Origin of the sequence: Formosa undariae (assembly GCF_042427615.1) — a bacterium.
GTDB lineage: Bacteria > Bacteroidota > Bacteroidia > Flavobacteriales > Flavobacteriaceae > Formosa > Formosa undariae.
This window is the reverse complement of the sequence record NZ_JBHMEZ010000012.1, coordinates 115,343-173,013: the sequence shown is the minus strand read 5'-3', so window position 1 is coordinate 173,013 and position 57,671 is coordinate 115,343. Positions and strand designations below refer to the sequence as shown.

Below are 57,671 nucleotides of genomic sequence, written 5' to 3'. Positions count from 1 at the left end.
GTTTCCTAAATCACGTAATGCTTTAAGTACGCCAATTAAACGTTCGGTATCTTTAGGGTGTAATCCAATACTAGGTTCGTCCAATATATACATGGATCCCACCAAACTACTTCCTAAAGAGGTAGCTAAATTTATACGCTGACTTTCACCACCAGATAACGTGTTTGAGCGTCTGTTTAATGTTAGGTAATTCAATCCAACGTTAGATAAGAATTCTATTCTACTGTTGATTTCCTTTAATAAACGATTCGAAATTTTAGCGTCATTTTCATTCAGTTCTAAACCGTTGAAAAAGATGGCTAATTTATCGAATGGTAATTCTACTAAATCGGTAATGGTTTTACCTTCAATTTTAACGTAATTGGCTTCAATACGTAATCGCTTTCCTTGGCAGGTTTTACATTTTGTTTTTCCACGGTAGCGTGAAAGCATGACACGATTCTGAATTTTATAAGCTTTAGATTCAAGCTCTGCAAAGAAACTTGATAAGCCTTCAAAATACTGATTTCCATCCCAAATAAGTTGTTTCTGGGCATCGGTAAGTTCGAAATACGGTTTATGAATTGGGAAGTCAAATTTATGAGAATTGTTTACCAATTGGTCTCTAAACCAACTCATGGTTTCTCCTCTCCAAGGAAAAATAGCATTTTCGTAAACTGAAAGCGCTGTGTTTGGAATGACTAAATCGTCGTCTATACCAACAATATCGCCATAACCTTCGCAGGTTGGGCAAGCGCCGTATGGATTATTAAAACTGAATAAATGTACATTAGGTTCTAGAAACGTAATATCGTCTAATTCAAAATTATTACTAAATGTACGCCTGCTATTGTCGCTTAAAGCTTGGATAGAACAGGTTCCTTTTCCCTCGTAAAATGCAGTCTGAATGGCATCGGCCAAACGGTTAAAAAAATCTTCGTCGTCTCTATAAATGATTCGGTCTACAACCAATTCAATCGATTCAACTTTAGTAGTATCTGGCGCTTCTTCAATTCTAATTACGTTGTTATCTATTTTAATTCTAGCATAACCCTGTTGTTTTAAAGCGTTGAGTTTATCTTTTAATTCTCGTCCTTCTTCAAGAATAAAAGGAGCTAAGAGCAATAATTTATCACCGTCGTTAAACGTTTTTAAATATGAAACAACATCTGTAACTGTGTCTTTTTTTACTTCATGACCTGAAACAGGCGAGTAGGTGCGACCAATTCTAGCAAATAGTAATTTAAGATAATCGTAAATTTCAGTCGTTGTACCCACAGTTGATCTTGGGTTCGTAGAATTTACTTTTTGCTCGATTGCAATGGCAGGAGCTATACCTTTTATATAGTCAACTTTTGGTTTATTAAGTCTGCCTAAAAACTGACGCGCATAACTCGATAAACTTTCCACGTAACGACGCTGACCTTCAGCATAAAGTGTGTCGAAAGCTAAACTTGATTTTCCTGAACCCGAAAGTCCCGTAATAACGACAAGTTTGTTTCTAGGAATGACAACATCAATATTTTTAAGGTTATGCAATCTTGCACCTTTGATTATGATGTTTTCTTTAGGATTTACTTCAGAAAGGTTGATACTCATAGCTTCGTTTACGTATAGTTTTCAAAGATAACATAAGTATTTCAGCTAGGAAAGTAGATTGTTGTCCATTAAGATGTTAAAAAAAATATAAATAATAATTTATGATTTGTTTAGGAATATTTATATATTTGAATCTTAACAATCCACATAAATATACAGCCTATACTGCACAATTACTTTTAAAACATTTTAACCCCAACTAGGAAATTTACTATTTTCTTGACTTTAAAAGTATTGTTATGCAAAAAGAACTTATCACGGACGCTGTATTAGTAAGCAATTATATAAAAGGAAATGAACAGGCTTTAGAAACCCTTATTATAAGGCATAAGCAGAAAATCTACGGATTTATCTATTCTAAAGTATACGACAGAGATGTTGCTGAAGATATTTTTCAGGACACTTTTATTAAAGTTATAAATACGCTAAAGCTTGGAAATTATAACGAAGAGGGAAAGTTTATTCCTTGGGTTATGAGAATTTCACATAACCTTGTTATCGATTATTTTAGAAAGAACAATCGTATGCCAAAATTTGATAATTCTGGTTCGTTTAGTATTTTTTCTGTTTTAAGCGATTCTACATTAAATGCTGAAAAGCAAATTATAAAAGATCAAGTAGAAACAGATGTAAGACGCTTGATAGACGAATTACCTGAAGATCAGAAAGAAGTAATTTTAATGCGTATGTATAATGATATGAGTTTTAAAGAAATATCGGATAAAACGGGGGTTAGCATTAATACAGCTTTGGGACGTATGCGTTACGCATTAATTAATATGCGAAAAATTATCGAAAAAAATAATATCGTTTTAACAAATTAGCATAATAAATAAATATTATAGCCGTTATCTTAATAATAACCTTAAAATATTATTAATGGCTAAACTTTACTCTAAGACGTCAAGTCAAATTAAATTAAGTCCAAAGACAGAAACTTTAAAATTTCTCTTGGATTACTCTAAAGCATTACGTGTTGTAGATGGCAACAAAGAAAAGTTTAAAATTGTATTAAACTAAAAACAAAAAAGTCCTGATTTAATCAGGACTTTTTTGTTTTATAATATTTATCAATTTCAGTTTTTCTACCTATGGTTTTGGTTATAATATCTTTCTCCAAATCCCAAGCACGAGCAGGTGAGTATTGGCGGCCATACCAAATTATTTGTAAGTGTAAATCGTTCCATAGTTCCTCAGGAAATAAACGTTTTGCATCTTTTTCTGTTTGCACGACATTTTTACCATTACTTAAATTCCATCGATACATTAAACGCTGAATATGAGTGTCGACAGGAAAGGCAGGAATTCCAAAAGCTTGAGATAAAACCACGGCAGCTGTTTTATGACCAACGGCAGGAAGTTCTTCTAAAGCTTCATACGTTTTAGGAACTTCACCATTATGTTTATCAATTAAAATTTGAGATAAACCATGAATTCCTTTACTTTTCATTGGCGATAAACCAACGGGTCTAATAATATCTCTAATTTCTTCGACAGTTAGTTTGACCATATCATACGGATTATCTGCCTTTGCAAATAAAATAGGAGTAATCTGATTGACACGAACATCTGTACTTTGCGCCGACATTAAAACAGCTATAAGTAAAGTGTAGGGATCTTTATGGTCTAAGGGGATCGGAATTTCAGGATATAAGTCTTTTAAGGTATTTATAACAAACTCTACTTTTTCTTGTTTAGTCATTATTGTATTTTTGAATAAATTTAAAAAATATGACAACTTTAAAAATAGGAGACAAGGCTCCAGATTTTTCGGCCAAAGATCAAGATGGCAATATAATTTCTTTAAACGATTATGAAGGAAAAAAACTTGTAATTTTTTTCTATCCTAAAGCGAGCACACCTGGTTGCACGGCAGAAGCTTGTAATCTAAGAGATAATTATGAACGTTTTAAATCACTTAATTATGAAATTTTAGGCGTAAGTGCCGATAGTGAAAAACGTCAGAGTAATTTTAAAAACAAACACGAGTTTCAATACCCATTATTAGCCGATGAAGACAAAACGGTGATTAATGCCTTCGGAATTTGGGGACCTAAAAAGTTTATGGGGCGTGAATATGACGGGATCCATAGAACAACTTTTGTAATTAACGAAGAGGGCATCATTGAAGATGTTATCTCAAAGGTAAAAACAAAAGCACATGCTGAGCAAATTTTAGATTAATTAAGGAAATTCTGGGGTAACATAGCGATCATTGCTAGTCGCAGAATCATCTAAAGTTCCTAAATAAAATACATCCTGACTCACACCAGGTAATTGAATGTTGGTTAGAATAGTACTAATCTCGTAAGATTGCTCTATGGTGTGCTGTCTGTAGGCTGTAGCAGGAACGGTTTCAGCAACTTCTGGGTTTAAATAATCGGCACCAATACTACTAAAAGTAATATCGTTGGCAGGGTTTTGATCTTGACTTTTATTTTCTTCATCACGCGTTAATACGCCATCTCCATCATCATCCGGGTCTAAATAATCAGGAGTACCATCGCCATCGGTGTCTAAAGAATCTACAAATCCAGTGCCCTCCACATAATTAGGAGATTCACTGCTGGTTTTTATATTATCACCATCATCATCATCATCTAAATAATCTGGAATACCATCGCCATCGGTATCTGTCGGGTTTGTACTTGGATCGTCGTCACCATCTAAATTTTCATCTTCCACATCTGCAGGAATACCATCATTATCATCTTCAATTAAAACGGTTGTAATAGTAGCCACGCCAGATGTGCTTTCTAAATCGTTAGTTATTAATACATCCGAAGGTGGGACATCATTACAGAAAAAATCTGAGGGATCTGAGTCGTAAGCACGGTAATTAAAGGGATTTGAAGAACTAATATCAATTGTAGTAATTAGTGTACTGTCTGCATCAATTTCTAAGAGGTCTTCTAGTGTAAGTTCTGGTGTCGTAATTTTTAAAGAAAGTGACTCGTAAGGATCAGATTTTATATTATAAAACACCAATTCGCCACAACTTTCGTAGGTTGAATCAAATTCAAAATCAACTGTAATAATATCGCCATCGTCACAGGATAAAAAAGTAAAAAGACTGAAGCAAATAATGATTGATAACTTACGCATAGAAATTTATTTATTGTCAAAAATAATGATTTGACAAATATAACGAGACTTATTGAAAGTAATTTTATTTGAAGTAATTTTGTGATATGAAAAAGGTGTATTTCGATAGTGCTGCGACCACTAAAATTAGAGAAGATGTTATTACTAAAATGACTGATGTTATGAGTGAATATTATGGTAATCCATCTTCTTCGCATAGTTTCGGTCGTTCTTCAAAAACATTAGTTGAAACAGCTAGAAAGACTATTGCCAAGCAATTAAAAGTTTCGTCTTCCGAAATTGTATTCACTTCTGGAGGGACAGAGGCCGATAATTTGGTGCTTATAAGTGCCGTGAAAGATTTGGGAGTTAAACGTATTATTACGTCTAAAATAGAGCATCATGCCGTGTTACATACGGTTGATTATTTAGTTAATAATTTCGATGTTTCTGTTAATTACGTCGCTTTAGATAAACATGGGGCTGTAAATTATTCTGATTTGCAACAACTTTTAAATGCTTCTGAAGAAAAATCGATAGTCAGCTTAATGCATGTAAATAATGAAATAGGAAGTCTATTAGATTTAAAACGTGTGGCAGAACTTTGTAAAACAACCAATACACTTTTTCATAGTGATACCGTACAGTCTATCGGACATTACGAATTGGATCTACAAGATATTCCTGTCGACTTTATAGCATCTAGTGCACATAAATTTCATGGACCAAAAGGAGTTGGATTTGCTTTTATAAGAAAACATTCCGGTTTACATGCTATGATTCATGGAGGAGAACAAGAACGCGGACTAAGAGCGGGGACAGAGTCGGTTCATAATATTGTGGGCTTGGAAACGGCTTTTAAGTTAGCGTATCAAAATCTAGAAATGGAACGAAATGCTGTGACCGATTTAAAAGCTTATTTTGTTACCGAACTAAAAAACACGTTTCCTGAAGCTTCCTTTAACGGAGATTCTTCAAATTTAGAACGTAGTGCGTATACTATGTTAAATGTTTGTTTTCCTTTTGAAGCGAATAAAACACAGCTGCTTTTATTTCAATTAGACTTAAAAGGAATTGCGTGTTCTCGTGGTAGTGCATGCCAGAGTGGGAGCCAAAAAGGATCTCATGTTTTAGCAGAAATACTAAGCGACGAGAATTTTAAAAAACCATCAATTCGATTTTCTTTCTCACATTATAATACAAAAGAAGACGTAGACTATGTTATTGAAATTCTAAAAGCATTCGCTGCGCAATAAATTTCTATAAACAGCATTAGCCGTGAATGGTTTCACTTTTACTTAAATCGGCCATTATTTCGGCTTCAAATTCTAAAAGATTTTGCCATTTTTCATTCACTTCGTCCTTGTCGCCATATTGTCTAGCGAATCCTAAGAACATAGTGTAATGATTTGCTTCACTTACCATTAGTTTTCTGTAAAATTCTGCGAGTTCTTTATCTTCTAATTCTTCCGATAATAATCTAAATCGTTCGCAACTTCTTGCTTCAATTAATGCAGCGTAAAGCAATCGATGTACTAATTGCGTTGTTCTGCTTCCTCCTTTAGGGAAAAATGTAATGAGTTTTAAAACGTATTCATCTTTTCTATCACGACCTAAAACCCAACCGTTTTCTAGGATTTTGTCGTGTACCATTTTAAAATGACTAATTTCTTCTTTTACCAAGGCAACCATTTCCTGAACCAAATCTGTATATTCCGGAAAACTAACAATTAATGAAATTGCAGTACTCGTTGCTTTTTGTTCGCAGTAGGCATGATCGGTTAAAATGAATTCTACATTTTTCTCTACGATATTAACCCATCTTGGATCTGTTGGTAATTTTAAGCCTAGCATACTATTTAGATTTTAGTTGTCGTTTCGGTGATTTTATAATCGCCTTCTTTTGAAATTGTAAGCAGAAATGATTTGTATTTTGTGGTATCTTCAGCTTTGTTGAACAGAATATTAAAGATTACAGATTCTTTAGAAGAGATGTGATTATCGTCTATCCATATACTTTTTAAAATATAGGACTGAAGCGCTTCAGGTGTAGTTTCAATATTTTCTGTTATAAAGGCTTTTGAAATGGTTTGATTGAATATTGTTTTGTCATTTCTTTTTACTGAAACATCAGCCAAAGCATTTCTATAAAATGTTTTGATGTTTATATTATCTATAAGTGCCGCTTTAATAACATTCGAATTCATGTCACTATACGTTTTAATATAAACCTTATATCCGGTATGTAAAATCGTGTCGGTAATTGTTTCGGATGGACTTTCTGGCATATAATTTATGCGTTCAGAAAAGGACGTTAACATACCTTTATCTGCTAAAATTTGCTTCGGGTTTTTGTTTAATTTTGCTCTACCATCGCAGCAGCTAAGCGTAGCTATTATTGTGAAAATAAAAACACCTAGTAGATTGTATTTTAGTTTTTTAAACATCAAGATCGAAAGCTTTTCTTAAAAGTTCTAGACTGGGGTTTTTATCGCACATTTTTTCAAATTTCTCACGAGGTGTATAGGCGTATTGTTTTTCTTTTTCTTCGTTAATTATGATGTCTAAACTTACATCAAAATTATTTAAACGCTTCCTCACAAAACTCATAAGATGAAACTGACTACGTTCTACTTCAACCTTATTTGTTTGGTTTGGGTATTCTACCCTCATGATTGTTTTATCTATTAATTTGGGAGTATCTATAGATAAAATGGATGCTAGATTATGTTTCCCTTCGGCTTCAAGAACGGTTACAAAATCCTTCCATGCCGTTTGCATATCTTCCTCAGTGAAATCATCTGTAGGTAAATTAATTTCATCGTAAACAACTTCATTTTGTCTAATTTCATGCTCTTTTTTAGCACGAATACTCTTTAAGGATAGACCTGAAGTTCGTTTATTTTCCTTGGATAAAACAATTTTTGGTATTTGTGGATCCGAAAATTTTGAAGTGCTTTCTTTTTTTACTGCAGTTTCAGGAGTTGATGGCACAGCAACTTGCTCTGCTTTGACTTCTGAATCTGTAGAACTTGAAACTGCTGGTTTATTAACAGGAATAGGGGTAATGCCTTTTGCTCTAAAATAGGATGGTGGAATTATGAACCGTTTGCTATTTTTTTTTTCTCCATCAAAAGTGATAGAGGCAAGCTGCATGATACAAAGTTCGACGAGGAGTCGTTGGTTTTTACTGGTTTTATACTTGAGATCGCAATCGTTGGCGAGTGCAATACCTTTTAATAAAAAGTCTTGAGACGATTTATTCGCCTGCTCTAAATATTTTTGCTTCGTTTCTTCTCCAACTTCTAGAAGTTCTACGGTTTGTGGTGTTTTACAAACTAATAAGTCTCTAAAATGAGATGCTAAGCCTGCAATATAATGTTGTCCGTCAAACCCTTTAGACAATGTCGTATTGAATTGTAAGAGTAAATCCGGAATTTTGTTATCTAATATAAAATCGGTGCTTGTAAAAAATGTTTCGTAATCTAGAACGTTTAAATTTTCTGTAACCGCTTGTCTCGTTAAATTTTTTCCAGAAAAACTAACTACACGGTCAAAAATGGAAAGGGCATCACGCATAGCGCCATCAGCTTTCTGAGCTATTATATGTAGCGCATCATCATCGGCCGTAATTCCTTGTTCTTTAGCTATATATTTTAAATAATTTTTAGCGTCTTTAACCGTAATACGTTTAAAATCAAAAATCTGACATCTCGATAAGATAGTCGGTATAATTTTATGTTTTTCGGTAGTCGCTAATATAAAAATACAATGTTTTGGCGGTTCTTCTAAAGTCTTTAAAAACGCATTAAAAGCGGCCTGAGATAACATGTGGACTTCATCAATAATATAGACTTTATATTGCCCAATTTGAGGCGGAATTCTAACCTGATCGGTTAAATTTCTAATATCGTCTACAGAATTGTTAGAAGCAGCATCAAGTTCAAATACATTAAAAGCAAAATCTTCATCAGGATTATCGATTCCCTTACTATTAATCATTTTAGCAAGAATACGAGCACAACTTGTTTTACCAACACCACGTGGGCCTGTAAACAAAAGAGCTTGCGCCAAATGATTGTTTTCTATAGCATTTAGTAACGTATTTGTAATCGCTTGTTGCCCCACAACATCCTTAAATGTTTGGGGTCTATATTTACGAGCCGATACTATAAAATGTTCCATAGAAATACTTAGAACAACAAAGTTAAAAAATCGGGGAATATATTACCATATTGTACACGAAAATTAGCGCGAGTTATTAACAACTTTTAAATTTAATAGATGAAGGTTTAGTTATTATAGTGAGTAATTATTGTATTTTTGCCGGCTAGTAGATCGCCTTATCGCTGTTCTATTTATAGAATGGAGGAAAGTCCGAACACCGTAGTGCAACATAGTGGTTAATGGCCACCAGCCGAGAGGTTAGGAAAAGTGCAACAGAAAGTATGTACAGGTAATGCTGTAGTGAAACCAGGTAAACTCTATGTGGTGCAATGCCATGTATACCAATGCTTGAGGGCGGCACGCTCGATATTGGAGGGTGGGCAGCTAAAGTGTATTAGTAATTTTACACTCAGATAAATGATAAGGGCCTTTTCATTTCGAAAAGGTACAGGATTCGGCTTATAGATTTACTTAAATAAACAAGCCCTTTTTTAGTTATAAAAAAGGGCTTTGTTTTATTGAAAAATAATGGTTTAGATATTATTTATCTTCTGCCAATGTTTCATCTAATTTGTCTAATTTATCTGAAGCTAATTCTTCAAAAGCATTGTAGCTTGGTAAATTATCCCAATAGCTATATTCTTTTACGATTTTACCGTCTTTAAATAAGAATCTAGAAATAATAGGCACTTTTATCTCTGTTTCACTTCCTTTTATATTTCCAGTCCAAACAGCCCAGCTATTTACCCATTTTTCTCCAGCATCATTAGTGATCATTTCACACTTTACACCTTCAGGGAAATCATATCCTTCTACAACTTTACGTCCTTCTTTTCCTTGTTGAATCATATCTGATACAGTTGTAGGTTCTAAAGAGTTTTCGAAAATTTGAGCGTCTTCGGCATACAAATCTTTAAGACCATCATAATTACTGTCCTTAAAATAATCATGTAATGTTTTAATTGTTTCAATTTCAGGAGAACTTGTAGTGTATTGTTTTGCGGGTTCATTACAAGAAACCATTACTACTAAAGCAAAGGCGAACAAAATAAGTTTTTTCATATTTACTGATATCATTGTGAATTAAACTGCACTAAACTACATGCTTAGCTTTAACTAAAATACATATTTTAAATTTATTTTTATAAATAATATATTTTTATTTCAAAATTAAGCTATAATCTGATAAATGATTTGACTATATTTTAATCTTCAGAGTCTGTTTCTGGGTGACTAAAAAAACTAAACATATTGCCGCCATAACTTTTAGAATATTTATAATGCTCTAAATGGGATATTTTTGTGTGTTTAGAATGCTCTACAATTAAAACACCATTGGTTTCTAATAGATCGTTTTCGAAAACCAATTGCGGAATTTTACTAAATTCTTCAACAGGAAAGGAGTAAGGAGGATCTGCAAATATTATAGTCGATTTTAAAGTCGTTTGCTCTAAAAATTTAAAAACATCACTTTTTACAGCTTGTATTGGCATTTCAAAACTTTCTGCAGTATCATTAATAAATTTAATACAACCTAATTCTTGATCTACACAAGTTATTTGCGTTGTGCCTCTAGAAGCAAATTCGTAACTAATACTTCCTATTCCTGCGAATAGATCTAGCACGGAAACATCATCAAAATAATACGTGTTATTTAAAATATTAAATAAGGCTTCTTTGGCCATATCGGTCGTAGGACGAACGGGTAGCTTTTTTGGAGCAGTGATTCTTCTTCCTTTATATAATCCAGATATTATTCGCATTAAAAACTGTTTAAGATTACAAACTCGGCATGTTGAGTTTGTGGTTGATGATTAAAAGTAAAATTATGTTTATGTTTTCCAAAAGAAATATGACGCACATACTTATATGCAATATTGTATAAGTCGTCATTTTTTAAAATATCACCTACAAAAACCAATTGAATAGTTTCAGGGTTTAATTTTAATTGTTCTAAAGTGAAAAGTAGATAATATATAAAATCTTCTTTACTACTATATTCAAATGTATTATAAAATTGTAATGCTCCAGAATCTACGCTTAATATTTCAAAATGTCGAGATTCTATGTGAATATAAATTTTAGGTTCATCTGCATTTTTTTCTATCTGCAAGATGCTTTCAATTAAAACCGTAGAGAAGTGTTTAAATGTAAATTCGCCAAATTTATCGTAAATAAAATTGTTTACGTTTACATAGGGGACGTAAACATTTACGCTGTCGTTTAAATCTATAGTATCAAACGTAATAAAATCTGATTTTAAAAGTTTGGAATTAAATTTTAAATAATCGGCTAAATGGTCTTCGCTAAATAAAGGGCTAGGTACCAGGGTCGATAATTCGTTACTATGAATAATTTGAATGCTATTAAACGCTTGTTTTAAACTTTCCTCGGTATTAAATAAAGACTGCACATGCTCTAATAATTGATAAGGTGTTTCGTGTTTATTAAAAGAAAGATGCTTTAAAACTTCAACTTGATGCGTGCTAGAATTTAATATACAAAAAGAAAGTCCACTCAAACTAATTTGAATGGACAATTCTTTATATGTATTGTTATGTGAACTACTATTCGTCGTCACCATATGTTTTTGGCCAGTTTCCGTTGGTCTTAACTTCGTTCATAGAACCTACCATTAAAGCATCTCCATTTACACCATCTACCGCGATAACTTGGTTTTCTTGAATTATTAAGTCTCTTTCTTGATCGTAAAGAATAACATCTTTCTTAACAGAAGATTCGAAAACAGGAATCTTAACATCGTTTTGCTCTAAAGTTCCAGCTTCTAATTTAAATGTAGCACCTTCTGGTCCAATACCTGCAGGAAGGTTCATCATCGTTTTGTAACGAGGAGACGTTTTAAATAAAGAATCTTTCACAGAGATAAATCCTAATGTATCAATAATAATAATATCCTTATATGATTCTACACCACCATATCTTTTTGTCATTTCTTCATCTATAATAGTTGAGTCACGACGTTGTGTGATAGTATATTTAGCTGTATCAATAAATTTAATTAAGTGGTCAAATTCTCCTGCGAATTTTCCTGTCACTTGTTTGTGTGCTAATTGTGCATCTCTAATATCGATAAGTTTTTCAATAACTAAAGAGTAACGTTTGTTTTTAATTTTATTGAATTGAATAGGCGTATAAACCGACATAAATGTTTGGTAACCTAAGAAGGCTATAAGTGCCCAAAGTGCAATAATTATAACAGGTTTTAAACCTGATGGTAAAAATTTGTCGATTAGCCAAACTAAACCAATCGTAAGCAGAATAGCAGCAACAGCAATAAGAATTATTGTAAGCATAGTGTTTTTTGTTAATTAATTTTATTATAAGGTCTAACGCAAATCTACAATTTTTTTTTATTCGTTAAAACCTATAAGAGTAAAAATCATTACTATATTTGAATAATTTTTTTTCTGAAGCCTCATAAATGAATGCATCACAATTTTATTCCCTTATAAAACAGCAGTTTCCGTTTAATCCTACTACAAAACAAAATATTGTATTAATTCAATTGTCGGAATTTATTTTTAATACCAATCCAAAATCACTTTATTTACTAAAAGGGTATGCTGGAACGGGTAAAACCACCATTGTCAGTACGATTGTAAGCAATTTGTGGAAAATAAATAAGAGTGCCGTGCTTATGGCGCCCACGGGTCGTGCGGCGAAAGTAATTTCGAATTATTCCAAGAAAGAGGCATTTACAATACATAAAAAAATATATTTTCCTAAAAAAGACAAAGGTGGAGGCGTGAAATTTGTTTTACAGCCTAATAAGCATAAAAACACCATTTTTATTGTCGATGAAGCCTCTATGATTCCCGATACGCCCGGAGAATCTAAATTTGCAGAACAGGGCTCGTTACTAGACGATTTAATGCAATATGTTTATGGCGGTACTAATTGTAAATTGTTGCTTATTGGAGATACAGCCCAATTGCCACCTGTTAAATTAGATATTAGTCCTGCGTTAGAACAAAAAACTTTAGTATTAAATTACGATAAGGAAGTGGTTTGTATGGAGCTTGACGAAGTGGTTCGACAAGAACAAGATTCAGGAATATTATTTAATGCGACCATACTTAGAGAGACATTGTCTGGTTCATTTTTCGATAGTTTTAAGTTTGATGTTAATCCATATAAAGATATAATTAGACTGATTGATGGGCAAGAAATCATGGATGCTATTAGCGATTCTTATAGCGATTTAGGAAACGAAGAGACTGCAATCATTGTTAGAAGTAACAAGCGTGCAAATGCCTATAATCAGCAAATTAGAGATCGAATTTTGTTTAATGAGAACGAATTATCTGCAGGTGATTATTTAATGATTGTTAAGAATAATTATTTCTGGTTGAAGCCAACAAGTGAAGCTGGATTTATTGCAAATGGAGATATTGTTGAAGTCTTAGAAATTTTTTCAATTAAAGAATTATACGGCTTTCGTTTTGCTGAAGTTAAGATGAGAATGGTCGATTACCCGCAAATGCAACCTATAGAAACAGTGTTGCTTTTAGATACTATTTCGGCGGAATCCCCCTCTTTAACTTACGAAGATTCAAATAGGTTGTATCAAGAGGTAATGAAAGACTATGAAGAAGAAACTAGTAATTATAAAAAATTCACCAAAGTAAAAGCTAATAAGTATTTCAATGCATTACAGGTTAAATTTTCTTATGCTATTACGTGTCACAAGTCACAAGGTGGGCAGTGGAGCACTGTTTTTGTAGAGCAGCCTTATTTGCCTGATGGAATTAATAGAGATTATTTGCGTTGGTTGTACACGGCTGTGACTCGTGCTAAGGATAAGCTTTATTTGATAGGTTTTAAAGACGAATTTTTCGAAGAAGAGGACTATCGTGGCTAATGCGATCTTTTGTAAGCAGGAAGCTTGTAAATGAGTGGTGCTATGATTTAAAATACAATTGAGTAGTTATTACTTCTGTAGATCTTAATGATTATTGTTTTCTTGGATGCCGTTTAAAGCAAATCGCGATTATAGTAATTACATTGCATGAGTCAGTAAATTGAATGAAAATCGCAGAAGTTGTAGTCAGTATTTTGTTAAACAATACGTTTAATTAATATGGTTTAGGTATTGAATTATAGGCTCTTGATTTAAAATAACAAAACCATCTAAAGTAAATTTAGATGGTTTTGTTATTTATATTCGTTAGAAATGATTATAAAAGAATACTAGAAATTTGTTGTGCTAGTTCAGTTCCAATTCTATCTTGAGCTTCGTTTGTCGCTGCACCTGTATGTGGTGTTAACGATAAGGAAGGATTCATTAATAATCCCATTTCTGGTTGTGGTTCTTTTTCAAAAACATCTAAAGCCGCTCTAGAGATTTTACCGCTCTCAAGTGCTTTTACAAGTGCTAATTCGTCTACCACACCACCACGTGCTGCGTTCACTAAAATAGCACCATCTTTCATGCTGTTTAATTCTGCTTCACCAATTACATAACCATCTTGTGCAGGTACGTGTAAAGTTAAAAAGTCTGCTTGTTTTAAAACCTCTTCTTTAGAAATAGTAGTAATGTCGAAATTTACTGTTTGTCCGTCGAAAAATTCTAATTCTAGATTTGCTTTTTCTAAAAACGGATCGAAAGCAACAACTTTCATTCCAGCTCCTAATGCTACTTTAGCCGTAGCTTGTCCTATACGTCCAAAACCTAAAACACCTAAAGTTTTACCTTTTAATTCAGTTCCTTTTGCGTAAGCTTTCTTTAATCCTTTAAAGTTTTTGTCACCTTCTAATGGCATTTCTCTGTTAGAGCTATGTAAGAAACGTGATAAACCGTATAAGTGACCAAATACTAATTCTGCTACAGAATGTGAAGAAGCAGCAGGTGTGTTAATTACTTTTAATCCTTTTTCGCGAGCATATTCAACATCAATGTTGTCCATACCTACGCCACCACGACCAATAATTTTTATACTAGGGCAGGCGTCGATTAAATCTTTACGCACTGTTGTTGCGCTTCTAACTAAAATTACGTCAATTTGGTTTTCGTTAATGTAATTAATTAACTGTTCTTGAGCTACCGTGGTTGTGATAACTTCAAATCCATCTTTTTCTAAGGCATCAATTCCGCTTTGTGAAATACCGTCGTTTGCTAATACTTTCATAAGATTTGTTGTCATTTTTAGATGACTAAATTTTATTATTGATTAATTTGTTTGATTATGCTTTTCGTTCCAATTCACTCATTACTTCAACTAAAGCAGCAACGCTGGTGTAAGGTAATGCGTTGTACATAGAAGCTCTGTATCCGCCCACACTACGGTGACCGTTAATACCATTCATTCCTGCTTCTTTAGCCATTTCATCGAAAGTGTCTTTTAATTTATCGTCTACTAAATTGAATGTTGCATTCATTGTAGAACGATCTTCTGTAGCAGCGAAACCTTTAAATAAAGGGTTTAGGTCTATTTCAGAATAAATTAATTTTGCTTTCTTGTTGTTTTCTTTTTCAATTTCAGCAATCCCACCTAAATCTTTTAACCATTGTAGTGTTAACATAGATGTGTACACTGCAAAAACAGGAGGTGTGTTAAACATACTTTCTTTTTCGATAAAGTTTTTGTAGTCTAACATTGAAGGAATAGCTCTAGTTACTTTTCCTAAAAGATCTTCTTTAATTACAACTAAAGTTGTTCCTGCAGGACCCATGTTTTTTTGAGCTCCAGCATAAATAAGGTCGAATTTAGAAAAATCTAATGTTCTAGAGAATATATCACTACTCATATCGCATACCATTGGTACTGGACTGGTAGGGAAATCTTTTATTTGTGTTCCGAAAATAGTGTTATTAGATGTACAGTGGAAGTAATCTAAATCTGATGGTACGCTATATCCTTTTGGGATGTAGTTGTAGTTTGCGTCTTTAGATGATGCAACCTCGACAACTTCTCCGAAAAGTTTTGCTTCTTTTAAAGATTTAGCAGCCCAAGTTCCTGTATTTAAGTATCCAGCTTTAGTTTCTAATAAATTATATGCTGTCATTAAAAATTGCGTGCTCGCTCCACCTTGTAAAAATAATGCTTTGTAACCTTTTCCTTCTAAACCAAGTAGTTCTAAAGCTAAAGCAGTTGCAGTATCCATAACCTCGATAAAAGGTTTACTTCTGTGCGATATTTCAATTAGAGATAAACCGCTGTTATTAAAATCTATTACGGCTTCAGAGGCTTTTAGTAATACTTCTTGTGGAAGGATACATGGGCCAGCACTAAAATTGTGTTTTTTCATTATTTCGATAATTTTGTGATAAGCACAAAGGTGCTAAATAAATGATGAATTTATATAATAAAATTAATATTTTTTATGCTAAATTTTTAATAAAAAGGCCACAGTATCAACGTTATCGGCATAATCCCAAAGGTTAGGGTGCTGGGTATTTCCGAAAACAATTTCGTAACTCATAAAGTCTTTAGATACAATGCATTGTATGTCTTCTTTTTTTGAATTTAAGTCCGTTTTTAGTTCATTTACATCGTTGTAGTACTCGTAAAATATGGTCGCAATAGGCGAAGAAAAACTAGAGTCTTCTTTTATCATTAAGAAGCCGTTTTCTAGTATATCGAATTCACTCATCAGATATACGGCTTTGTTGTAGTCGTAATTATTAGCATATTTATGATCGTTTATAACCTCTTTCCATTTGTACATGGCTTGAAAGAAGTCTTGAAAATCGTAATTTTCAGGCACATAAAGTTTGGAAACGTTTCTGCAACCTAACCCGTAGTATCTAAATATATCGTCCGCTAAACCTTCTAATTCTTCCGTTGTTTCATTACCGGTTAAAACAGCAACAGAATTTCTATTCTTTCTTATAATAGATGGTTTGTTTTTAAAATAATACTCAAAATAGCGTGCAGTGTTGTCACTTCCAGTAGCAATTACGGCTTCGAAATCTTCTAATTTCCCTTCAACAAAAGTAATTTTAGATTTAAATTCTGGCTCTACATGTTCTAAATATTTTGCAAGAAATGGCAGAAGGTGTTTGTCGTTCGAGGATTGTTTTACAACAACATCGTGACCTGAAATTAACACAGAAATAAAATCGTGAAATCCAACAAGCGGGATGTTACCGGCCATAATAATGGCTACTTTTTTCGGAGAATTTGTATTAAATGAATACTTTTCTAACCACGTGTTAATATTACTTTTAGTTAATGATTTAGACCATCCGTTTAAAGAAAATGAAAGGTTGTCTGTGTTGAACCATCTGTTGTTTTCTTGAGCTATTTTTAATTGGTGTTTAAAGCCGTCAAAAAATAAATCGTTAAACGGAATGTCTTCTTTTTTTTGAATCTTTTCGTTTGAAAATTGACTTAAAAAATCTCCTAATTTTGAAAAAGCATTAATTCTTTGCTCTAAATTCATAGTCTAATTTGGTTATGAAAGGTTTTGGCTTTATTTTAGCCCCACAAAGTTAGAAAAAGAAATACGCTATGGCAATTATTATAACAGACGAATGTATAAATTGTGGTGCTTGTGAACCAGAGTGCCCAAATACAGCGATATATGAAGGTGCAGACGATTGGAGATATAAAGACGGTACGAGTTTAGATGGTACTGTTGTACTTCCTAATGGAAAGCAAGTTGATGCAGACGAAGCTCAAGAGCCGGTAAGTGACGAGCTTTATTATATTGTACCAGATAAATGTACCGAATGTAAAGGATTTCATGAAGAACCACAATGTGCGGCAGTTTGCCCAGTAGATTGTTGTGTTCCTGATGAAGATCACGAAGAAACAGAAGAGGAGTTATTAGGAAAACAACGCTTTATGCACCCTGATAGTTAGGATTCAAAATATATTTTGCATTTAAAAGCCGAGCATATGCTCGGCTTTTTATGTTTTAGTATACCTTCTTGATTAGAAACTAAACCCTAGTCTTGTAAATACGTATCTACCATCAGAGCCCATTTGCACAGAGTCGGCCAAACCTCCTTGGTCAGACCAACCATCGAATTGAGACGTTGGATATGTATTGAATAGGTTATTAGCACCTACTGTTAAGTTTAGGTTTTCTGTGAATTTATATCCTAAATTTAAATCTACTATTAATCTAGATTCATACGTGTCCGTTGCGACTTTCGTTAAAGCATCTGCCTCTAAAAAAGTGACTGGCGGTGAGTCTACCCATTGAAAATCTTGTAATTGCACTTCGCTAAATTGAGTTAATGACGTATTTATATTAAATCGAGAAGTCGAATATCCTAAATTAAGTCCAAATTTATAATCGGGAGCGGCAGCTTTTAAATATGCTTGAGAAAAAGGGCTAAAAAATCTAAGTTGAGCTTCTTCATCTGTCATATTACTACCTTCAAAATCAGGTGTATTAATATTTTTAATGTCTAAATTATTAAGATTCCCTATTAGACCAAAACTTAGATTGCTATTCGACCCTACAGCTGTTTTATAGGTTAAAACAATATCTAAACCTGTAGTTTGTGTGTCTACACCGTTTGCAAAGAATTGAGCGGCATCTACATTTAAAGGTCCTAAAATAGCTTGATCCGTAAAGTTATCTGTTAAAATAATTCTATCATCTACATTAATGAGGTAACCATCTATAGTCGCGGTAAATCCATTTTTGTTAAATGTAAACCCTAAGCTTGCATTAAATGCATTTTCTTCTTTTAAATCTTCAATTCCAAAAGCTTTGGTTACCGTGCTGTTGTTTGCAGACAGTAAAGAAGGTATGGATTCTCCTGCAACGATATTGGTGAAAATAAGATTATAGTATATTTGCGCTAAAGATGGTGCCCTGAAACCTGTAGAAATAGAGCCTCTAAAAGCAAGTGCGTCATCTAGCAATTTGTATCTCGTCGCTAATTTAAAGTTAAATGAGCTTCCGAAATCGCTATAGGTTTCATGGCGTAATGCGCCTCCAATTAAAAAATCATCTGTAACATTTAGTTCAGAATCCAGATAAATGCCATAATTAGATCTGTTTCTGTCTACTTCGTTGTCAGGACTATATCCAGGAAATCCTTGTGAACCTCCAGGAAGCGCATCTCCATTAGAATCTGTAGCTACAATTTGCGTTGCAGGATTAGTAATGGGGATTGTATTTTCGTCATATAATGAATAAGATGAAATCTCACCTGCAAAAATCCCAAAGTTTTCTGTTCTGTACTCCATACCAAAGGCTACATTTAAACCAGAAGCAACGTCGTCAAAATACTTGTTTAAATTAATTCCGGTTATGTTTTGAGATAGAAAATGACCTCCAGCATTAAAGTCTGTTGGCGAGGCGTCTTTCATAGAGGCATTATTCGAGTTTTTTATAAAGTACTGAAAATCATTTTTTCCGTAAGTGTTATTAAAGTCGACAAACCAGCCATTATCCATTTCGTGTTTTAGTCCTACAGATGCAGATATGTCAGTAATATTTGATGTGATTTCAGGTGTAAACCCGTTAGGGTATAAGCTCGGTACAGATCTGTTGTCTCCATCTTCAAAACTATCTCGTGAAAAGGCATAGGCATTGGTGTCTCTAAAATTACGTCCTCCAAAGGCATAGACTTCGGTGTTGTCGCTAAGCGGTATTTCTGTGTTTATCATAAAGTTAAAACTATCAACTCCAGCACTTCCAAATCCTTTTCTCCATGAAAACCCAGGACGTAATGTATTGTTTTTAGATAATAGCTCTGTTGTGAAATTTATAAAACCACCATCTTCACCTATATCTACCCCGTAGTTGAAGTCCACTTTTACCGTTTCTCCATCGTAATTTTTATCTTTTCCGTCTAGTCTGTTTTTACCTTCTACATTATATAAGGTTTCTCCGCTTTCTTCTTCCCAACCATCTCCGATTGCGGTGCTGTAGGCGCCGTAAGTTATACTTCCTGAGAAGTCTTCGGTGTTATCTTTAAGAACAATATTAATTACACCTGCAATGGCATCCGATCCGTATTGAGCAGAAGCTCCATCTCTCAAGACTTCAATTCTTTTAATTGCAGATGCTGGAATGGCATTTAAGTCGGTTCCAGAATTTCCACGACCTCTAGTTCCAAATATATTTACAAGAGAAGATTGATGTCTTCGCTTACCATTAATTAAAACAAGAGTCTGATCAGGTCCTAAACCTCTTAATGATGCGGGCACAACATGATCTGCTCCATCGGATCCAGACTGTTTACTGGCGTTAAATGAAGGTGCGGCGTATTGCAGAATTTCGTTTACTTCAACTTTTCCTGTCGAGGCGGCTATTTCGGCAACATCCAAAATGTCTACAGGAACCGCAGTGTCTAAAGCTGTTCTTTTAGGGTTTCTAGATCCAACCAGCACAATTTCGTCGAGTCCGACACCTTCTATTAGTGTTAAATTTAATGTAGATTGACCATTTACTTTTAATTCTTTAGTGGTGTAACCAATAAAACTAAAAATAAGTGTTGCGTTTTCACTAACAGTAATGGTGTAATTTCCATCAAAATCTGCAACAACACCATTAGTTGTGCCTTTCTCAATAATATTTACACTAGGTACAGGCAGGCCTTCTGAATCTGTGATATTTCCAGATACCGTTTGTCCGTTTGCAAATTGGACACCAAAAAGTAAAAGCAAAAGATAAGATAGTTGTTTCATCATAGTGTTGTTGATTTTATGGGTTTATTACTATTAAAGATATGGAATTAAGATGTTTAAGTGTGATTTGGGTAGTAAGTTGTTAGTTGTTTTGTTAAAAATTAGTTAATTGTTAGATTCTAATGAGATTTATTTAAGGATTCTTTATGGAGCGATTAAAAATTTTAAAAATTCACACTATTATTCTTAACTAGCGTGTTTTAATTAAAGTGTATTATATAATTAAGCGAACAGTTATTGATAGAAACCCATCTAACGTATTGGTTAGGGGGTGTTAATGTGACTTTTTACTGCATAATAGGTCAAGAATAGGTATGAATCTTTTTTAAAATAAATTCATATAATTACTTACATTTGCACTCGCAAAAACCATCGTTTTGGTTCTTGTATCTTTAATTAAATTATCTAAAGAAAATGAAAGCTGGAATTGTAGGATTACCAAACGTAGGAAAATCGACCTTATTTAATTGTTTGTCTAACGCTAAAGCACAAAGTGCAAACTTTCCGTTTTGTACTATCGAGCCAAACATTGGAGTGGTAAATGTACCAGATCCAAGACTTGAAAAGCTTGAAGAATTAGTAAATCCAGAGCGTGTTATGCCAGCAACTGTAGAGATTGTGGATATTGCAGGTTTGGTAAAAGGTGCTAGTAAAGGTGAAGGTTTGGGGAATCAGTTCTTGGCTAATATTAGAGAAACGGATGCTATTCTTCATGTATTACGTTGTTTTGATAACGATAATATTGTGCATGTAGATGGAAATGTAAATCCAATTCGCGATAAAGAAACTATCGACATGGAATTGCAGTTAAAAGATCTTGAAACGGTTGATAAAAAACTTGAAAAAGTAAAACGTGCTGCAAAAACTGGAAATAAAGAAGCCCAGAAAGAAGAAGCCGTTTTGTTAAAGATTAAAACGAGTTTGGAAGCAGGTATTTCTGTTCGTGCACTTGAATTTGAAGATGATGAGTTCGAAGAATTTGTAGGGCCTTCTCAATTTATTACAGCAAAACCCGTAATGTATGTTTGTAATGTAGATGAAGCGTCTGCAAATACAGGTAATGCATATGTGGATTTGGTTAGAGAGAATGTAAAAGATGAAAATGCTGAAGTTTTAGTTTTAGCAGTTGGAACAGAAGCAGACATTAATGAATTAGACGATTTTGAAGAACGTAAAATGTTTTTACAAGATATCGGGTTGGAAGAGCCAGGTGCTTCAAAATTAATTCGATCAGCTTACAAGTTATTAAATCTGCAAACATATTTTACAGCAGGTGTAAAAGAAGTTCGCGCTTGGACTATAGATATCGGAGCGACAGGACCACAGGCGGCAGGAGTTATCCATACCGATTTTGAAAAAGGATTTATTCGTGCAGAAGTTATTGGTTACGAAGATTTTGTGACTTACGGAAGTGAGGCAAAAGTTAAAGAAGCAGGTAAAATGCGCGTAGAAGGAAAAAATTATGTGGTTAAAGACGGAGATGTTATGCATTTCTTATTCAACGTCTAAACTTTTATTCAAATATAAAATTAGAGCCAATGTTAAAAACATTGGCTTTTTTTGTTAAGAATAGTGCTGTTCCTGTTTCTTTTTTGAAGCCGAAATAGTATCTTAGCGTCTCATCATTAAAATTCTATGCTAGACCAATCCGATTATACAGAAGATAACATACGTTCATTAGACTGGAAGGAACATATTCGTATGCGTCCAGGGATGTATATAGGTAAACTTGGCGATGGATCTTCTCCTGACGATGGTATTTATATTCTTCTAAAAGAGGTTTTAGATAACTCTATTGACGAGTATGTTATGGGGGCCGGAAAGTCCATCGAAATATCTATTCAAGGAAGTAAAGTTATTGTCCGCGATTATGGTCGTGGGATTCCTTTAGGGAAAGTGGTAGACGTAGTGTCTAAAATGAATACTGGTGGAAAGTACGATTCTCGTGCATTTAAAAAATCGGTTGGATTAAATGGTGTAGGTACAAAAGCAGTAAATGCATTATCCTCTTATTTTAGAGTAGAGTCGTCTAGAGATGGAAAATCTGCTTCTGCAGAATTTGAGCAAGGAAATCTTGTAAATGAAGAATTTTTAGATGAAACAACACGACGAAAAGGAACAAAAGTATCCTTCGTTCCTGATGAAATCATATTTAAAAATTATAAATATAGAAACGAGTATGTGTCTAAAATGCTTAAAAACTATGTGTATCTAAACCCAGGTTTAACGATAGTTTTTAACGGTGAAAAATTTTATAGTGAGAATGGATTAAAGGATTTATTGTCCGAAAACATTAATGAAGGCGATAGAGTGTATCCAATTATTCACTTAAAGGGAGACGATATAGAAGTTGCCTTAACTCACAGTAAGACACAGTATTCTGAAGAGTATCATTCGTTTGTTAACGGGCAAAATACGACACAAGGAGGGACGCACTTAGCGGCCTATCGTGAAGCTGTGGTAAAAACAATTCGTGAGTTTTACGGGAAGAATTATGATGCTTCCGATATTCGAAAATCTATCGTAACGGCAATTGCAATTAAAGTAATGGAACCTGTTTTTGAAAGTCAGACAAAAACAAAATTGGGATCCACAGATATGGGAGGTGAGTTGCCAACGGTAAGAACTTATGTGAACGATTTTCTTAAAACCTATTTAGATAATTATCTTCACAAAAATTCTGACACTGCAGATAAAATTCAGCGTAAAATTCTGCAAGCAGAGCGCGAGCGTAAAGAATTATCTGGAATACGGAAATTAGCAAAAGACAGAGCGAAAAAAGCGAGTCTTCACAATAAAAAATTAAGAGATTGCAGAGTTCATTTTGGTGATATCAAAAATGGAAGAAATTTAGAATCTACTTTATTCATTACAGAGGGAGATTCTGCATCAGGAAGTATAACGAAATCTCGAGATGTAAATACCCAAGCCGTTTTTAGTTTAAAAGGTAAGCCTTTAAACTGTTTCGGCTTAAGTAAGAAGATTGTGTACGAGAATGAAGAATTTAATTTGCTTCAAGCCGCATTGAATATAGAGGAGTCTATGGAGGATTTACGATATAATAATATTGTAATTGCTACAGATGCCGATGTAGATGGGATGCACATTAGGTTGTTGTTAATTACGTTTTTTCTTCAGTTTTTTCCGGAAATCATAAAAGAAGGACATTTATATATTTTACAAACACCTTTATTTAGAGTTCGAAATAAAAAGAAAACTATTTATTGTTACTCAGAGCAAGAGCGTGTAAATGCTATAGACGAATTAAAGCCAAAGCCGGAAATTACCCGATTTAAAGGGTTAGGGGAGATTTCTCCAGACGAGTTTAAACATTTTATTGGTGAAAATATCCGTTTAGAACCGGTCATGTTGGACAAGGATATGTCTATAGAAGAATTGTTGGAATTCTATATGGGGAAAAACACACCTACACGTCAGAAATTTATTATCAATAATCTAAAAGTAGAAATAGATTTAGTTGCTGAAAAAAAATGAGAACGGACAACGGAGCGGTAAAGAATACTATAATTTCAGTATATTTTATACTAATTGTTTTGGCTGTTGTTATGGCTACAGTTTTTAGTGCGTTTAAAGACATCACAAATAATGCGGGGTTAACGTTTGTTATACTATTATCTGTTTTCGCAGGATTATTTTTAGCTGTATATTTAATTGCTAAATATTTTGAATATAATAGCGATGGGGATAAGGTTATAGTCACAAATAAAGGCTTGTTGTTGTCTGAAAAATTTAACTATAGAGCACATGAAGTTGAATTTGATAAGGAAGAGTTAGTTGGTTATAAATTTATCAACTATATCGTTTATAGAGAATTAGTGCTGTATACTAAAAGAAAAGGAAGAAGTAGTGTTAGGACACGTTTTAATGTGAGTTTGGTAACACGAAGAAAACGTAAATACGTTAGACAATCTTTAAGTAAAATAATAAAAAATAATAAAAATAAAGTTTAATTATTAATGATTGAAGATACTAGTGACGAATTAAATAGTAATCAACCAGAAAGTCAAGAAACAATTACCAAAGTTAATGGTATGTTTAAAGACTGGTTTTTAGATTACGCATCTTATGTTATTTTAGAACGCGCGATTCCTGCGATTGAAGATGGTTTTAAGCCAGTTCAGCGTAGGATTATGCATTCTATGAAAGATTTAGATGACGGTCGTTACAATAAAGTAGCCAATATAGTTGGGCATACCATGCAGTATCATCCACACGGGGATGCCAGTATTGCAGATGCTATGGTTCAAATTGGTCAAAAGGATATATTAATCGATACTCAGGGAAACTGGGGAAATATTTTAACAGGCGACAGCGCGGCGGCTTCTCGTTATATCGAAGCACGTTTGTCTAAGTTTGCCTTAGATGTTGTTTATAATCCTAAAATTACCGAATGGCAAGCATCTTATGATGGTAGACGAAAAGAGCCCGTAAATTTACCGGTTATGTTTCCGTTGCTTTTGGCTCAAGGAGGTGAAGGGATTGCAGTAGGTTTGTCTACTAAAATATTACCTCATAATTTTATTGAATTGATCGATGCTTCAATAAAGCATTTAAAAGGTAAAAAATTTACTATTCTTCCCGATTTTCCAACGGCAGGAATCGCAGATTTCACCAATTATAACGACGGTTTACGTGGCGGAAAAGTCCGTGTGCGAGCTAAAATTTCGCAATTAGATAAGAATACGTTAGTTATTACAGAAATTCCTTTTGGTACGAATACGTCTACGCTTATAGATTCGATCCTTAAAGCAAATGACAAAGGGAAGATTAAAATAAAAAAAATTGAAGATAATACCGCAGCCGATGTCGAAATTTTAGTGCATTTACCTGCAGGAATTTCACCGGACAAAACAATAGACGCACTATATGCTTTTACAAATTGTGAAAGTTCTATTTCGCCTTTAGGTTGTGTTATAGAAGATAATAAACCTTTATTTGTTGGGGTGTCTGAAATGCTTCGTCGTTCGACAGATAATACTGTTCAGCTTTTAAAAAGTGAATTAGAAATTAAGCTAAGCGAGCTTGAAGAAATGTGGCATTTTGCTTCTTTAGAGCGTATTTTTATTGAAAATAGAATTTACCGTGACATTGAAGAAGAGGAAACTTGGGAAGGCGTAATTCAAGCCATCGATAAAGGGTTAAAACCATATACTTCGCATTTAAAAAGAGTGGTTACCGAAGAGGATATCGTGCGGTTAACAGAAATTAGAATCAAGCGTATTTCTAAATTCGATATCGATAAAGCACAACAAAAAATTGATGCATTAGACGAACAGATAGCTGAAGTAAAACATCACTTAGCGCATCTAATTGAGTATGCAATAGCATATTTCGTAAGATTAAAAAAAGAATACGGAGAAGGTCGGGAGCGTAAAACCGAAATTAGGATTTTTGATGATGTCGATGCTACCAAAGTCATTATTAGAAATACAAAACTTTACGTTAATCGCGTAGAAGGCTTTGTGGGAACATCTTTGAAGCGTGATGAGTATGTTGGCGATTGTAGTGATATAGACGATATTATTGTGTTTACTAAGCAAGGTGTCATGATGATTACCAAAGTCGATTCTAAAACCTTTGTTGGGAAAGATATCATTCATGTTGCCATATTTAAGAAGAAAGATAAGCGCACGATTTATAATATGATTTATCGTGATGGCGCTAAAGGTCCAACGTACGTAAAGCGTTTTGCTGTTACTGCGATTACACGCGATAAAGAATACGATTTAACTATCGGGACTAAAGGTTCGACAAGTTTGTACTTTTCTGCAAACTCTAATGGTGAAGCAGAAGTAGTAACTATTTTACTTCGTCAGGTTGGAAGTATTAAAAAATTGAAATGGGATTTAGATTTTTCTGATATCATTATAAAAGGAAGAGCTTCTAAAGGGAATCTGGTAAGTAAATTTCCTGTCAAAAAGATTGAGCTTAAGGAAAAAGGAATTTCGACTCTTAAACCAAGACGTATCTGGTTCGATGATACTGTTCAGCGTTTAAATGTAGATGGTCGTGGTGAATTGCTAGGAGAATTTAGAGGTGAAGATCGTATTTTAATAATAACACAATCAGGTTTAATAAAAACAATTTTACCGGAGTTAACAGCGCATTTCGATAGCGATATGGTAGTTCTTGAGAAATGGAAGCCAAATAAGCCTGTTTCTGCGGTGTATTTTGAAGGTGATAAAGAACGTTACTATGTAAAGCGTTTTTTAGTTGAACACGAGAACAAAGAAGAAATCTTTATTTCGGATCATGAGAAATCTCATTTAGAAATAGTGTCGACCGACTGGTTGCCTGTGGTTGAGATTGTTTTCGGAAAAGAACGCGGAAAAGATCAGAAAGAAAATCAAATTGTAAATCTTGAAGAATTTATTGCAGTAAAAGGGATTAGAGCATTAGGAAATCAGTTAACTACAGATAAGGTGAAACAGATAAGTTTATTAGCCCCTTTACCATCTGAGGATTCGGAAGACGAACATTTAGATGATTCTGAAGCGATAGGTCATAAGGCTAATGAAGATGATGATAAAGAGGGTGCTGACGATGATTCTCAGCCTACTTTATTTTAATAGAAATCAAAAATTATTAAGCGCTATTTATAATAGCTACTAGTATAAACGGAGCAAGTAATCTATATTTATTATAATATGATGCTTGCTCTAATAGTATCTATTAATAAGCTTATTACAGACAGTGCTGTTTTTTAGATACTGTCTAGCATGTAGTATTTTATTTCTGAAAGCTATCTAAGTGAGTTAATATAATAGAGTAGTCTTTAGATCACTTAATATGGAGAAAACACTATTTAGGTAGGGTTTTTAAGTGCTTATAATAGCTTTTAGGATAACTAGCGCTTCCTTCTCGTGAAACGCCGTGATAAGTGGTCCTAAAGATGTTTTAAAAGTAAAAGCAGTGAATCTTCTAGTTAGTGCTTCATCTTAATTGAATTCGCATACTTAAATGAGATTTCAATTAATTGGCGCGATGTGCTGTGCCTTTTTGTTTTAGTTCTTCACCAACATAAGAATATTCAAAAGTATAAGACGAGTCGGTTGTAGTTAAAATCTTTAGGTGAATATCTTTACGTTCGACTCTGTTTTTTGGATTGATAGTTCTAAAAATAACTTCACAGTCGTTTATCCAACGCACTTCAGACGAGTCGACTTTTCCTTGATACGTTTCTATTTGTAATGTGTCATTTCTATTAAATTCCGATTTAAATAAAGCATCGTCAATAGTGATCTCACTAAAATAATGTCCAGTTTTAAAATCTGAGCAATTCCTTTCTACTTCGTAACAACTTACCATCATTACAGCAAGAAAAAACAAGACAAAATATTTCATAGGATAAAGGGGTGTAAATTCTGCGCAAAAATAGTGAACTTAAATGGAGTTCTCAAAGTTTTTAAAGCTTCCGTCTGTATAAAAAATAACAATGCGTTCAATTTGTTTTGACGGGTCTGAATTTAAAACCGGGTTAGGGATAGAATTCGAAATTGTTTTATTAGACGCTTTTGCTTCGGGAGCTTGTTTGTCATCATCCGAAAATAAGTCAGGGGTATTGCTTTTTTTAGTTTCTACAGGAAAAGTTCCTTTACCATTTAATAGCCAATATAATTCTACTTCAGGATAAGTGGTTAAAATTTTCATTACAAAATCTAAACTTGGTTTATTTCTCCCTGATAAAATATGAGAAATAGAAGAGCGTTGAACTCCGATTTTTTCAGAGAAGGAAGAAGCCGATTCACCGTAAAAATCAATCACTTTTTGGAGGCGCTTTGTAAATTCGTTGCTGTTTATCATTGTAAACTCAATACTAAAAGATATATGGTTACAAATGTAATAAAAAGAATGACATCATTTACAACATGTAAACAAATTGGCTATTTGTTATTAATTAAATACTTTAACTTAGTTTAGTTAGTGTATTGATTTACAATGTTTATGTATTGTTTACTGTCTTATAGTTATTCTTATATAAATGCGAGATGTTTATCAGATATAAGTCCTTATCATTTGTATATAATTGTATACAACAACAGTGGGTTTTCCTGTTTACATTTGTAAATAAATAATTGTTTACATTTGTATACCTATAAAAAAGCTATGAATATTACAGAGATTACTAGTCTTTATCAGACAAATAAAGAGTCACAATTAAGTGGCCGTTATATTACCAATTTACATATTAAACCGCTTTTAGAATGTCTTGATTCAGATTCTAATTTTGACGTTTCAGAAATTGGAAGATCTGTTTTAGGTAAACCTATTTCGGCTATTAAAGTTGGAACAGGAAAAAAACGATTGTTGCTTTGGTCGCAGATGCACGGAAATGAATCGACAACAACAAAAGCACTTTTCGATTTTATTAATACGCTTAGACATCCCCATCAGTCTTTAAAAGATTTAAAAGAAACATGTACCTTTTATATAATACCTATTTTAAACCCTGACGGTGCTGAAGCATATACGCGACTTAATGCTATAGATGTCGATTTAAATAGAGATGCACAATCATTGTCGCAGCCAGAAAGTAAAGTGTTAAGGGAGGTTTACAATGCTTTTAAACCACATTATTGCTTTAATTTACACGGACAGCGAACTATTTTTAGTGCGGGTACTACTAATAAGGTAGCAACAGTGTCTTTTTTGTCTCCTTCGCAGGATGAGGAACGTACAATAACGGATTCTAGAAAGGTTGGTATGGATATAATCGCTGAAATGAATTCGACTTTGCAACAGTTAATTCCAGGACAAGTGGGGCGATACGACGATTCTTTTAATATTAATTGTATAGGAGATAGCTTTCAGTCCTTAAATGTGCCAACAATTTTGTTTGAGGCGGGACATTATAAAAATGATTACGAGAGGGAACATACTCGTTTTTATATTTATAGCTCGTACTTATCAGCATTCGATTATATTTCTAAGCACGATGTTTCAGGAGATAATTTTGAAGATTACTTTAAAATTCCAGAGAATGATAAATGTTTTTACGACATCATTATTAGGGATGCGAATGTGGGGACAGATGAAAAACCTGAAATTTTAGATGTTGCTGTGCTTTTTGTTGAAAAATTAATTAACAATAAAATTGCGTTTTCCTCAAAGATTGAGGCTTTGGGATTAGGGGCTAATTATTATGGTCACAAAGAGATTAACGCTAACAATATGAGGGTTTTAGGTGAAGATGGTCAAGTGCTAAAAGTAGGAGTCGAAAACGATTTCGTGACGATTGGTGCTGATAAATTTTTACTAAAATTGTGAAAACCTTAATAATTTGGTAAGATTAATACATAAAAATGTATTATTTTTGCTGTAAAGAACAAAAAGTATAGAAATGGCAAAATTTAAATTAGACGAAATAGATCACCAAATTCTTGATATGTTAATTGACAATACAAGAGTTCCTTTTACGGATATCGCAAAAAAACTATTAATTTCTGCAGGTACGGTTCATGTTAGAGTAAAGAAAATGGAAGATGCTGGGATTATAAAAGGTTCTTCATTAACATTAGATTACAAGAAACTTGGATACTCTTTTATAGCATATATTGGAGTTTACTTAAACAATACATCTCAAACTACATTTGTTTTAGAACGTATTAATGAATTACCTTTCGTTACAGTAGCACATATAACTACTGGCAAATTTAATATTTTCTGTAAAATTAGAGCAAGAAACACAGCTCATGCAAAAGATGTTATTTTTATGATTGACGACATTGATGGTGTTTACAGAACAGAAACAATGATTTCTTTAGAAGAAAGTATTAACGATAAAAAACGTTTAATGCATTATATCTTTAAAGAACTATAATAGTTTAAACATATAATAAAAAGAGCCGAATTTTATAATTCGGCTCTTTTTTTATTCTTCTTCGTTATTCAGGACAGTATCTTTATCTAAAATAGTATCTGTGGGGTAATCTACAATTACATGCCCTAAGCTATTTAGTTCTATATCTTCATTCACATCAAAATTTACCATGGTGTAGTGTAATTTAGAACTCACTTTTACTAGGTAAATAGTGTCATCTGTTTTTATTTCTACAGTTTCGATAGTTTCATTACGATGATTATCAAATTTAATAATGTCGTAATCGCCATAACCATCAGGAAATCGTTCCGTTAATTTGGTTAATACTTCAGGTGTAAGTTTTTTATAATCTACAATAACTTTTCTCATCTTAGTATTGGTTTTAGATGGTTACTAGTATTGTTAAGTAGTGCTTCTTTTTGGTATTACTAAATTTACAAATTATTTTGTATTAATAAGTAGCGTTATAATAATTTAACGCCTCAATAATTAATTCGTTAGACACTAAACAATCAATTTTAGTATCTCCAATAGCTGTAAGTAGTACGAAATTTATATTTCCATGAGAATTTTTCTTGTCGTATTTTAAAAGCTCAATGATTGGCTCGTAATCCGATTCATCAATTTCTACATAATCGTAAATATTATTGATTACATCTTTAATCTCGGTGTTTTCAGCTTCGCTTAATCCTGAAAGTTTGGTTGAAATATAAGAGGCTAGAATCATTCCAATAGCAACAGCTTCTCCGTGAAGTAAATCTTTTTTGTGTGGGTCACTTAAGTAGTAAGACTCAATAGCGTGACCAATAGTATGCCCGTAATTAAGTGTTTTTCTTAATCCGTTTTCTCTGGGATCGATATCTACTACATGTTTTTTAATTTGGATAGATTCGTAAATCAATTCATCTAAATTATCCATGTCCAATAGCGATAGGTCTTTAAATTTATCCCAGTACAGTTTGTCTTGAATTAAACCATGTTTAAGCATTTCGGCTAATCCTGAACGCATTTCACTTTGCGCTAATGTTTTAAGATAAGTAGAATCGATAATTACCATTTCTGGGGTGTTAATAACTCCAATCTGGTTTTTAAGCGTTCCTAAATCTACACCTGTTTTTCCACCAACAGAAGCATCAACCATAGATAATAGGGTAGTAGGGATGTTAATAAATGCAATACCACGTTTAAATGTAGAAGCTACAAAACCACCTAAATCGGTAATTACGCCTCCACCTAAATTTATAACAAGGCTTTTTCTATCTGCGCCAAGTTCCGAAAGTACGTTCCAAACACCAACACAAGTTTCTATTGTTTTATTGATTTCGCCGGCTTCAATTTCAACGATTTCAATGGTCGTAGTTGTACTAATTTCAGCTAATAAATGTGGTAAACAAAGCTCGTGTGTATTTTGATCGACTAAAATAAAAATAGTTGAAGGATTGCTATCTTCTATATAATTATTTATATGTTTATATGCACTTAAGTTAAAGTGAATTTTATAGGTTTTAGTATCTATAGTTTTCATAAAAATTGATGTAAAAATTGATGTAAAAATAGATGTGAAAATAAGGAGTTTTTTAGAAATAACTAAGTTCGGCTTCGTTATATTTGCAAAAATTATGAAATTGAATGAATAACAACACACTTTTTGATAATACTGAGATTGCTTTTGCATTAAAAAGCGATTCAGAGTTGGAAAGAGCATATTTTCTTTTCAAAATGATTTCAATCGAACCTTTAGTTCGTATTGGAACGGCTGCTACACATTTTGCTATAAAAGCGAAATTACCTGTAGAAGGTTTAATAAGGGCAACGGTTTTTGACCATTTTTGTGGTGGGGTTAGTGAAGAGAACTGTTTACCTGTTATCGACAAAATGTATGAAAAAGGTGTAAGTTCTGTTTTAGATTATTCAGTGGAAGGAAAAGAAAATGAAGAAGAATTTGATGCGGCTTTAAGAATTACTTTAAAAATCATAAATTTTGCTGAGGAGCGTAAATCTATTCCTATTGCTGTATTTAAACCCTCAGGTTTCGGTAGAATAGCATTATATGAAAAGATTGGAAATCATGATAAATTAACAGATAAGGAATCAGAGGAATGGAATCGTGTGCTAAATCGTTTTGAAACGGTTTGTAAAGCTGCTAAAAACAGAGATGTTTCTGTTTTAATTGATGCTGAAGAAAGTTGGATGCAAAACGCAGCAGATCATTTAATTACCGAATTGATGCGTAAGTATAACACCGAAAAACCTATTGTTTTTAATACGTTGCAAATGTATCGTCATGATCGTTTAGACTTTTTAAAAGAGCAACACAAACTGGCGAAGTTAGAAGGTTTTTATTTGGGCTATAAATTAGTCCGAGGTGCTTATATGGAAAAGGAAAACGAAAGGGCTGAAAAAAAGGGTTATCCAACTCCTATTTGTGAAAGTAAGGCCGCAACTGATTTAAATTTTAATGCAGCGGTATCCTATATGATGGATAATTTGACTGACATGTCTATTTTTAATGGCACGCATAATGAATTAAGTTCCTATTATCTTATGGATTTAATGAAAGAAAAAGGCATTGAGAATTCGGATAAGCGTGTTTGGTTTGGTCAGTTATACGGTATGAGTGATCACATCAGTTTTAATCTTTCTAATTTAGGTTATAATGTGGCGAAATATGTTCCATTTGGCCCCGTAAAAGACGTGATGCCGTACTTAATTAGGCGCGCGGAAGAAAACACGTCTGTTGCTGGACAAACTGGTAGGGAGCTTAATTTGTTGTCTAAAGAGAAAAAGAGAAGAAGAAAATAATAATAATAATAATATCAAAATAAAAAAAGACTGTCTATACGAACAGTCTTTTTTTGTTTTATAATGTTCTAGTCCAAGATTTGAATATCTTCTATAGTGGCTGTTTTATCACAATTTTTCACAACAAGAGCAATTGATTTTTTGTCGAAAGTTCCGTCCAAATAATAGGTTTTACAGGGTTTTGTAGTCGTTTCACTTTTCGAGAAATCGACATCTCCCTTTCTTAAAACATGAGTTAAAATAATAGTATCTAATTGCTTGTCTTTAATAATAGTTTGGGCCTTTTCGCTATAAACGATCTGTTTAGTGTTAATGTTTTTAATTACACGAGCGTCTAGCCCGTAACTGCAAGATGTTTTTTTACCGCTTAAAAAAAAGGCTAAAAGCATAAGTCCTAGAGAAAATCCTCCAAGATAATATCCAATACGTTGTATAAGTGTCATTTAAAAAATTAAGAGATTAATATCGCTATATTTTAAATCAAACCATTCGCCAACCGAACGATTTGTTAAAATACCGTGATAAAAGTACAACCCATTTTTTAAACCTTTCTCAAATCTCAAAGAATTTTCTAAACCACCTTCTTCAGCAATCTTTAAAAGGTAAGGTGTGAAAATATTACTTATTGATATAGAGGCCGTTCTAGCGAAACGAGCAGGGATATTAGGAACACAATAATGTATAACGCCATGTTTATTAAAAGTCGGAAATTTATGCGAAGTGACTTCACTTGTTTCAAAACACCCGCCCATATCGATACTAACATCCATAATTACAGCTCCTTTTTTCATGGATTGCACCATGGATTCTGTTACTATAATTGGTGATCTAGATTTTCCTCTTACGGCACCAATAGCAACATCGCAACGTTTTAAGGCTTTGGTTAGGTTTTTTGGTTGTACCGTTGAAGTATAAATAGGACGTCCCAAATTGGTTTGAATACGTCTAAGTTTAGAAATAGAATTATCAAATACCTTTACATTAGCACCTAAACCAATTGCACTTCTAGCTGCAAACTCGCCAACAGTTCCTGCACCTATTATGACAACCTCGACAGGAGGAACACCACAAATATTTCCAAATAACAACCCATTTCCTTCACTAAGATTGGATAGTAATTCGGATGCAATAATTACTGCGCCTGTTCCTGCGATCTCACTTAAGGAGCGTACTGCTGGATAATGACCGTCATCGTCGCGAATAAACTCAAAAGCTAATGCTGTAATACGCTTTGTGGCTAAAGCTTCAAAATATTTTTTATTTTGAGTCTTTAATTGTAATGCGGAAATTAAAATAGTTCGGGGATTAAGAAGATCTATTTGTGCTAGGGAAGGCGGTTCTACTTTAAGAATCATTGGGCAAGAAAAAACTTTAGCAGTATCTTTAGTTATTTCTGCACCAGCTTCGCTATAATCTTTGTCTGTAAAATTTGCACCTAAACCTGCGCCAGCCTCCATTAAAACACGATGACCATTACAAATCAATGCAGATACGGCATCTGGAGTTAAGCAAACTCGTTTTTCTTGATAAGCAGATTCTTTAGGGATACCAATAAATAAATTGCCCTTGTTTTTGAAAACTTCAAGCGTTTCTTCTTGTGGAATTAACTGCTGATGGGTGAACGGAGAAAATGATTTAGACATGTTTTTTTTACAAAATAATATGCAATCAAATTACAAATAATAATTTGATTGCATAAATCTAAATTTAAAAATAATCTTTAATCTTGTCTTTAAGGCCTTTGGGTGATAGTTTGAATTCGTCTTCAAGTTCTTGAAACGTTTTGTTTACTGTATTCACCTGATTAAATATTTGAGCCCTAATTAAATATATAGATGGAATTATGATTGCCATAATAGGTAACAAATAGAAAATTTGATTACTATCTACATATTGTATGTCGTCATTTATTACAGTGAAAATTTGAAAAGCATACATTGCTATAGGTACTAAAAGTACATGGTACCACCAATGACGGCAGGTGAAAAACCAAATTAGTAATAATAATAAAGGAATTAATTTTCCTGTAATAGTCCACGCAACTATGTCTATACTACCATAAAATTTGCTTTCGTAAGTGAAAAGAAAATTGGTCCATTTTGCTTGTTGTGGAACATTTTCATATAAATAAAATAGATAGGGAGTAGTAGCAATAAATGTAGCGATGATACTCCCTATTATTAGACTTTTTTTATCCGTGAGTTGGAATTTTAATTCTCCATTTTTCAATTTGTGGTGTTTCTTGCTCATTTAAGTTTATTAAGTTCGTTGCCTGAGCAGTAAAAAACATGCCTCCAAAAATTGCCATTGCGATTAAATACTTTTTAGTTCTCATAATTTTAAGGGATTTAATTAATTAATAATCCAAAGATATCGAAAGAGTCACTTAGATTTTCGTCAATATGTTAAAATTATGTTAAAAACAGCTGTTTTGGGTAAAGTGCATTACGGTAAAACCGTACTATTATTAGTATTCGCTAAATCAAGAGTTTTAAAGTTCTGTTTTGGCACTAAATTTTTAATTGATATTAAATGTTAATGTTCTGGTTTCTGAATCTATACGATCAATCTTTAAACGATTACACGGTTCATTTTCTAAAATGTTTTTCACCTTTTCTGGCCACTCTATAAAAATCCAAGCGCCAGAATCTAAGTAATCTTCTATTCCAAAGTTATACGCTTCTTCTTCATCGTTTAATCTGTAAAAGTCAAAATGATAGACTAAACCATCTGTTATGCTATATTCGTTAACAATTGAAAATGTCGGACTGCTTACATCGTCTTCACACCCTAACAGTTTTACAAGGGCTTTAATTAATGTTGTCTTTCCAGTTCCCATCTCCCCATAAAATAATATGGTTTTAGATGTTGCTTTTTCAAGTATAGATTTCGCAACGTCCTCTAATTCATTTATATGGTATTCTTTCATTTTTAACATAGCATAGAGGTGCAATTATAAGTAATAAAATTTGAAATCACTAGTGATATATCATTAATGAAATAGATATAAAAAGTAGTTGAAAACAGGTTTATTTCGGATTCAAAACTACAAAAGGAATTATCATTTCTTCTAGCGAAACACCACCGTGTTGATACGTGTTCCTAAAGTAACTTACATAATGATTGTAATTATTAGGGTAGGCAAAAAAGAAATCACTTTTCGCAAATATAAACGAGCTACTCATGGTAATACTTGGTAAATGAACTGTTTTGGGGTTTTTAAATTCCAAAACATCCTTAGACTCGTAAGTTAAACTTCTTCCTGTTTTGTATCTTAAATTTAAAGAGGTGTCGCGATCTCCAACCACTTTAGACGGATTCTTAACATTAATAGTTCCGTGGTCTGTAGTTAATATCAATTTGAATCCTAATTGTTGTGCTTGCTGAATGATTTCAAAAAGTGGAGAATTCTTGAACCAACTTTGTGTTAAAGAGCGATAAGCTTTATCGTTAGATGCTAACTCTTTTACAACATCCATTTCGGTCTTGGCATGCGATAACATATCTACAAAATTATAAACCACAACAGTAAGGTCGTTGTTTTTCTGGCTTTTAAAATTATCGACTAATTTTTTACCATTTTTAAGGTTGGTAATTTTGTGGTATTCGCAAGTTAAATCCTGTAGTCCTAATCGTTTCATTTGCGCTTGAAGAAACTCTGCTTCGAATAAGTTTTTTCCACCTTCATCGGTATCATTTTTCCAATAGTTAGGATGTAGTTTTTCCATATCGCTAGGCATAAGTCCCGAGAAAATGGCATTTCTAGCGTATTGCGTCGCTGTTGGAAGGATACTATAAAAGGTATTTTCGGTTTCCTTTTTATAATGAGGAGCAATAAAAGGTTCAAAAGATTTCCACTGGTCGTATCGTAAATTATCGATAACAACAAGTAGAGTAGGTTGTTCTTTACTTAGTTCTGGAACAATTTTATTTTTAAATAAGGTATGCGACATGGTTGGAGCTTCTGTATTTGGCTCGAACCAATCGGCATAATTCTTATCTATAAATTTCCCAAATAAAGCATTTGCCTCAGATTTCTGAGATTCTAAAATTTCGAACATACCAGCATCTTCAATATTTTCTAATTGAATTTCCCAATACACCAATTTCTGATATAAGCTAGACCATTCTTCGAAGGTATTAACCGACATTAAGTCCATCGCAATTTTTCTAAATTCTTGCTGATAGTTGGATGTTGTCTTTTCCGAAATTAATCGCGAGTGGTCGAGATTCTTCTTTAAGCTCAATAAAATCTGATTCGGATTTACAGGTTTAATAAGGTAGTCGGCGATTTTATTTCCAATCGCTTCTTCCATAATATACTCTTCTTCACTCTTGGTAATCATAACCACAGGAAGCGTATTGTCCATTTCTTTAATTTCATTTAAAGTTTCCAGACCTGTCAACCCTGGCATGTTTTCATCTAGAAAAACAATATCGAATTTGTTACTTTCTAATACCTCAAGTGCTTCAGTACCACTGTTACATTTCGTAACCAAGTAATTTTTTTTCTCTAAAAAAAGAATATGTGGTTTAAGTAAATCAATTTCATCATCAACCCAAAGTATATTTATCTTATTCATATCGTTATATTTGTAATATTATTGTGATTTTTTAAACATTCTAGAAGATCATCTTAAGCATTTCTAAACCATATAGATGAATAAACTTAAAATATTAAACGATCCAATTTACGGATTTATTACCATACCAAATTCTTTAATATTCGATTTAATTGAGCATAAATATTTTCAGCGCTTAAGACGAATTACTCAAATGGGAATGTCTTATTTGGTCTACCCAGGCGCACATCATACGCGTTTTCATCATGCTATAGGTTGTATGCATTTAATGCAGAAAGCTATTAATGTACTTCGTTTTAAAGGGGTTAGCATATCTGACGATGAAGAAATTGCTCTAAATATAGCGATCCTTTTACACGATATTGGTCATGGTCCGTTTTCTCACGCTATGGAACATAGTATTGTAAGTAGCATCTCTCACGAGCAGATTTCGTTGCTTTTTATGGAGAAATTGAACGACGAATTTAACGGAAGTTTAACGCTGGCCATCTCCATCTTTAAAGGCGAATACCACAGAAACTTTATGTGTCAATTAATTTCGTCGCAATTAGATATGGATCGCGCCGATTATTTAAAACGTGATAGTTTTTATACAGGAGTAGCCGAAGGTAATATAAATAGTGAGCGTTTAATTACCATGTTAAGCGTTGTGGACGATGAATTGGTCGTAGAAAATAAAGGCATTTATAGTGTCGAAAAATTTCTTGTTGCTAGACGATTAATGTATTGGCAAGTCTATTTACATAAAACAAGTGTTGTTGCAGAACAGTTATTAATTCGAGTCCTTAAACGTGCTAAAGAATTATCGCATAACAACGTAGATTTAGTAGCAAGTAGAGCGCTTTCTTATTTTTTAAAAACAGAAATTAATGAAACTAATTTTGACATGCATACGCTTGAAACTTTTGCTAAGTTAGACGATTATGATATTATTTCGGCAATGAAAGAATGGCAATATCACGACGATTTCGTACTTCGTAATCTGTGTGAAATGATTTTGAATAGAGATTTGTTGAAAATCAAAGTAAAGAAGAAAAAAATAAAGAAAAGTGAGTTAAAAGCTCAGGAGAAAGAAATGATGGCTGCTTTTGATATTAGTGAGGCAGAAGCGGATTATTTTGTCTTTAAAGGTGAAATTACAAATCAAGCTTATCAACAAAACGGACAACAAATAAAGATATTATATAAGTCTGGAAAGATAGAAGATATCGTGAAGGCGTCGGATCAATTAAACCTAAAAGCGCTTTCAAAACCAGTTACTAAATATTATATATGTTATCCTAAAGCTAAACTTTAGGACATTTTTCCTATTTTTGCCACGATGAAATTTACAGCAGAACAAATAGCAGGGATTTTAGAAGGGGAAGTTGTTGGTAATCCTGACACAGAAGTTTCAACCTTATCTAAAATTGAAGAAGGTATAGAAGGGGCGTTAACATTTTTAGCGAACCCTAAATACACACCTTATATATATACTACAAAAGCATCCATAACCATTGTAAACAATACATTTCAGCCAGAACATGCTATTAATACAACGCTTATAAAAGTGAATGATGCTTATAAAGCATTTTCAACATTATTAGAGTTTTATAATTCAGCAAAGATGAATAAAGTAGGGGTTGAACAACCTTCGTTTATCGCTGAATCTTCAAAACATGGAGATAATATTTATATTGGAGCGTTTTCATATATAGGAGAAAATGTAACAATAGGAGATAATGTAAAGATTTACCCAAATACATACGTTGGAGATAATGTAAGTATTGGAAATGATACAGTCCTTTTTTCAGGAGCGAAAATTTACTCAGAAACTGTTATTGGTAACAATTGCGTTATTAATTCAGGATGTGTAATTGGAGCCGATGGATTTGGTTTTGCACCAAATGAATCTGGAGAATATGATAAAGTACCACAAATTGGTAATGTGGTTTTAGAAGATTTTGTAGATATTGGTGCAGGTACATCTATCGATAGAGCTACTTTAGGCTCTACTATTATTCGACGTGGTGTGAAACTGGATAATCAAATTCAGATTGCACATAATGTTGAAGTTGGAAAAAATACAGTTATTGCAGCTCAAACAGGAATTGCTGGTTCGACTAAAATTGGGGAAAATTGCCAAATTGGTGGACAAGTAGGGATTGTTGGACATATTACAATTGGTAATAATGTGAAAATACAGGCGCAGTCAGGAATAAATAAAAGTATTAAGGATGGTGAAATTTTACAAGGATCGCCAGCCTTTGCAATAGGCGATTTTAGTAAGTCGTATGTACACTTTAAAAATTTACCAAAAATAGTTAAACAATTAAACGAAATAGAAAAAAAATAATGGCAATAGTTACTACAGAAAACAGACAAAAAACCATTAAAAACAGTGTGTCACTAAATGGTGTTGGATTACATACCGGTAATAATGTTTCCTTAACTTTTAAGCCTGCTCCAGAAAATTTCGGTTTTGCTTTTAAACGTATGGATTTAGAAGGAGCACCTGTAATAGAGGCAGATGCAACTTATGTTACAAATACAGAACGTGGTACCTGTTTAGAAAAAAATGGAGTTATTATCCAGACTTGCGAGCATGTTTTAGCCGCCTTAGTAGGTTTAGATATCGATAATGTTTTAATCGAATTAAGTGCTGCAGAACCTCCAATTATGGATGGGTCTTCTAAGTTTTTTGTTGAAGCTTTAGAATCTGCTATAATTATAGAACAAGAGGCATTTAGAGAAGAGTATGTAATTACAGATGTGATCTCTTTTGTAAATGAAGAGACAGGTAGTGAAATTCTTTTTATGCCAGCTAAAGAATACCAAATTACGACTATGGTCGATTTTGGAACGAAAGTTTTAGGAACTCAAAATGCAACTTTAAATCAGATTTCAGATTTTAAAGATACCATTTCAGATTCTAGAACATTTAGCTTTTTACACGAAATTGAAATGCTTTTAGAGCATGGATTAATAAAAGGAGGCGATTTAAATAATGCCATTGTATATGTAGATAAAGAATTATCTCCAGAGACGATGGAAAAATTAAAAATTGCTTTTAAAAAGGATTCTATTACTGTAAAACCTAATGGAATTCTAGATAACCTAACATTACATCACCCAAATGAAGCAGCTAGACATAAATTGCTAGATGTAATTGGTGATTTGGCTTTAATAGGAACACGTATTAGAGGTAAGGTTATCGCAAATAAACCAGGACATTTTGTGAACACTCAGTTTGCTAAAAAAATGTCTAAAATTATTAAAAATGAAAGACGTAATAATGTGCCTTACGTCGATTTGTCTCAGGAGCCTTTAATGGATGTTAATCAGATTATGGATATGTTGCCGCACAGACAACCATTCTTGCTAATTGACAAAATTTTCGAATTGTCTGCAACAGGGGTTATCGGTATGAAAAACGTAACGATGAACGAACCTTTTTTTGCAGGTCACTTTCCAGGAGCTCCAGTAATGCCAGGTGTTTTAATTGTTGAAGCCATGGCCCAAACAGGAGGTATTATGGTTTTAAGTACGGTTCCTGATCCAGAAAATTACCTTACATTTTTCATGAAAATTGATAAAGTAAAATTCAAACAAAAGGTTGTACCTGGAGATACTTTAATTTTTAAATGTGATTTAATTACTCCAATTCGTAGAGGAATTTGCCATATGCAAGGATACGCTTATGCAAACGGAAAATTATGTGCAGAAGCAGAATTAATGGCTCAAATTTCAAAAGTAAAATAAAAAACATCACATGAATCAACCATTAGCATACGTGCATCCTGGAGCGAAAATTGCAAAAAATGTAGTTATCGATCCGTTTACAACGATACATAATAATGTAGTAATTGGAGAAGGAACTTGGATTGGAAGTAATGTTACCATTATGGAAGGTGCTCGTATAGGGAAAAATTGTAATATTTTCCCTGGATCAGTTATTTCTGGAGTTCCTCAAGATCTTAAATATAAAGACGAAGACACATTAACAGTAATTGGTAACAATGTTACCATTCGCGAATGTGTCACAATAAATAGAGGTACAACCGATAGAATGAAAACAGTTATCGGTGACAATTGTTTAATTATGGCGTATTGCCATATTGCTCACGATTGTATCGTAGGTAGAAATTGTATATTCTCTAATAATAGTACTTTAGCTGGACATATTACAGTTGGAGATTATGTGGTTTTAGCGGGAATGACAGCTGTACATCAATTTTGTTCGGTAGGAAATCATGCTTTTGTAACAGGAGGATCTTTAGTAAGAAAAGATGTGCCACCATTTGTAAAAGCAGCTCGTGAGCCATTATCATACGTAGGTATCAATTCTGTCGGATTAAGACGCAGAGGATTTACAACAGAAAAAATAAGAGAAGTACAGGATATTTATCGTGTATTATATCAAAAAAATTATAATAATACCCAAGCAGTAGAAATTATAGAAGCAGAGTGGGAAGCTACTCCAGAACGCGATGAAATACTTCAATTTATAAGAGATTCACAGCGCGGTATAATGAAAGGATATTTTAAATCAAACTAAAAAAATAGAATGGCATCAACATCAGATATTAGAAACGGATTATGTATAAGATATAATCATGATATTTTTAAAGTAATTGAATTTTTACACGTTAAACCAGGAAAAGGACCTGCATTTGTTAGAACAAAATTAAAAAGTGTAACAACAGGTAAGGTTATTGATAATACATTCTCTGCAGGACATAAATTAGAAGATGTTCGTGTGGAAACTCATAAATTTCAATATTTATATCCAGAAGGTGATTTATATCACTTTATGAATGTGGAAGATTATAATCAAATCATGTTAAACGTAAATGCTTTAGATAGTCCAGATTTATTAAAAGAAGGAGAAGTTGTTACGATTTTAATAAATTCTGAAGATGGTATGCCACTTTCAGTAGATATGCCTGCTAGCGTTATTTTAGAAATTACTGCAACAGAACCTGGAATTAAAGGTAACACAGCAACGAATGCAACTAAACCTGCAACTGTAGAAACTGGAGCTATAATTAATGTCCCTTTATTCATTAACGAAGGTGATAAAATTAAAGTAGAAACAGATAAAGGAACGTACAAAGAACGCGTTAAAGAATAAGTATCTTGAAATTTCCTCAAACATATACATTAAAACAAATTGCAACTATTATAGATTGTAAATTTGTTGGACAAGACGAATTTCCTGTTTTGGGCATGAATGAAATTCATGTCGTTGAAACAGGAGATATTGTTTTTGTAGATCATCCTAAATATTACGACAAAGCCTTAAATTCTGCTGCAACTATTATTTTAATTAATAAAGAAGTAGAATGCCCAGAAGGTAAAGCGCTGCTAATTTCAGACGATCCGTTTCGTGATTTTAATAAATTAACTCAATTTTTTAAGCCGTTTCAAAGTGCTAATAAAAACATTTCAGATTCAGCTAAAATTGGAGAAGGGACTATTATCCAACCCAATACTTTTGTTGGACATAATGTAATCATTGGTGAAAATTGTATTATTCATTCCAATGTTAGTATTTACGACGATGCTGTTATTGGCGATAATGTAGTGATTCATGCAGGAACTATTTTAGGAGCTTCAGCATTCTATTACAAGAATAGGCCAGAAGGTTTCGATCAGTTAAAATCTGGAGGCCGTGTGGTAATTCAAAATAATGTTCATATAGGTGCGTTATGTACCATTGATAAAGGAGTAACTGGAGATACAATTATTGGAGAGGGGTCTAAATTAGATAACCAAATTCAAGTTGGACATGATACTGTAATAGGTAAGAAATGTCTTATAGCGTCTCAAGTAGGAATTGCTGGATGTGTAGTGATAGAGGATGAAGTTACGCTATGGGGACAGGTTGGAACGACTAGCGGAATTGTAATTGGAGCGAAAGCTGTTATTATGGGGCAAACCGGGGTAACTAAATCTGTTAAAGGAGGTGCAACTTATTGGGGTACTCCTATAGAGGAAGTTAGACCACATTTAAAGGGATTAGCCAATGTGAAAAAAATCCCTGAAATTCTAAGTAAATTGAAAGAACATTAGAGAATTATCACTAATCTTACTTAGAAATAAAATATTATAAATAAATCTTTATAAATACTTGTTAAAACTTTACTTTTGTGAAGCTTTAAAAAAAATAAACCAAAACAGAGATGAGCGTTTTAGTAAACAAAAATTCAAAAATAATAGTTCAAGGATTTACTGGTAGTGAAGGAACTTTTCACGCCGAGCAAATGATTGAATATGGTACAAATGTAGTAGGAGGTGTAACTCCTGGTAAAGGTGGCCAAACCCATTTAGATAGACCCGTTTTTAATACAGTAAAAGATGCTGTAGAAAAAGCAGGTGCAGATACTACAATTATTTTTGTACCGCCAGCTTTTGCTGCAGATGCTATTATGGAAGCTGCCGATGCTGGTATTAAAGTTATTATAACTATTACAGAAGGTATTCCTGTAGCAGATATGATTAAAACTGCTGCTTATATTAAAGGGAAAGATTGTCGCCTTATCGGACCAAACTGTCCAGGTGTAATCACTCCAGAAGAAGCTAAAGTTGGTATTATGCCAGGTTTCGTATTTAAAAAAGGAACTGTAGGTATTGTATCTAAATCAGGTACTTTAACTTATGAAGCTGCAGACCAGGTTGTAAAACAAGGTTTAGGAATAACTACAGCAATTGGTATTGGTGGAGATCCAATTATTGGAACAACAACTAAAGAAGCTGTTGAACTTTTAATTAACGATCCAGAAACTGAAGCAGTTGTAATGATTGGTGAAATTGGTGGTCAATTAGAAGCAGATGCTGCACATTGGTATAAAGCTAGTGGAAGTAAAAAACCAGTTGTTGGTTTTATTGCTGGAGAAACTGCTCCTGCTGGACGTACAATGGGACACGCTGGTGCTATTGTAGGTGGTAGTGATGACACTGCTCAAGCTAAAAAAGCAATTATGGCATCATGTGGTATTCACGTTGTGAATTCTCCTGCAGAAATTGGTAAAAAAGTAGCTGAAGTTTTAGCACAATTAGCTTAAAACCAAAAAAATTTTAGCAGATTCGTACTGTTAAAAAATATATAATATTATAAGTTTTAAATCCGTTAACAGTAATTTGTTAACGGATTTTTTAATTTTTAAATTATGAATATGAAACAAATTAAAATCGTTGTTATGCTTTGTTTTCTTGCGACTTTCAATATTGCCTGCAAGCAAAATGATACCGATGAAACTAACAAAACAGTGAAGTCAGAAGTGAAAAAAGACACAAATGGATTTTCTTATGAAATAGTGAATAACGATCCCACAGGATTACGTTTATATACATTAGAAAACGGTTTACAAGTATATTTAAGTCAGAATACAGACGAGCCTAAAATTCAAACATACATAGCAGTTCGTGCAGGTTCTAATTACGATCCAAGTAATTCTACAGGTTTAGCTCATTATTTAGAGCATATGTTATTTAAAGGAACAGATGAAATTGGAACTTTAGATTGGGAAAAAGAAAAAGAATATATTAAACAAATTTCAGATTTGTACGAAGCGCATCGTGCAGAAACCGATGAGGCTAAAAAATTAGAAATTTATCAAAAAATAGACGAAGTATCTTTAGAGGCCTCAAACTATTCCGTAGCTAACGAATACGATAAAATGGTTAGTGGTATGGGAGCTTCAGGAACCAATGCACATACGTGGTTTGAAGAAACGGTGTATAAAAATAAGATTCCTGCTAACGAGTTAAATAAATGGTTAACTCTAGAAAGTGATCGTTTTAGTAAATTGGTTTTAAGATTATTCCATACAGAATTAGAAGCTGTTTTCGAAGAATTCAACAGAACGCAAGACGACGATGGTAGAAAAGTGTACACGGCCTTGTTGGATGGTTTATTTCCTAAGCACCCATACGGACAGCAACAAACTATTGGTGTTTCAGATCATTTAAAAAATCCATCTTTAGTCGATATTAATAATTATTTCAATACCTATTATGTGCCAAATAATATGGCCATGGTATTGGTTGGAGATTTAGATTTCGATAAAACAATACAAGAAGTAAATAATACATTCGGTAAACTAGAGAAGAAAGAAGTGACACACCTAGTACTTCCAACCGAAGAGCCAATTACGGCATCTAAAGTAAGAGAGGTATTTGGTCCAACATCAGAAAATATTGCTATAGGTTATAGATCTAATGGTGTTAATACCGAAGACGAAAAGTTTGTTACGCTTGCAAATATGGTTTTATCTAATGGTCAAGCAGGTTTAATCGATTTAGATTTAAATCAGAAGCAGTTAGTGCAGCGCGCGGGAAGTTATACCATGTTTTTAAACGATTATGGTTTACAGCAATTTTACGGAAGTCCGAAGGAAGGCCAAAGTTTAGATGAAGTTAAGGATTTAATCTTCGCTCAAATAGATAAGGTTAAAAAAGGAGAATTCGACGAGTGGTTGCTTGAAGCGACTATAAACGACCTAAAATTATCGCAAACTAAACAATACGAAAGTAGTACAGCATTGGCTTCTGCTTATTTTAATGCTTTTATTCATCATGAAAAATGGTCTGAGAAGGTTCAGTTTTTAGATGAATTAAGAGCTATTACAAAACAGGAATTAGTCGATTTTGCAAATCGTTTTTACCAAGATAATTATGTCGTTGTATATAAAAGAAAAGGTGAAGATAGTAATGTTGTTAAAGTTGAAAACCCTGGTATTACACCCGTAAATTTAAATAGAGATAAAAGCTCTGACTATTTAAATCACTTTCAGGATATCGAAGCCGAAGCGTTGCAACCTAAATTTGTAGATTACAAATCTGCTATTAAAGAAACGGCTTTAGATAACGGTGTTAAAGTTTCGTTTATCGAAAATGAAACTAACGATTTATTTAACCTGAATATCATTTTTGATATGGGTACCGATAACGACAAAAAGTTAGGATTAGCTGTTGGCTTTTTAGAGTATATAGGTACAGATACAATGTCTGCAGAAGACATTAAGAAAGAGTTTTACAAACTTGGTGTGAATTATTATGTAAGCGCTGGGAGCGATGTGTCTTATATTGGCTTAAGCGGATTGAAAGAAAACTTACCTAAGGGATTAGAGTTGTTAGAGAATTTATTGACTCATGCAAAATCAGATCCAGAAGCTTATGCGAGTTATGTAGATAAGATTTTAAAAGGAAGACAAAACGGGAAAACTCAAAAACGTAATATTCTTTGGAATGGGTTAGTGAATTATGGTCAATATGGCGAGAATTCACGCTTAAGGAATATTCTTAAAGCTTCCGAATTAAAATCACAAGATCCCCAAGAATTAGTAGATATTGTTAAAGGTATAAAAGATTACAAACAACGTATTTTCTATTATGGAAAAGATTTAGATCAGGCCGTAGCTGCTTTAAATAAGGATCATAAATTAAATTCTCCACTAAAGGATTACCCTGAAGCTACAAGCTACATCGAAAAAGATACTGGTGGAAATGTATATTTCGTAGACTACGATATGGTGCAATCGGAGATGGTGTTTTTGGCAAAAGGAAAGCCTTTCGATGCAGAAAATCTTGCAGCAGCTGGATTGTTTAATGCTTATTTTGGTAGTGGTTTATCGTCTATTGTATTCCAAGAAATTAGAGAATCTAAGTCATTAGCATACTCTGCTTTTTCAAATTACGACACTGCAAATAGAAAAGAAGAGTCTAATTACGTAAAAGCTTATATAGGAACTCAAGCTAATAAAATGGAGCAAGCTGTTGATGCCATGATGACATTAATGAGTGATATGCCAGAGGCAGAAGAACAATTTGAAGCCGCTAAAGATGCCGCTTTAAAGAAAATTTCAGCGCAACGTATTACAAAAGCGAGTATATTTTGGAGTTACGAAAATTTGAAAAAATTAGGAATTGAAAACGATAACCGAGAAGCCATGTATAACACCATCAAAAATATGGAGATGAGTGATTTGCGTGATTTCTTTAATAATAATATTAAAGGCGAAAACTATAATATAATGGTTATCGGAAATAAAAAAGATATCGATTTTAAAGCCCTTAGTAAATTGGGTGAAATTAAAGAAATGGATGTCGATTATTTATTTAATTACGACACAACAGCTGATGTTAAAATGTAATTCACAGTAATAACCCGTATAGATATTAAAACCTCACAATTTTTGTGAGGTTTTTTTATAAGGTCATACTTTGAATTAGTATATTTGAAATTCAATATTTTATTTAATTATACATGAAATTATTAGAAGGAAAAACAGCAATTATTACAGGTGCAAGCCGTGGAATTGGTAAAGGAATTGCTCAGGTTTTTGCGCAACATGGTGCAAACGTAGCATTCACTTATAGTTCTTCTGTAGAAGCAGCTAATGCTTTAGAAGAAGAATTAAATGGTTTAGGAATAAAAGCTAAAGGTTACCAAAGTAATGCTGCCAATTTTGATGAAGCTCAAACTCTGGCCGAAGATGTTGTAAAAGAATTTGGAAGTATAGATATATTAGTAAATAACGCGGGAATAACAAAAGACAATTTGTTAATGCGTATAAGTGAAGACGATTTCGATCAAGTTATAGAAGTAAACTTGAAATCTGTTTTTAATATGACCAAAGCGGTACAACGTACTATGCTTAAACAACGTAAAGGATCTATTATTAATATGAGTTCTGTTGTTGGTGTAAAAGGAAATGCAGGTCAGACTAACTACGCGGCATCTAAAGCAGGAATTATAGGGTTTTCTAAATCTGTAGCCTTAGAGTTAGGTTCTAGAAACATTAGAAGTAACGTTGTTGCTCCAGGTTTTATTGAAACTGAAATGACGGCTAAGTTAGACGAGGCTACTGTAAAAGGATGGAGAGCAGGAATTCCTTTAAAAAGAGGAGGGACTCCAGACGATGTTGCAAATGTATGCGTGTTTTTAGCAAGTGATATGAGTGCGTATGTTACCGGACAAACGTTAAATGTAGATGGTGGAATGTTAACATAATATATGCCTACAGAAACCATATTATATATTATTCTCGCTGGAATTGTAGCGCTTTTGTTAGCTTTATTTCAGTATAAATTTAAAGTAAAAAGCATGTCTAAACAGTACATGCTTTTTACTTTTTTAAGGTTTATCACCATTTTTTCTGTTTTGTTGTTGTTAATTAATCCAAAGTTTGAACAGCTTAAATTAACGACAGTAAAACCAAAATTATTAGTTGCTGTAGATAATTCTAATTCTATAGTGCAATTAAAACAAGACGATAACGCAAAAAAGGCATTAAAATCTATCCGTTCTAATTCAGAATTAAATGAAAAATTTAATATTGAATATTACACCTTCGGAACCACTTTAAATGTAACAGATTCTTTAACTTTTTCTGAAAAACAAACCGATGTTTCTTCAGCTTTAGAAGCGCTTCAAGATATTTATAAAGACGAAGTGGCGCCAACAATTTTAATTACAGACGGAAATCAAACTTTTGGTACTGATTATGAATTTTCATCTTACAAACAGCCGGTTTATCCTATAATATTGGGAGATACAACCACTTATGTCGATTTAAGCATAAGACAACTTAATGTAAATAAATATGCGTATTTAAAGAATAAATTTCCAGTTGAAACTATTCTGGTATACAATGGGAAAGAAACGGTAAACACCACCTTTACGGTTACGGCAGGCAAACAAACCGTTTATTCAAAAAATATAACGTTTAGCAGTACTCAAAATTCTGAAGTTTTACAGTTTACTTTACCTGCAAATCATGTGGGACTATCGGCGTATAAAGCACATTTAAAACCTTTAGAAACGGAGAAAAACACAGCGAACAATATTAAGAATTTCGCGGTTGAAGTGATAGATGAAACCATGAATATTGCTATTATTTCTAGTTATTATCATCCCGATTTAGGAATGCTTAAAAAAAGTATTGAAAGTAATGAGCAACGATCGGTTTCTATTTTAAAACCAAGTGAAATTAAATCTAAATTAAATGATTTTCATTTAGTTATACTGTATCAGCCTAATAATCAGTTTAAGTTTATTTTTGATGCGATTAAAACTGAAAATAGAAATGCATTTATAATTTCCGGAGTTCAAACAGATTGGTTTTTCCTGAATAATCAGACCAAAGCTTACGAGCATGATATTACACCACAAACTGAAATCTATCAAGGCGTTTTCAATACTAATTATGCAACATTTATTGTAGACGATTTAGATTTTGAATCTTTTCCACCATTATTATCCACATTTGGAGAGGTTACCTTTTTTACACCTTTCGAAACGTTATTATATAAAAAGTATGGGAATTTAACAACCGAACAACCGCTATTAGCCACTTTTGAAGCAGATGGTAGGCGAGAGGCTCTATTGTTGGGGGAAAACCTATGGCAATGGCGAGCGCAGAGTTTTATAAATAAAAAATCGTTTAATACGTTCGATAATTTCATGGGAAAATTAGTTCAGTATTTGGCTTCAACAAAACGAAAAACGCGATTGGTTGTCGATTTTGAATCCTTTTACGAAGGTGTAAATAATGTGGTTATTAAAGCACAGTTCTTTAATAAGAACTATGAATTCGACGGACGAGAAACGCTTCAGATAAAATTAAAAAATAAGGAAACAGGAGAGGAGACGGAATTACCTTTTGTGCTAAAAAATAACAATTATCAGGTCGATTTAAGTCATTTGTTGGCCTCGGAATATGAGTTTACAGTGAAGGCTAGTAATGAAAACATTTCAAAATCTGGAACCTTTACTATTTTAGAGTATAATGTCGAACAACAGTTTCTAAATGCTAATGTTACGAAGTTAAATCAATTAGCAAATAAAACGAGCGGTAAGTCTTATTTGTTAAGTAGTTATGATTCTATTTTTAATGATTTAATTTCAAATAAAAAATACGCAACCATTCAAAAAAGCACAAAGACAACTCTAGGTTTAATTGATTGGAAATATGTGCTAGGAATCATAGTTTTCTGCTTATCTTTAGAGTGGTTTATAAGAAAATATTATGGATTAACTTAATAAAAATATAATGGATAAATTACCTAAAATTGCATTACCTATTCTTGTTGCTATCGTAGCAGTAATCATTTTAATTTCAAAATCGGCTATCACCATTAACTCAGGGGAAGCTGGAGTATTATATAGAACATTTGACGACGGAGTTGTTACAGATGAGCCTCCTTTAGGAGAAGGTTTTCATGTTGTTGCCCCTTGGAACAGAGTATTTATTTACGAAGTAAGACAACAAGAGATTTACGAGAAAATGAATGTACTTTCTTCTAACGGACTAGATATTAAATTAGAGGCTTCTGCATGGTTTCAACCACAATTCGAAAATTTAGGAAAACTACATCAAGAAAAAAGTGAAATGTATATAGAACGTATTTTACTTCCTGCCATTCGTTCTGCAGCAAGAAGCGTTGTTGGTCGTTATACACCAGAGCAATTATATTCTAGTAAACGTGACGCGATTCAGCAAGAAATTTTTGACGAAACGAAAAATATTGTATCTGATCAATACATTCAATTAAATCAGATTTTAGTTAGAGACGTAACGTTGCCTTCGACTATTAAAGATGCTATTGAGCGTAAATTAAAGCAAGAGCAAGAATCTTTAGAATATGAATTTAGATTAGTTACAGCTCAAAAAGAAGCTCAAAAACAAATTATTGAAGCACAAGGTAAGGCTGATGCGAATAGAATTTTAAGTGAGTCTTTAAATGATAAGATTTTACAAGATAAAGGAATTGAAGCTACGGTTAAATTATCTGAATCTCCAAATTCTAAAGTCATTGTTATTGGTTCAGGAAAGAGCGGTATGCCAATTATTCTAGGAAATCAATAATTAATTAATATTTTTTAGTTTAAAACTTGCATAAGTGTTTTAAATTTCTGAATATTTGTAATATAACAAAATCAAAAAAATGAATTTTATTCAATTACATCATCATCATTTTCATACTTGTACTTAGACGAGCTGAAGGTGTATTGAATAATTTCAAAATAATATATTTTTAAACCCCGTTTGAGTTAATCAGATGGGGTTTTTATTTTTCTCCAGATGATATTACTCAAACCATATAATTAAGACAATGAGTAAATTAAAAATTGCAGTCCAAAAATCAGGTCGACTTTACGACGAATCTATGCAAATCCTTAAAGACATAGGAATTTCTATAGACAATGGGAAAGAACAATTAAAAGCATCGGCTAAAAATTTTCCTTTAGAAGTGTTTTATTTACGAAACGGAGATATTCCTCAGTATTTAAAAGACGGTGTTGTAGATGCCGCTATTATTGGTGAGAATGTTCTAATTGAAAAGGGAGGAGAAATTCAAATTGTACAAAAATTAGGTTTTTCGTCTTGTAAAGTATCTATTGCTGTACCAAAATCTGCAAAGTATACAAGCATGCAGGATTTAGAAGGTAAACGTATTGCAACCTCTTATCCTAACACAGTGCAACAGTTTTTAGACAAAAATAACGTAAATGCACAATTGCATATTATTAACGGGTCTGTAGAGATTGCTCCCAATATTGGTTTAGCAGACGCTATTGTCGATATCGTTTCTAGTGGAAGTACATTGTTTAAAAACGGATTAAAAGAAGTTGAAGTATTATTAAAATCGGAGGCTGTTTTGGCTGCTTCTCCATTAATTTCTGATGCTAATTTAGAGACTTTAAATATCATTAAATTCAGAATTGAATCTGTTTTAAAAGGTCGTCGTTCTAAATATGTGTTGCTTAATGCACCAAATGATAAATTAGAAGAAATTATTGCCATTTTACCAGGTATGAAAAGCCCAACAGTATTACCTTTAGCACAAGAAGGATGGAGCTCTGTTCATACTGTAATTGACAAAAATAAATTTTGGGAAATTATCGACGAACTTAAAGGGCATGGAGCCGAAGGTATTCTTGTTTGTCCTATCGATAATATGGTTTTATAACTAAAGACATATACAATGAAAATTATTGAAAACCCCATTAAATCAGATTGGTCGGAGATATTAAAGCGTCCGACTCAAACTGTAAACGACATAGAAAAAACGGTTACTCAAATTTTCGATGAAGTTAAACATAACGGGGATGCTGCTATCGCAAAATATACATCGCTTTTTGATGGTGTAAATTTAGATGATAATTTAGTAAGTGCAGATGAGATTGAATTTGCTAAATCGCAAGTGTCTGAGGATTTAAAAACTGCAATTATTACTGCTTATCAGAATATTGAACGTTTTCATGCCGCTCAAAAAACAGATAAAGTTGAAATAGAAACGATGCCTGGAGTGTACTGTTGGCAAGAAAAACGAGCTATTGAAAAGATTGGATTGTATATTCCAGGAGGAACAGCGCCTCTATTTTCTACCGTTTTAATGTTAGCTATTCCTGCAAAAATTGCAGGTTGCAAAGAAATCGTGTTATGTTCGCCTCCAAGTGCTACGGGAACGATTGCTAATGAGATTTTATTTGCGGCCGATTTATGTGGTGTTTCTAAAATTGTAAAAGTAGGAGGTATTCAAGCTATTGCCGGATTAACCTTCGGAACTAAAAATATTCCTCAAGTTTATAAAATCTTCGGACCAGGAAATCAATTTGTAACAGTTGCAAAACAATTGGCTACAAAGCATGGTGTTGCTATAGATATGCCAGCAGGACCGAGTGAACTGTTAGTCGTGGCAGACGATTCTGCTAATCCAGAATTTGTGGCTTCAGATTTATTAAGTCAGGCAGAGCATGGAGCCGATAGTCAGGTTATTTTAGTCTCGACTTCCAAAACGATGATAGACGATGTTTTAAAGGCCGTAGATGTTCAAATAGAACAATTACCAAGACAAGAAATTGCAAAGAAAGCTATCGCAAATTCAAAGTTGATTTTTGTTGAAAACGATAAAATTGCTCTAGAATTAATAAATGAATATGCTCCAGAACATTTTATTATTTGTTCTAAAAATGAAGCTCTTTTTGTAAACGGTATTAGCAATGCAGGTTCTGTATTTATAGGAAACTATACGCCTGAAAGTGCCGGCGATTATGCTTCAGGAACAAATCATACCTTACCAACAAATGGATTTTGTCGCGCGTATTCTGGTGTGAATTTAGATAGTTTTTTAAAGAGTATTACTTTTCAAAAAATATCTAAAAAAGGCTTATTAGATTTAGGTCCAATTATAGAAAAAATGGCGGCTGCCGAAGGTTTAGAGGCACACAAAAATGCTGTGACTTTAAGATTAAACGATATAAATAAAAATTAATGGCAACTGTACAAGATCTTTTAAGACCTTCCATAAAAGCACTAAAAGCCTATTCGTCTGCAAGAGACGAGTTTCAAGAAGAAACGAGTGATATGGTGTTTATAGATGCAAACGAGAACCCGTTTAATAATGGTGTAAATCGGTATCCAGATCCGCAACAAAATGAAGTTAAGGACCTACTTTCTGAAATAAAAAACGTTTCTAAATCTAATATTTTATTAGGAAATGGAAGTGATGAAGTTTTAGATTTATTAATGAGAGCATTTTGCGAACCTAATAAAGATAACATCATTATTTTACCGCCTACATATGGTATGTATGAAGTTTTGGCAAATTTAAATGCTGTTGAAACTAGAAAGGTTTTATTGTCTGAAGATTTTCAACCAGAAGGCGATCAGATTTTAGATGTCGCAGATTCAAACAGTAAAATATTATTTTTATGTTCGCCAAATAATCCTTCAGGTAATAGTTTTAAAGATTATGAAGTTGAAGCATTATTAAAGAAATTTGGTGGTATTGTCGTTATAGACGAAGCCTATATAGACTTTTCTAATCAAGATAGTTGGTTAGATCGTTTGGAAGAATTTCCAAACTTAGTCATTACTCAAACCCTATCTAAAGCTTACGGAATGGCAGGTATACGACTAGGTATTTGCTATGCTTCACAAGAAATTATTAAAGTTTTAAATACCATAAAACCACCTTATAATATTAATGTGTTAACGCAAAATAAGGCGGTAGAATTATTAAAACAAACCGATGTAATAAGTGATGAAATCGATTCGATTTTAATAGAACGTAGTCGATTAATGTCAGATTTAAAATCTATTTCTTACGTTAGTAAAATATATCCGTCAGATACTAATTTCGTTCTTGTAAAAGTAGACGATGCAACAACACGTTATAATCAATTAATAAAAGAAGGCGTTGTCGTTCGTAACAGAACAACCCAGCCGTTATGCGAAAACTGTTTACGTTTAACTGTAGGAACACCTTTAGAAAATAAAATGCTAATCACCGCACTTACCAAGTTACAATGAGACAAAAAGTATTATTTATAGATCGTGATGGTACGATTATTAGAGAGCCTGCAGACGAGCAAATTGACAGCTTCGAAAAATTAGAGTTTTATCCGAAAGTTTTTCAATATTTAAGCAAAATAGCTAAGGAGTTAGATTTCGAAATTGTGATGATTACGAATCAAGATGGTTTAGGAACAGAGGTTTATCCTGAAGATTCATTTTGGCCGGTTCATAACTTTATTCTTGAAGCCTTTAAAAATGAAGGTGTAGAATTTAAGGAGCAATTTATAGATAGAACGTTTGCAAAAGACAACGCGCCAACTCGTAAACCTAATACAGGTTTACTTACACAGTACTTTTCTGAAGCTTACGACTTAGAGAATTCTTATGTAATTGGTGATCGTTTAACGGATATTGAATTAGCAAAAAACTTAGGTTCTAAAGGGATCTTTATAAACGATAATACTAATCTTGGTACAGACGAAATCACGGTTAAACGTGAGGCTTTAAACGATTTTATTACGTTAGAGACGAATGATTGGGAAGTGATTTTTAAACATTTAAAAGTTGAAGATCGTACGGGAAGTATTGAGCGTAATACCAATGAAACTAAAATTAAAATTGATTTAAATTTAGATGGTACAGGTAAAAGTAATATAGATACAGGAATTGCTTTTTTCGATCATATGTTAGATCAAATTGCACGTCACGGGCAGTTAGATTTAGATTTAAAAGTTATTGGTGATTTAGAAGTGGACGAACATCATACGATTGAAGATACAGCGATTGCTTTAGGTGAATTATTCAATACTGTTTTAGGAAATAAATTAGGTATAGAGCGTTACGGTTTTTATTTACCAATGGACGATTGTTTAGCTTCGGCGGGCATTGATTTTGGAGGAAGAAATTGGTTAGTTTGGGAAGCCGATTTTAAGCGTGAAATGGTTGGAAAAATGCCAACAGAAATGTTTTATCACTTTTTTAAATCGTTTACCGATGGTGCAAAATGTAATCTAAACATTAAGGCAGAAGGGACTAACGAACATCATAAAATTGAAGCCATATTCAAAGCGTTTGCAAAAGCAATTAAAATGGCAGTAAAACGTGATGTGGAAAAAATGATTTTGCCATCCACTAAAGGTATGTTGTAAAAAAACAAGCCCAACTTAATCTTCCTGAAGGGAAGAGACACTCTTAGGAGTATTGGTTGGGAAATAACTTTATTTAGGTTATAAATAAGGTTGCAATTAAAATGATATGAATTCAGAAAAATTAAAAAATACGAGTGAGAGTTCTTCCCCTTCGGGGAAGTTAGATGGGGCTCTTCCAACTGTAGTTATAATAGATTACGGTGCTGGAAATATAAAAAGTATTCAATTTGCTTTTAAGCGTTTGGGGGTCGATGCTATTTTAACTAACGATCCTGAAACAATTAGAAATGCAGATCGTGTTATTTTTCCTGGAGTAGGAGAAGCAAGTTCTGCTTTAAAAATGCTAAAAAATAGCAAATTAGATAAATTAATTCCTACCTTAACTCAACCCGTTTTAGGGATTTGTTTGGGGATGCAATTACTTTGTAAAACAACCGAAGAGGGAAATACCGAAGGATTAGGAATTTTTCAAGTTCATGTAAAACGCTTTCCAAATACGGTAAAAGTCCCACAAATGGGATGGAACACAATTAAAAATTTAAAGTCCGATTTGTTTAAAGATATACCCGAAGCATCTTATATGTATTTAGTACATAGCTATTATGCAGAGGATTGTAAAGAAGCAATTGCGACAACCAATTATAACGGAAACTATACAACCGCTGTAAAACATAACAACTTTTATGGTGTACAATTTCATCCAGAAAAAAGTAGTCTTGCAGGTGCTAAATTGCTTGAGAATTTTTTAAATCTAGAATCATAAACGGATTAACACATAACGAATGAGAATTATACCAGCCATAGATATTATAGACGGAAAATGTGTCCGTTTAACTAAAGGTGATTACGATACAAAGAAAATATATAACGAAAATCCGTTAGAAGTAGCTAAGAGTTTTGAAGATGCGGGTGTAGAATATTTACACTTAGTAGATCTTGATGGCGCTAAGGCAAGTACTATTATCAATTATAAAGTTTTGGAACAAATCACGTCTAAAACGAATCTTAAAGTTGATTTTGGTGGCGGATTAAAAACTAACGAAGACTTATATATTGCTTTCAATTCTGGAGCGAAACAAGTGACGGGTGGAAGTATTGCTGTTAAAGACAGTACGATGTTCGAAAGTTGGATTCAAAAATACGGAAGTCAGAAAATTATTTTAGGTGCTGATGCTAAAAATGAAAAAGTAGCTATTAGTGGTTGGTTAGAAGAAAGTAGTTTAGAAGTTACCCCGTTTATAAAAGGATATATGAATAAAGGGATTCAGTACGTTATTTGTACCGATATTTCTAAAGATGGGATGTTAGAAGGTCCATCATTCGACTTATATAAAAAGATAATCACCGAAAATCCTAACATTAAACTAATTGCTTCTGGTGGAATTTCTTGTAAAGAGGAATTACCAAAACTTAAGGAGTTAGGTTGCGAAGGTGTAATTATAGGTAAAGCAATTTACGAAAACAAAATCAGTATGAAGGATTTAGAAAAACTGGTTGTAAACTCTCAATAAATTAATATGCTTACAAAACGAATTATCCCTTGTTTGGATATTAAAAATGGA

At 33.1% G+C, this 57,671-nt stretch carries 55 protein-coding genes and 1 other RNA gene (2 of these 56 running past the window's edge); 32 read left to right on the top strand and 24 right to left on the bottom strand.

The annotated features are described in order from the left end of the window. Nucleotides 1-1,578: the 5' portion of an excinuclease ABC subunit UvrA gene (gene uvrA / locus ACFFVB_RS11795; RefSeq protein ID WP_382383019.1), read on the bottom strand. It extends 1,206 nt beyond the left edge of the window; the window shows 1,578 of its 2,784 coding nt (coding positions 1-1,578); it begins with the start codon at nucleotides 1,576-1,578; the stop codon falls past the left edge of the window. Between the two features lie 239 nt (nucleotides 1,579-1,817). On the opposite strand from uvrA, the gene ACFFVB_RS11790 reads away from it, so the two are divergent. Both ACFFVB_RS11790 and ACFFVB_RS11785 read left to right on the top strand, forming a co-directional pair. Continuing rightward, nucleotides 1,818-2,402 (top strand): RNA polymerase sigma factor, encoded by a 585-nt coding sequence (locus ACFFVB_RS11790; protein WP_382383018.1) that lies wholly within the window; start codon nucleotides 1,818-1,820, stop codon nucleotides 2,400-2,402. A gap of 55 nt (nucleotides 2,403-2,457) precedes the next feature. Beyond that, the gene (locus ACFFVB_RS11785) at nucleotides 2,458-2,598 is read left to right on the top strand and encodes a hypothetical protein (RefSeq protein WP_382383016.1); all 141 of its coding nucleotides are present in this window, start codon (nucleotides 2,458-2,460) and stop codon (nucleotides 2,596-2,598) included. 22 nt (nucleotides 2,599-2,620) lie between these two features. Here the strand turns inward: ACFFVB_RS11785 and ACFFVB_RS11780 are convergent, their stop codons facing one another. Beyond that, nucleotides 2,621-3,280 (bottom strand): endonuclease III domain-containing protein, encoded by a 660-nt coding sequence (locus ACFFVB_RS11780; RefSeq protein WP_382383015.1) that lies wholly within the window; start codon nucleotides 3,278-3,280, stop codon nucleotides 2,621-2,623. A 29-nt stretch (nucleotides 3,281-3,309) separates the two neighbouring features. On the opposite strand from ACFFVB_RS11780, the gene bcp reads away from it, so the two are divergent. Next, nucleotides 3,310-3,762: a thioredoxin-dependent thiol peroxidase gene (gene bcp, locus ACFFVB_RS11775; protein ID WP_382383014.1), complete on the top strand. Its 453-nt coding sequence runs from the start codon at nucleotides 3,310-3,312 to the stop codon at nucleotides 3,760-3,762. Here the strand turns inward: bcp and ACFFVB_RS11770 are convergent, their stop codons facing one another. Then, nucleotides 3,763-4,683, bottom strand: a complete 921-nt coding sequence (locus ACFFVB_RS11770) for a hypothetical protein (protein ID WP_382383013.1) — start codon at nucleotides 4,681-4,683, stop codon at nucleotides 3,763-3,765. A gap of 86 nt (nucleotides 4,684-4,769) precedes the next feature. Between ACFFVB_RS11770 and ACFFVB_RS11765 the strand changes: the two genes are divergently transcribed. Continuing rightward, entirely contained in the window at nucleotides 4,770-5,918 is a 1,149-nt protein-coding gene (locus ACFFVB_RS11765; RefSeq protein WP_382383012.1) for a cysteine desulfurase family protein, read from the top strand. Nucleotides 5,919-5,934: 16 nt separating this feature from the next. Here ACFFVB_RS11765 and ACFFVB_RS11760 read toward each other — a convergent pair whose 3' ends face one another. Genes ACFFVB_RS11760 through ACFFVB_RS11750 form a run of 3 tightly spaced genes read right to left on the bottom strand, consistent with a single transcriptional unit; the run spans nucleotide 5,935 to nucleotide 8,847 of the window. Further along, nucleotides 5,935-6,516 (bottom strand): MiaE family protein, encoded by a 582-nt coding sequence (locus ACFFVB_RS11760; protein ID WP_382383011.1) that lies wholly within the window; start codon nucleotides 6,514-6,516, stop codon nucleotides 5,935-5,937. A gap of 5 nt (nucleotides 6,517-6,521) precedes the next feature. Beyond that, a complete protein-coding gene (locus tag ACFFVB_RS11755) occupies nucleotides 6,522-7,109 on the bottom strand; it encodes a hypothetical protein (RefSeq protein WP_382383010.1) in 588 nt (195 codons plus the stop codon). After that, nucleotides 7,102-8,847 (bottom strand): DNA polymerase III subunit gamma/tau, encoded by a 1,746-nt coding sequence (locus ACFFVB_RS11750; RefSeq protein ID WP_382383009.1) that lies wholly within the window; start codon nucleotides 8,845-8,847, stop codon nucleotides 7,102-7,104. Before ACFFVB_RS11750 ends, ACFFVB_RS11755 begins: the two co-directional genes overlap by 8 nt. 145 nt (nucleotides 8,848-8,992) lie before the next feature. Here ACFFVB_RS11750 and rnpB point away from each other — a divergent pair. After that, nucleotides 8,993-9,307: RNase P RNA component class A (gene rnpB / locus ACFFVB_RS11745), an RNA gene on the top strand. 62 nt (nucleotides 9,308-9,369) lie between these two features. On the opposite strand, the gene ACFFVB_RS11740 is transcribed toward rnpB, so the two are convergent. From ACFFVB_RS11740 to ACFFVB_RS11725, 4 genes are all read right to left on the bottom strand, one after another. After that, entirely contained in the window at nucleotides 9,370-9,891 is a 522-nt protein-coding gene (locus ACFFVB_RS11740) for a nuclear transport factor 2 family protein (RefSeq protein ID WP_382383008.1), read from the bottom strand. 143 nt (nucleotides 9,892-10,034) lie between these two features. Further along, entirely contained in the window at nucleotides 10,035-10,592 is a 558-nt protein-coding gene (locus tag ACFFVB_RS11735; RefSeq protein ID WP_382383007.1) for an RsmD family RNA methyltransferase, read from the bottom strand. Beyond that, a complete protein-coding gene (locus ACFFVB_RS11730; protein WP_382383006.1) occupies nucleotides 10,592-11,413 on the bottom strand; it encodes a DUF3822 family protein in 822 nt (273 codons plus the stop codon). Before ACFFVB_RS11730 ends, ACFFVB_RS11735 begins: the two co-directional genes overlap by 1 nt. Continuing rightward, nucleotides 11,397-12,143 (bottom strand): hypothetical protein, encoded by a 747-nt coding sequence (locus ACFFVB_RS11725; RefSeq protein WP_382383004.1) that lies wholly within the window; start codon nucleotides 12,141-12,143, stop codon nucleotides 11,397-11,399. Before ACFFVB_RS11725 ends, ACFFVB_RS11730 begins: the two co-directional genes overlap by 17 nt. 128 nt (nucleotides 12,144-12,271) lie before the next feature. Between ACFFVB_RS11725 and ACFFVB_RS11720 the strand changes: the two genes are divergently transcribed. Next, a complete protein-coding gene (locus ACFFVB_RS11720) occupies nucleotides 12,272-13,711 on the top strand; it encodes an ATP-dependent DNA helicase (protein WP_382383003.1) in 1,440 nt (479 codons plus the stop codon). Between the two features lie 316 nt (nucleotides 13,712-14,027). On the opposite strand, the gene ACFFVB_RS11715 is transcribed toward ACFFVB_RS11720, so the two are convergent. The 3 genes from ACFFVB_RS11715 to ACFFVB_RS11705 all read right to left on the bottom strand — a co-directional run bounded on the left by ACFFVB_RS11715 (nucleotide 14,028) and on the right by ACFFVB_RS11705 (nucleotide 17,235). Beyond that, entirely contained in the window at nucleotides 14,028-14,978 is a 951-nt protein-coding gene (locus tag ACFFVB_RS11715; RefSeq protein WP_382383002.1) for a D-2-hydroxyacid dehydrogenase, read from the bottom strand. Nucleotides 14,979-15,033: 55 nt separating this feature from the next. Beyond that, nucleotides 15,034-16,098, bottom strand: a complete 1,065-nt coding sequence (serC, locus tag ACFFVB_RS11710) for a 3-phosphoserine/phosphohydroxythreonine transaminase (protein WP_382383000.1) — start codon at nucleotides 16,096-16,098, stop codon at nucleotides 15,034-15,036. A gap of 78 nt (nucleotides 16,099-16,176) precedes the next feature. Continuing rightward, complete coding sequence (locus ACFFVB_RS11705) at nucleotides 16,177-17,235, bottom strand: acyl-CoA reductase (protein ID WP_382382999.1); 1,059 nt, start codon at nucleotides 17,233-17,235, stop codon at nucleotides 16,177-16,179. 68 nt (nucleotides 17,236-17,303) lie between these two features. Here ACFFVB_RS11705 and ACFFVB_RS11700 point away from each other — a divergent pair, with 68 nt between their 5' ends. Beyond that, nucleotides 17,304-17,657: a 4Fe-4S dicluster domain-containing protein gene (locus ACFFVB_RS11700; protein WP_382382998.1), complete on the top strand. Its 354-nt coding sequence runs from the start codon at nucleotides 17,304-17,306 to the stop codon at nucleotides 17,655-17,657. A 72-nt stretch (nucleotides 17,658-17,729) separates the two neighbouring features. Here ACFFVB_RS11700 and ACFFVB_RS11695 read toward each other — a convergent pair whose 3' ends face one another. Continuing rightward, complete coding sequence (locus tag ACFFVB_RS11695; protein WP_382382997.1) at nucleotides 17,730-20,450, bottom strand: TonB-dependent receptor; 2,721 nt, start codon at nucleotides 20,448-20,450, stop codon at nucleotides 17,730-17,732. Nucleotides 20,451-20,861: 411 nt separating this feature from the next. On the opposite strand from ACFFVB_RS11695, the gene ychF reads away from it, so the two are divergent. From ychF to ACFFVB_RS11675, 4 genes are all read left to right on the top strand, one after another. Further along, nucleotides 20,862-21,956 (top strand): redox-regulated ATPase YchF, encoded by a 1,095-nt coding sequence (ychF, locus tag ACFFVB_RS11690; RefSeq protein ID WP_382382996.1) that lies wholly within the window; start codon nucleotides 20,862-20,864, stop codon nucleotides 21,954-21,956. Nucleotides 21,957-22,082: 126 nt separating this feature from the next. Beyond that, on the top strand, nucleotides 22,083-23,942 hold the full coding sequence (locus tag ACFFVB_RS11685) for a DNA topoisomerase IV subunit B (protein WP_382382995.1): 1,860 nt from the start codon (nucleotides 22,083-22,085) through the stop codon (nucleotides 23,940-23,942). Further along, nucleotides 23,939-24,418, top strand: a complete 480-nt coding sequence (locus ACFFVB_RS11680) for a hypothetical protein (RefSeq protein WP_382382994.1) — start codon at nucleotides 23,939-23,941, stop codon at nucleotides 24,416-24,418. The genes ACFFVB_RS11685 and ACFFVB_RS11680 overlap by 4 nt, the downstream gene beginning before the upstream one ends. Before the next feature lie 6 nt (nucleotides 24,419-24,424). Beyond that, nucleotides 24,425-27,037: a DNA gyrase/topoisomerase IV subunit A gene (locus ACFFVB_RS11675; RefSeq protein WP_382382993.1), complete on the top strand. Its 2,613-nt coding sequence runs from the start codon at nucleotides 24,425-24,427 to the stop codon at nucleotides 27,035-27,037. A gap of 403 nt (nucleotides 27,038-27,440) precedes the next feature. On the opposite strand, the gene ACFFVB_RS11670 is transcribed toward ACFFVB_RS11675, so the two are convergent. Both ACFFVB_RS11670 and ACFFVB_RS11665 read right to left on the bottom strand, forming a co-directional pair. Next, nucleotides 27,441-27,812, bottom strand: a complete 372-nt coding sequence (locus ACFFVB_RS11670) for a DNA topoisomerase IV (RefSeq protein ID WP_382382992.1) — start codon at nucleotides 27,810-27,812, stop codon at nucleotides 27,441-27,443. A gap of 39 nt (nucleotides 27,813-27,851) precedes the next feature. Next, nucleotides 27,852-28,271: a helix-turn-helix domain-containing protein gene (locus ACFFVB_RS11665; RefSeq protein WP_382382991.1), complete on the bottom strand. Its 420-nt coding sequence runs from the start codon at nucleotides 28,269-28,271 to the stop codon at nucleotides 27,852-27,854. A gap of 303 nt (nucleotides 28,272-28,574) precedes the next feature. Between ACFFVB_RS11665 and ACFFVB_RS11660 the strand changes: the two genes are divergently transcribed. Beyond that, complete coding sequence (locus ACFFVB_RS11660; protein WP_382382989.1) at nucleotides 28,575-29,735, top strand: M14 family metallopeptidase; 1,161 nt, start codon at nucleotides 28,575-28,577, stop codon at nucleotides 29,733-29,735. Nucleotides 29,736-29,808: 73 nt separating this feature from the next. Further along, nucleotides 29,809-30,288 carry an Lrp/AsnC family transcriptional regulator gene (locus ACFFVB_RS11655; RefSeq protein ID WP_038529153.1) on the top strand — a complete coding sequence of 160 codons (480 nt, stop codon included), beginning with the start codon at nucleotides 29,809-29,811 and terminating at the stop codon, nucleotides 30,286-30,288. 51 nt (nucleotides 30,289-30,339) lie between these two features. Here the strand turns inward: ACFFVB_RS11655 and ACFFVB_RS11650 are convergent, their stop codons facing one another. Together ACFFVB_RS11650 and aroB are read right to left on the bottom strand one after the other, a co-directional pair. Further along, the gene (locus tag ACFFVB_RS11650) at nucleotides 30,340-30,657 is read right to left on the bottom strand and encodes a hypothetical protein (protein WP_382382988.1); all 318 of its coding nucleotides are present in this window, start codon (nucleotides 30,655-30,657) and stop codon (nucleotides 30,340-30,342) included. Between the two features lie 82 nt (nucleotides 30,658-30,739). After that, entirely contained in the window at nucleotides 30,740-31,813 is a 1,074-nt protein-coding gene (gene aroB / locus ACFFVB_RS11645; RefSeq protein ID WP_382382986.1) for a 3-dehydroquinate synthase, read from the bottom strand. 104 nt (nucleotides 31,814-31,917) lie between these two features. Between aroB and ACFFVB_RS11640 the strand changes: the two genes are divergently transcribed. Continuing rightward, nucleotides 31,918-33,090 (top strand): proline dehydrogenase family protein, encoded by a 1,173-nt coding sequence (locus ACFFVB_RS11640; protein WP_382382984.1) that lies wholly within the window; start codon nucleotides 31,918-31,920, stop codon nucleotides 33,088-33,090. 68 nt (nucleotides 33,091-33,158) lie between these two features. On the opposite strand, the gene ACFFVB_RS11635 is transcribed toward ACFFVB_RS11640, so the two are convergent. The 6 genes from ACFFVB_RS11635 to porX all read right to left on the bottom strand — a co-directional run bounded on the left by ACFFVB_RS11635 (nucleotide 33,159) and on the right by porX (nucleotide 37,673). Further along, complete coding sequence (locus tag ACFFVB_RS11635) at nucleotides 33,159-33,533, bottom strand: hypothetical protein (protein WP_382382982.1); 375 nt, start codon at nucleotides 33,531-33,533, stop codon at nucleotides 33,159-33,161. Beyond that, a complete protein-coding gene (locus tag ACFFVB_RS11630) occupies nucleotides 33,534-34,733 on the bottom strand; it encodes an alanine dehydrogenase (RefSeq protein ID WP_382382981.1) in 1,200 nt (399 codons plus the stop codon). It abuts the gene before it with no gap. Between the two features lie 64 nt (nucleotides 34,734-34,797). After that, entirely contained in the window at nucleotides 34,798-35,319 is a 522-nt protein-coding gene (locus ACFFVB_RS11625) for a hypothetical protein (protein ID WP_382382980.1), read from the bottom strand. After that, nucleotides 35,282-35,425, bottom strand: a complete 144-nt coding sequence (locus ACFFVB_RS11620; RefSeq protein ID WP_382382979.1) for a hypothetical protein — start codon at nucleotides 35,423-35,425, stop codon at nucleotides 35,282-35,284. The genes ACFFVB_RS11625 and ACFFVB_RS11620 overlap by 38 nt, the downstream gene beginning before the upstream one ends. Nucleotides 35,426-35,608: 183 nt before the next feature. Next, nucleotides 35,609-36,019, bottom strand: coding sequence for a tRNA (adenosine(37)-N6)-threonylcarbamoyltransferase complex ATPase subunit type 1 TsaE (tsaE, locus tag ACFFVB_RS11615; RefSeq protein WP_382382978.1), 411 nt, complete (start codon nucleotides 36,017-36,019; stop codon nucleotides 35,609-35,611). 100 nt (nucleotides 36,020-36,119) lie between these two features. After that, nucleotides 36,120-37,673 (bottom strand): T9SS response regulator signal transducer PorX, encoded by a 1,554-nt coding sequence (gene porX, locus ACFFVB_RS11610; RefSeq protein ID WP_382382977.1) that lies wholly within the window; start codon nucleotides 37,671-37,673, stop codon nucleotides 36,120-36,122. 76 nt (nucleotides 37,674-37,749) lie between these two features. Between porX and ACFFVB_RS11605 the strand changes: the two genes are divergently transcribed. From ACFFVB_RS11605 to hisF, 18 genes are all read left to right on the top strand, one after another. Next, on the top strand, nucleotides 37,750-38,970 hold the full coding sequence (locus tag ACFFVB_RS11605) for an HD domain-containing protein (protein WP_382382976.1): 1,221 nt from the start codon (nucleotides 37,750-37,752) through the stop codon (nucleotides 38,968-38,970). 24 nt (nucleotides 38,971-38,994) lie between these two features. After that, complete coding sequence (lpxD, locus tag ACFFVB_RS11600; RefSeq protein WP_382382975.1) at nucleotides 38,995-40,008, top strand: UDP-3-O-(3-hydroxymyristoyl)glucosamine N-acyltransferase; 1,014 nt, start codon at nucleotides 38,995-38,997, stop codon at nucleotides 40,006-40,008. After that, nucleotides 40,008-41,414, top strand: a complete 1,407-nt coding sequence (locus ACFFVB_RS11595; protein ID WP_382382973.1) for a bifunctional UDP-3-O-[3-hydroxymyristoyl] N-acetylglucosamine deacetylase/3-hydroxyacyl-ACP dehydratase — start codon at nucleotides 40,008-40,010, stop codon at nucleotides 41,412-41,414. The genes lpxD and ACFFVB_RS11595 overlap by 1 nt, the downstream gene beginning before the upstream one ends. Before the next feature lie 10 nt (nucleotides 41,415-41,424). Then, nucleotides 41,425-42,210 (top strand): acyl-ACP--UDP-N-acetylglucosamine O-acyltransferase, encoded by a 786-nt coding sequence (gene lpxA / locus ACFFVB_RS11590; protein WP_382382972.1) that lies wholly within the window; start codon nucleotides 41,425-41,427, stop codon nucleotides 42,208-42,210. Nucleotides 42,211-42,219: 9 nt separating this feature from the next. Further along, on the top strand, nucleotides 42,220-42,786 hold the full coding sequence (gene efp / locus ACFFVB_RS11585) for an elongation factor P (RefSeq protein ID WP_382382971.1): 567 nt from the start codon (nucleotides 42,220-42,222) through the stop codon (nucleotides 42,784-42,786). A gap of 5 nt (nucleotides 42,787-42,791) precedes the next feature. Continuing rightward, entirely contained in the window at nucleotides 42,792-43,727 is a 936-nt protein-coding gene (locus ACFFVB_RS11580; protein ID WP_382382969.1) for a UDP-3-O-(3-hydroxymyristoyl)glucosamine N-acyltransferase, read from the top strand. A 110-nt stretch (nucleotides 43,728-43,837) separates the two neighbouring features. Beyond that, complete coding sequence (sucD, locus tag ACFFVB_RS11575) at nucleotides 43,838-44,719, top strand: succinate--CoA ligase subunit alpha (protein WP_382382968.1); 882 nt, start codon at nucleotides 43,838-43,840, stop codon at nucleotides 44,717-44,719. Nucleotides 44,720-44,830: 111 nt separating this feature from the next. Continuing rightward, on the top strand, nucleotides 44,831-47,809 hold the full coding sequence (locus tag ACFFVB_RS11570) for a M16 family metallopeptidase (RefSeq protein WP_382382966.1): 2,979 nt from the start codon (nucleotides 44,831-44,833) through the stop codon (nucleotides 47,807-47,809). Between the two features lie 113 nt (nucleotides 47,810-47,922). Next, complete coding sequence (gene fabG / locus ACFFVB_RS11565; RefSeq protein WP_382382965.1) at nucleotides 47,923-48,669, top strand: 3-oxoacyl-[acyl-carrier-protein] reductase; 747 nt, start codon at nucleotides 47,923-47,925, stop codon at nucleotides 48,667-48,669. Between the two features lie 3 nt (nucleotides 48,670-48,672). Next, entirely contained in the window at nucleotides 48,673-50,700 is a 2,028-nt protein-coding gene (locus ACFFVB_RS11560) for a VWA domain-containing protein (RefSeq protein ID WP_382382964.1), read from the top strand. Between the two features lie 10 nt (nucleotides 50,701-50,710). Further along, complete coding sequence (locus ACFFVB_RS11555) at nucleotides 50,711-51,526, top strand: prohibitin family protein (protein ID WP_382382962.1); 816 nt, start codon at nucleotides 50,711-50,713, stop codon at nucleotides 51,524-51,526. A gap of 247 nt (nucleotides 51,527-51,773) precedes the next feature. After that, the gene (gene hisG, locus ACFFVB_RS11550; protein WP_382382960.1) at nucleotides 51,774-52,631 is read left to right on the top strand and encodes an ATP phosphoribosyltransferase; all 858 of its coding nucleotides are present in this window, start codon (nucleotides 51,774-51,776) and stop codon (nucleotides 52,629-52,631) included. 15 nt (nucleotides 52,632-52,646) lie between these two features. After that, nucleotides 52,647-53,936 (top strand): histidinol dehydrogenase, encoded by a 1,290-nt coding sequence (gene hisD / locus ACFFVB_RS11545; protein ID WP_382382959.1) that lies wholly within the window; start codon nucleotides 52,647-52,649, stop codon nucleotides 53,934-53,936. After that, nucleotides 53,936-54,976, top strand: coding sequence for a histidinol-phosphate transaminase (gene hisC / locus ACFFVB_RS11540; protein WP_382382957.1), 1,041 nt, complete (start codon nucleotides 53,936-53,938; stop codon nucleotides 54,974-54,976). The genes hisD and hisC overlap by 1 nt, the downstream gene beginning before the upstream one ends. After that, a complete protein-coding gene (gene hisB, locus ACFFVB_RS11535; protein WP_382382956.1) occupies nucleotides 54,973-56,109 on the top strand; it encodes a bifunctional histidinol-phosphatase/imidazoleglycerol-phosphate dehydratase HisB in 1,137 nt (378 codons plus the stop codon). Before hisC ends, hisB begins: the two co-directional genes overlap by 4 nt. Nucleotides 56,110-56,215: 106 nt before the next feature. After that, on the top strand, nucleotides 56,216-56,872 hold the full coding sequence (hisH, locus tag ACFFVB_RS11530) for an imidazole glycerol phosphate synthase subunit HisH (RefSeq protein ID WP_382382955.1): 657 nt from the start codon (nucleotides 56,216-56,218) through the stop codon (nucleotides 56,870-56,872). A gap of 19 nt (nucleotides 56,873-56,891) precedes the next feature. Further along, entirely contained in the window at nucleotides 56,892-57,620 is a 729-nt protein-coding gene (gene hisA / locus ACFFVB_RS11525; protein WP_382382953.1) for a 1-(5-phosphoribosyl)-5-[(5-phosphoribosylamino)methylideneamino]imidazole-4-carboxamide isomerase, read from the top strand. Nucleotides 57,621-57,626: 6 nt separating this feature from the next. After that, on the top strand, nucleotides 57,627-57,671 hold the 5' portion of the coding sequence (hisF, locus tag ACFFVB_RS11520; protein WP_382382952.1) for an imidazole glycerol phosphate synthase subunit HisF. The gene runs 711 nt beyond the window's last position; 45 of the gene's 756 nt are visible here — the first part of the coding sequence; it begins with the start codon at nucleotides 57,627-57,629; its stop codon lies beyond the right edge, outside the window.

Excerpts from the sequence above, each read along its gene's own strand:
- ACFFVB_RS11790 (WP_382383018.1), top strand. The coding sequence starts at position 1,818 with ATGCAAAAAGAACTTATCACGGACGCTGTATTAGTAAGCAATTATATA.
- ACFFVB_RS11785 (WP_382383016.1), top strand. The coding sequence starts at position 2,458 with ATGGCTAAACTTTACTCTAAGACGTCAAGTCAAATTAAATTAAGTCCA.
- ACFFVB_RS11780 (WP_382383015.1), bottom strand. The coding sequence starts at position 3,280 with ATGACTAAACAAGAAAAAGTAGAGTTTGTTATAAATACCTTAAAAGAC.
- bcp (WP_382383014.1), top strand. The coding sequence starts at position 3,310 with ATGACAACTTTAAAAATAGGAGACAAGGCTCCAGATTTTTCGGCCAAA.
- ACFFVB_RS11770 (WP_382383013.1), bottom strand. The coding sequence starts at position 4,683 with ATGCGTAAGTTATCAATCATTATTTGCTTCAGTCTTTTTACTTTTTTA.
- ACFFVB_RS11765 (WP_382383012.1), top strand. The coding sequence starts at position 4,770 with ATGAAAAAGGTGTATTTCGATAGTGCTGCGACCACTAAAATTAGAGAA.
- ACFFVB_RS11760 (WP_382383011.1), bottom strand. The coding sequence starts at position 6,516 with ATGCTAGGCTTAAAATTACCAACAGATCCAAGATGGGTTAATATCGTA.
- ACFFVB_RS11755 (WP_382383010.1), bottom strand. The coding sequence starts at position 7,109 with ATGTTTAAAAAACTAAAATACAATCTACTAGGTGTTTTTATTTTCACA.
- ACFFVB_RS11750 (WP_382383009.1), bottom strand. The coding sequence starts at position 8,847 with ATGGAACATTTTATAGTATCGGCTCGTAAATATAGACCCCAAACATTT.
- ACFFVB_RS11740 (WP_382383008.1), bottom strand. The coding sequence starts at position 9,891 with ATGAAAAAACTTATTTTGTTCGCCTTTGCTTTAGTAGTAATGGTTTCT.
- ACFFVB_RS11735 (WP_382383007.1), bottom strand. The coding sequence starts at position 10,592 with ATGCGAATAATATCTGGATTATATAAAGGAAGAAGAATCACTGCTCCA.
- ACFFVB_RS11730 (WP_382383006.1), bottom strand. The coding sequence starts at position 11,413 with ATGGTGACGACGAATAGTAGTTCACATAACAATACATATAAAGAATTG.
- ACFFVB_RS11725 (WP_382383004.1), bottom strand. The coding sequence starts at position 12,143 with ATGCTTACAATAATTCTTATTGCTGTTGCTGCTATTCTGCTTACGATT.
- ACFFVB_RS11720 (WP_382383003.1), top strand. The coding sequence starts at position 12,272 with ATGAATGCATCACAATTTTATTCCCTTATAAAACAGCAGTTTCCGTTT.
- ACFFVB_RS11715 (WP_382383002.1), bottom strand. The coding sequence starts at position 14,978 with ATGAAAGTATTAGCAAACGACGGTATTTCACAAAGCGGAATTGATGCC.
- serC (WP_382383000.1), bottom strand. The coding sequence starts at position 16,098 with ATGAAAAAACACAATTTTAGTGCTGGCCCATGTATCCTTCCACAAGAA.
- ACFFVB_RS11705 (WP_382382999.1), bottom strand. The coding sequence starts at position 17,235 with ATGAATTTAGAGCAAAGAATTAATGCTTTTTCAAAATTAGGAGATTTT.
- ACFFVB_RS11700 (WP_382382998.1), top strand. The coding sequence starts at position 17,304 with ATGGCAATTATTATAACAGACGAATGTATAAATTGTGGTGCTTGTGAA.
- ACFFVB_RS11695 (WP_382382997.1), bottom strand. The coding sequence starts at position 20,450 with ATGATGAAACAACTATCTTATCTTTTGCTTTTACTTTTTGGTGTCCAA.
- ychF (WP_382382996.1), top strand. The coding sequence starts at position 20,862 with ATGAAAGCTGGAATTGTAGGATTACCAAACGTAGGAAAATCGACCTTA.
- ACFFVB_RS11685 (WP_382382995.1), top strand. The coding sequence starts at position 22,083 with ATGCTAGACCAATCCGATTATACAGAAGATAACATACGTTCATTAGAC.
- ACFFVB_RS11680 (WP_382382994.1), top strand. The coding sequence starts at position 23,939 with ATGAGAACGGACAACGGAGCGGTAAAGAATACTATAATTTCAGTATAT.
- ACFFVB_RS11675 (WP_382382993.1), top strand. The coding sequence starts at position 24,425 with ATGATTGAAGATACTAGTGACGAATTAAATAGTAATCAACCAGAAAGT.
- ACFFVB_RS11670 (WP_382382992.1), bottom strand. The coding sequence starts at position 27,812 with ATGAAATATTTTGTCTTGTTTTTTCTTGCTGTAATGATGGTAAGTTGT.
- ACFFVB_RS11665 (WP_382382991.1), bottom strand. The coding sequence starts at position 28,271 with ATGATAAACAGCAACGAATTTACAAAGCGCCTCCAAAAAGTGATTGAT.
- ACFFVB_RS11660 (WP_382382989.1), top strand. The coding sequence starts at position 28,575 with ATGAATATTACAGAGATTACTAGTCTTTATCAGACAAATAAAGAGTCA.
- ACFFVB_RS11655 (WP_038529153.1), top strand. The coding sequence starts at position 29,809 with ATGGCAAAATTTAAATTAGACGAAATAGATCACCAAATTCTTGATATG.
- ACFFVB_RS11650 (WP_382382988.1), bottom strand. The coding sequence starts at position 30,657 with ATGAGAAAAGTTATTGTAGATTATAAAAAACTTACACCTGAAGTATTA.
- aroB (WP_382382986.1), bottom strand. The coding sequence starts at position 31,813 with ATGAAAACTATAGATACTAAAACCTATAAAATTCACTTTAACTTAAGT.
- ACFFVB_RS11640 (WP_382382984.1), top strand. The coding sequence starts at position 31,918 with ATGAATAACAACACACTTTTTGATAATACTGAGATTGCTTTTGCATTA.
- ACFFVB_RS11635 (WP_382382982.1), bottom strand. The coding sequence starts at position 33,533 with ATGACACTTATACAACGTATTGGATATTATCTTGGAGGATTTTCTCTA.
- ACFFVB_RS11630 (WP_382382981.1), bottom strand. The coding sequence starts at position 34,733 with ATGTCTAAATCATTTTCTCCGTTCACCCATCAGCAGTTAATTCCACAA.
- ACFFVB_RS11620 (WP_382382979.1), bottom strand. The coding sequence starts at position 35,425 with ATGAGAACTAAAAAGTATTTAATCGCAATGGCAATTTTTGGAGGCATG.
- tsaE (WP_382382978.1), bottom strand. The coding sequence starts at position 36,019 with ATGAAAGAATACCATATAAATGAATTAGAGGACGTTGCGAAATCTATA.
- porX (WP_382382977.1), bottom strand. The coding sequence starts at position 37,673 with ATGAATAAGATAAATATACTTTGGGTTGATGATGAAATTGATTTACTT.
- ACFFVB_RS11605 (WP_382382976.1), top strand. The coding sequence starts at position 37,750 with ATGAATAAACTTAAAATATTAAACGATCCAATTTACGGATTTATTACC.
- lpxD (WP_382382975.1), top strand. The coding sequence starts at position 38,995 with ATGAAATTTACAGCAGAACAAATAGCAGGGATTTTAGAAGGGGAAGTT.
- ACFFVB_RS11595 (WP_382382973.1), top strand. The coding sequence starts at position 40,008 with ATGGCAATAGTTACTACAGAAAACAGACAAAAAACCATTAAAAACAGT.
- lpxA (WP_382382972.1), top strand. The coding sequence starts at position 41,425 with ATGAATCAACCATTAGCATACGTGCATCCTGGAGCGAAAATTGCAAAA.
- efp (WP_382382971.1), top strand. The coding sequence starts at position 42,220 with ATGGCATCAACATCAGATATTAGAAACGGATTATGTATAAGATATAAT.
- sucD (WP_382382968.1), top strand. The coding sequence starts at position 43,838 with ATGAGCGTTTTAGTAAACAAAAATTCAAAAATAATAGTTCAAGGATTT.
- ACFFVB_RS11570 (WP_382382966.1), top strand. The coding sequence starts at position 44,831 with ATGAAACAAATTAAAATCGTTGTTATGCTTTGTTTTCTTGCGACTTTC.
- fabG (WP_382382965.1), top strand. The coding sequence starts at position 47,923 with ATGAAATTATTAGAAGGAAAAACAGCAATTATTACAGGTGCAAGCCGT.
- ACFFVB_RS11560 (WP_382382964.1), top strand. The coding sequence starts at position 48,673 with ATGCCTACAGAAACCATATTATATATTATTCTCGCTGGAATTGTAGCG.
- ACFFVB_RS11555 (WP_382382962.1), top strand. The coding sequence starts at position 50,711 with ATGGATAAATTACCTAAAATTGCATTACCTATTCTTGTTGCTATCGTA.
- hisG (WP_382382960.1), top strand. The coding sequence starts at position 51,774 with ATGAGTAAATTAAAAATTGCAGTCCAAAAATCAGGTCGACTTTACGAC.
- hisD (WP_382382959.1), top strand. The coding sequence starts at position 52,647 with ATGAAAATTATTGAAAACCCCATTAAATCAGATTGGTCGGAGATATTA.
- hisC (WP_382382957.1), top strand. The coding sequence starts at position 53,936 with ATGGCAACTGTACAAGATCTTTTAAGACCTTCCATAAAAGCACTAAAA.
- hisB (WP_382382956.1), top strand. The coding sequence starts at position 54,973 with ATGAGACAAAAAGTATTATTTATAGATCGTGATGGTACGATTATTAGA.
- hisH (WP_382382955.1), top strand. The coding sequence starts at position 56,216 with ATGAATTCAGAAAAATTAAAAAATACGAGTGAGAGTTCTTCCCCTTCG.
- hisA (WP_382382953.1), top strand. The coding sequence starts at position 56,892 with ATGAGAATTATACCAGCCATAGATATTATAGACGGAAAATGTGTCCGT.